This window comes from uncultured Parasphingopyxis sp. (genome assembly GCF_937129435.1).
GTDB lineage: Bacteria > Pseudomonadota > Alphaproteobacteria > Sphingomonadales > Sphingomonadaceae > Parasphingopyxis.
Genome location: NZ_CAKZNF010000027.1, coordinates 1 through 48,672, shown reverse-complemented (window position 1 = coordinate 48,672; position 48,672 = coordinate 1). Strand labels below are relative to the sequence as shown.

The window sequence follows — 48,672 nt, the reverse complement described above, 5'->3', positions numbered from 1 at the left end:
TGAGCCTGACACGAATCCGCCATCGCGGGTGGCCGACAGCAATCTGGGCGCTTCCTGGCCCGTTCCGGAAATCGGGTTCGCGCACAAACTCGGAAAAGCTCTCGGGTTTGTATGACCTCCCGAATCAGGCCTTAACATTCGGGAAGAATGAGCGATTGCGACGGGCGCGCTCACACAATTGTGCGCCGCGGTCATGTTCCGTAGCCCAGGCAGGTTATGTAACTTTGTGTGGAAGGGGACATGGAGGATGACAATTCGGTCGTAAAGGTCGAAACCACAATGAGATCTCCTTTTTACAATCGTCGTTCCTTTCTTGTATCCGCCGGCCTGGCGAGCGCCTTCACCGCGCTGGAACCCGTCGGGTTGCTCTCGCCAGCGAAAGCCAGCGGACTTGCGCCGACCCGGTCTATGCGCGGCGGCAGCAACAACTACCGACCGAATGCGCCGATGGTCGATCGCCTGGGAACGGGTTTCTGGGTTTCCGGCACAGTTCGCCGCGCAGGCGACGGCGCCCCGCTGAAGGGCGTGCGCATCCAGATCTGGGCCGCGACAACGCTGGGCGGAGAACGGGAATCTAGAAATCACGGCAGCGTGCTGACCGCCGCCGACGGCAGCTTCCGGCTTGAAATGGAGCAGATCATTCCGAACTTCGGCCAGCCGCATGCGCACCTTGCCTATGATGACGGCGCGTACGACACTGTCTTCCTGCGCCCCGTCATGTCGAGCGCAAGCGATACGTCAGTCAGTACGGAGTTTATGCTCGCGCCGGTTTGACGCCGCAGAACGTCCGCCCATGCCGAAATCCGCAAGACGCGCTGTCGCCATCGCGATTTGGGTCGCACTGACGATCGTGATATCCGGACCCGTCCTGATTGCCGCAAACAGCCCGTATCTGGCCTACCGCGACACAGCCTATATCATCGGCGGATTTGCCGGAATCATCGGCCTGTCGCTGCTGTTGAAACAGCTATTGCTCGCCGCGGGATATCTGCCTGGGGCGGAACTGACGACCAAACGCAAATGGCGCAGATGGGTCGGTTCGGCGATCGTGGCGTGCCTATTTCTCCACGTCGGAGGATTGTACATTACGAGCCCGCCGGACACCCTGGACGCGCTTCCGCTTGTCTCGCCTGGCCTTTTCCGTTTACGGAGTGCTGGCGATGCGGGGGATCGTGCTGACTGCGGCCCTCGTCATTCTGCATCACCGTTCGGGATTGCGTTATGCGACGTGGCGTCTTGTCCTAATAGTCTTTCGGCCATCGTCGTTGTTGCGACAGTCCCCCATGCGTTGCAGATCGAAGGCGCAATGGGAATCGTTTCAAAATGGGGGCTTTGCCTCGCCGTGATCATGGCGGGCATGCGCAGCAACGCAAAGCTCGCCGAATCCTCAGCCGGTTGATTCCCGCGACGGCGTCAGCCCGCGAATTCCCGCTTCGACCAGCCGCGCGCAGGTCGCCTGCGCATCATCGGCGTCGAGCTCGCCCGCACGGCATAGCCGCCCCAGCTCCTCGGGTATCGCGCTCATCATCTCGGCCAGCGCCATTGCCTCGCGAGGCAGCAGGGCAAGGTCGCGCCGCGCGATCTGCGCGAGCGCGAGCATGATGCCGATCCTGAAACCGCCGACCTGCGTGCCGATCCGCTTCATCAAATGGCTGTCGCGCAGGATGAAGCGGAGGATCGGGCCGTGCGCGATCACATGCCTCAGATAGACGTCGGCGGTCGCACAACCGCGCTCCACCGCAGTCGCGCCGCGCGCCGCGTGGCGCAGCCCCAACGCCTCGAGCTTCTCGATATGATCCTCGAGCACGGCCGCGACGAGCGCGTCGCGATCGGAGAAATAGGCATAGACAAGGGCACGGCTGGCGCCGACCGCCTCGCTGACGGCGTTGAGCGAGATGGCGGTCGATCCGATGGCGACGATCTGGTCCGCCGCGCTCGCGACAAGTTCGGCCCTCCGATCCTCGGATGGTTTTCGCGCTTCGCCCGCCGTTGATCGCTGCTCCGTCATCGTTTCGGCGACGCTAGGCGCGGGGCAGGCCTCGGGCAAGACTGTGGGCAAGGCCGGGGAACCGTTTCGGGGGATCGACCGAAATATCCGCTGCCCTGGCCTGCCACCGGAGGTTATTCTGCGGCGATCGCCTCGACCGCGGGCGCCATGTTCATAAGCTGCTCGTAGTTGCGGCGATAGAACCGGTCCTTCGCATCCTCGTCGATACCTTCCATCGTTCGTTCGAACTTGCCGATCGGATCCTTGGTCCCTTCGGGATGCGGATAATCGCTCGAAAAGAGGAGCAGGTCCGGTCCGGCATCGCGGATCATGATCCCGACATCCTCGCCCGGGAACGGCGTGAACTTCATCGCGCGCCGGATATAATCCGACGGTTTCAGGTCCATCTCCTGCAGATAGGGATCGGTCCGCTGGAACGATTTGTGCGCATAATCGAGCTGGCGGAGGAAATCGGGCACCCAGCCCGCCCCGCATTCGACGACCGCGCCGCGCAGGTCCGGGAAGCGCTGGAACACGCCGTCATAGACCATGTGCGTCAGGAACATCTGCGGCGCATACCAGAGCGTCATATAGTCGGCGAAGCGCAGATTCTCGCCGCCGCCGTGCAGATCGGGCGCACGCTCGCGGCCGTTGTTCATATAGGCCGAGGGCGGGCGCATCGTGCCGGGGCCGATGTGTAGCGTGAAGGGAATGTCGGCCTCGACCAGCCGCGCCCAGAAGGGATCGTAGTCGGGATGGCCGGGCGAGCGTTCCTTGCCCGGCGGATTCGACGGCAGCAGCACCGCCCCCGCGCCATCGGCGAGCGCGGTTTCGAGGAGTTCGAGCGCGCGCGCCGGATTGTCGAGCGGGATGAAGGCGATGAAGACGAGCCGGTCGTCGGCCGAGCAGAAATCGGCCTGCGCCTTGTTCAGCGCGTAAGACGCCTTGTAGAGCGTGTCTTCGTCCTTCGCACGGCGCACGAGACCGAGGCCGAATGTCGGAAAGACGAGCTGCGATCCGAAACCGAGCGCGTCGAGCGCATGGACGCGCTCGTCCTTGTCGAAGGCGCCATAGCCGGCCCAGCCCTTGTAACCCGCGATGATGTTCTCGCGCGCCTTGGCGTCCTTTTCGGGGTCGGTCTTCCGCTCTTTCGCGGCGTCGATGATGCCGAGAATGCGGTTCCCCGTATCGGCGTCGCCATAGATCGCGCCGAGCGACTCCAGCAAATCCTTGTCGAGATAGGGCGCGAGCCAGTCGCCCGTCTCCATGGTGTGACTGTCAGCATCGTGAATGACGCGCGCATTGGCGTAGCTTTGCATTATATTCGGCCCTCTTCGTCGGATCGTGATTCTACCCGAGTGCCTTTTGGTATTTTACTGGTGTGATTGTCAATGCGGTTGTGCGTGGAGGTATCGCGGCCCGGCCTGCACCGGAAGCATCCATCGGAAGCCGGAATGGCGAGCGTGCTCCGGAATTGCCGCAACATCTTCGATCGTCATTGCGAGGAGCAAAGCGACGAAGCAATCCTGGGCTGCAAGCAATGGCGCCGGTGGCCCTGGATTGCTTCGCTACGCTCGCAATGACGATATTGGGGTGTGCTGGTGCCTTGCTTCTAAACGAGTTCGAGCGCCACCGCCGTCGCTTCGCCGCCGCCGATGCACAGACTTGCGACGCCGCGCTTCAAGCCGCGCTTTTCGAGGGCGTTCAGGAGCGTAGCCATGATCCGTGCGCCCGACGCGCCGATGGGGTGACCCAGCGCGCAGGCGCCGCCGTTTACATTGACCTTGTCGTGCGGGATGCCGAGTTCCTGCATCGCGATCATCGCCACGACGGCAAAGGCCTCGTTGACCTCGAACAGGTCGACATCGTCGATGCTCCATCCGGCCTTTTCGAGCACCTTCTTGATCGCCGGCACCGGGGCCGAGGTGAACTTGCCCGGCTCATGCGCATGGGCGGCATGGGCGACAATGCGCGCCTTGATCGGCATGCCCTTGTCCTTGGCGACGGTTTCGCGCGTCAGCACGAGCGCGGCGGCGCCGTCCGAGATCGATGAGCTGTTCGCCGCCGTCACCGTGCCGTCCTTGGCGAAGGCGGGCTTCAGCGAGGGGATCTTGTCGGGGCGGGCGTTGCCGGGCTGTTCGTCGGTATCGACGGTGATCTCGCCCTTGCGCGTCGTTACCGTGACGGGGACGACTTCGTCGTCGAACGCGCCGCTTTCGATGGCGCTGCTGGCGCGGCTCAGGCTTTCGATCGCATAGCCATCCTGCGCCTCGCGCGTGAACTGGTAATGCTGCGCGGCCTCTTCGGCGAAGCTCCCCATCAAGCGGCCTTCTTCATAGGCATCCTCGAGCCCGTCGAGGAACATCGAATCCTTGATCGCATCATGGCCGATCCGCGCGCCCGAACGGTGTTTCTTGAGGAGATAGGGCGCGTTCGTCATGCTCTCCATGCCGCCCGCGACGATGACGTCGGCGGTCCCGGCCTTGAGCGCGTCATGCGCCATGATAGCAGCCTGCATGCCGCTGCCGCACATCTTGTTGACGGTCGTCGCCTCGGTCGAGATCGGCAGGCCCGCGCCCATCCCCGCCTGCCGCGCCGGCGCCTGGCCGAGGCCGCCGGGGAGCACGCAGCCCATGAAAATCTGCTCGACATCGTCGCCCGACACGCCGGCGCGCTCGATCGCGGCCTTGACGGCGGTCGCGCCGAGCTGCGTCGAGGGAACTTCGGAAAGGCTCCCCTGAAAACCGCCCATCGGCGTACGGGCATATGAGGAAATGACGATGGCATCGGCGGTCATGGGGCAGGTCCTTTTCTGGGAGATTTCGCTGCATCCCAGTTAGTCTTTCGACGACCGGCTTTCCAGTCCGGACGGGCGGCTCTTCCATCCAACGCCCGCTCTGCTAGCGTCGCACCCAACGTATTGCCGTTTCAGGGGAGCCCGCACATGAACATCCGCCTCGTCGTCAGCAGCCTCGCGCTCATCGCCGCCACGCCTGCGCTTTCGCAGGTCGCGCCGCCCGATCCGGAGGCCGATCCGGTCGAGGCGACGGAGACGACCGAGGACGAAGCGCGCGAAGCCGCGGAAGCGGCCGATGTCGCGGCCGGACAGGCTGCGCCGCAACAGCCCGTCCCCGCCGCGCCCGCTGCCGCAGCCGCCGATAGCGACGAATGGGACGTGAACAACCCGCCGCTGCCGCGCCGCACCGTCAATATCGACGTCACCGAGGGCACCTGGATGAACGTCGATGTAAGCCCCGACGGGCGGACGATCGCCTTCGACCTCTTGGGCGATATCTACACCATGCCGATCACCGGCGGCACGGCGACGCCGATCGCCAGCGGCATGGCCTGGGAGGTGCAACCGCGCTTTTCGCCCGACGGGACGCGCATTGCCTTCACCTCCGATCGCGGAGGCGGCGATAACATCTGGGTGATGGACACGTCCGGCGCGAATATGCGGCAGGTCACGAACGAAGACTTCCGCCTCTTGAACCAGCCCGACTGGTCGCCCGACGGCCGCTTCATCGTCGCGCGCAAGCATTTCACGACCGGGCGCTCGCTCGGCACCGGCGAGGTCTGGCTCTATCACGTCTCGGGCGGATCGGGCGTCGCGCTCGTCGAGCGGCCGAACGAGAACCACCAGAAAGATCTCGGCGAACCCGTCTTCGCGCCCAATGGCGACGGCATCTATTTCAGCCGCAACGTCACCTCCGGTCCGATCTTCGAATACGCGCAGGATTCGAACACCGACCTGTTCAACGTCGAGCGCTACGACATGGAGACAGGCGAGCGCGCGACGGTGATCAGCGGCCCGGGCGGCGCGCTCAACCCGCGCCCCTCTCCCGACGGCCGCTACATCGCCTTCGTCCGGCGCGAGCGGACACAGTCGACGCTCTACGTCCACGACCTGCAGACCGGCGCGAACCGCCGCGTCTATGACAATCTCGACCGCGACATGCAGGAAACCTGGACCGTCTACGGCACCTATCCGCGGATGGACTGGACACCCGACAGCCGCAGCATCGTCTTCTGGGCCGATGGGCATATCATGCGGCTCGATATCGCCAGCGGCAGCGCGAGCGAAATCCCCTTCCGCGTCGCCGACACGCGCGAGGTGATCGACCCGCCTCGACCGCAGGTCGAAGTCGCCCCGGCAGGCTTCCAGACGCGCATGCCGCGCTTCGCCAGCGTCTCGCCCAATGGCGGCACCGTGGTCTTCGAGACGCTGGGCCGGCTCTACAGTTGCTCGGTCGCCAACTGCGCGCCGCGCCGGCTGACGAGCCGTAGCGACGGCTTCGAACTCTTCCCGAGCTGGAGCCGCGACGGCAGCCGGATCGTCTATGTCCGCTGGACCGACGAGGGGCTCGGCGAAATCCGCACGATGAGCGCGTCGGGCGGCGGCGACCGCGCCGTCACCACGCGCCCCGGCCATTACCGCCGCCCCGCCTTCTCGCCCGATGGCCGCACGATCGTCTACGAAGCGGGCGAAGGCGGCTTCCTGACCTCACCCGAATATTCGGGCCAGAGCGGCGTCTATATGATCCCGGCGGCAGGCGGCGAAGCGGTGCGGCTGACCGATGGCGGCAGCAGCCCGCATTTCGGCGCCGGCAACGACCGCATCTTCATGACGACGAGCGCCGAGAACAAGCAGCGGCTCGTCAGCGTCAACCGGACCGGCGACGATGAACGCATCCATGCATCGGGCGAACTCGTCACGCATTACATGGTCGCGCCCGATGGCGAATATTTCCTGTTCCAGCAGGATTATAACGGCTTCGTCATGCCGCTGCTCCCGGGCACGCAGGACATCAACGCCGCGATGGAGGGCACGGGGCTTCCGGCCGTCCGTATCGGCGACGAGGGCGTCACCTATCCGAGCTGGAGCAATGACGGATCGCGGCTGCACTGGACGCTTGGCCCGACGCTCTACTCGATTTCGACGAATGGCCTCTTCGCCTCGGCGCCGCCCGCCGAAGGGCAGGAACGCGCCGAATTCGTGCCGCCCGAAACCGGCACCTCGCTCTCCATCCCCGTCAGCGCCGACCAGGCATCGGGCCGCATAGCGCTGACCGGCGCGCGGATCGTCACCATGGCGGGCGAGGATGGCGGCGTGATCGAGAACGGCACGATCGTGATCAACGGCAACCGGATCGAGGCGGTCGGCCCGACCGCGGCGATGACGATGCCCGCCGGCATCCGCACCGTGGACGTCGCCGGCGCGACGATCGTCCCGGGCTTCGTCGATGGCCATGCGCACGGGTCGCAGGGCGTCGACGACATCATCCCCGAGACCAATTGGGACATGGTGGCGACGCTGGCCTTCGGTGTTACGACCTATCACGACCCGTCGAACACGGCGTCGGAAATCTTCCCGGCGAGCGAGATGCAGCGGGCGGGAATGATCCTCTCTCCGCGCCTCTTTTCGACCGGCGAGATCGTTTACGGCGCGCGCAGTCCCAGCCGCTATGCGCTGATCAACAGCTATGACGATGCGCTCGACCATGTTCGGCGGCTTCGCCTGCAGGGCGCGCACTCGATCAAGAATTACAACCAGCCGCGCCGCGATCAGCGCCAGCAGGTCGTCGCCGCGGCGCTGGCCGAGAATATCGCGGTCGTCGCCGAGGGCGGGTCGCTGTTCGGCATGGACATGACGATCATCCAGGACGGCAACACGACGCTCGAGCACAATATCCCGCAGGCGGCGCTCTACGAGGATGTGCTGAGCTTCTTCAGCCAGACGCGGGTCGGCTACAACCCGACGCTCGTCGTTACCTATAGCGGGCTGGCCGGCGATCCCTATTGGCGCGCGCATAGCGATGTCTGGACGCATCCGATCCTCTCGCGCCACGTGCCGCCCCGGCAGCTCCAGTCGCGCTCGGTCCGCCGGACGATCGCGCCCGAAGAGGATTATGTCGACGATGAGAGCGCCGCACAGGCGCTCGCGCTGATGGAACGCGGCGTGCCCGTTTCGATCGGCGCGCACGGGCAGGAAGAGGGGCTGGCCGCGCATTGGGAAATGTGGAGCTTCGTGCGCGGCGGCATGAGCCCGCTCCAGGCGCTGCAGGCGGCGACGATCATGCCCGCGCAGATCTACGGCTTCGACCGGGACATCGGCAGCCTCGAGCCCGGCAAGCTCGCCGATCTCGTCGTCCTCAATGCCAATCCGCTCGACGATATCGGGAACACGGACGAAATCCGTTACGTCATGCTGGGCGGACGGATGTACGATCCGATCACGATGAACGAGGTCGAAACCGGCAACCGGCAGCGCGCGCCCTATTTCTGGGAGTAGCGTCAGGGAGATACGACGAACCGACTCTGGCGTGCGACGCATTGCGGCGCGTCCACACTTCGTTCACTGCGCCGCGCGCCGAGGGGAGTTATAGTCACCGCTTCAATTCGGGGTGGGTGGTTATGCGTATTCTTTTCGATCGGTTCGCGGCGTGGCGCCAGTTTCTGGTTCTGGCCTGTGTCTCCTTGCTGGTGACGGCCTGTGCTGGGGCGATCCCGCAATCGCGGCCGCAAGACTATGTGAGTAACGTCCCGCCGCCGCAGCGACCGCTTCTCGACCGGCCCGAAGCGCGACCGCAACCCCAACCCCAGCCGACAATGGCCGCCGGTCCGTCGCGCGAACTCGAACAGGCGATCGATGCGCTCGGCCGCGGGTTCAACGGCCGGGTCGGCATCGCGGTGCGCGATATCGAGGACGGCTGGACGGTGTCGTGGAACGGCGACCAGTATCAGCCGCAGCAGAGCGTTTCGAAGACCTGGGTGGCGATGACTTTGCTCGATGCCGTCGACCGCGGCCAGATTTCGCTCGATCGGCAGGTCCGCGTCGGCCCCGAGGACACGGTCGTCTTCCACCAGCCGATGCTGGCGCGCGTCGGGAATAGCGGCTTCACGACGACGCTGCGCGAACTCTTCACCGAAGCGATGACGCGCTCGGACAATCTCGCCAACGACCGGATCCTGTGGAATGTCGGCGGGCCCGAGGCGGTGCGCGAATTCTTCGTCCGCAACAATCTGCAGGGGCTGCGCTTCGGCCCGGGCGAACGGCTGCTGCAGAGCGGCATCGCCGGGCTCGACTGGCAGCAGCGCTATGCCGGCCGCGCTTTCTACAGCGCCCGCGCCAACCTGTCGCAAAGCGTGCGGCAGGCGGCGATGGACCGTTATCTCGCCGATCCCGTCGACGGCGCGACGGCGAACGGCATGGTCGAGGCGCTGGCGCGGCTGGTGCGCGGCGAACTGCTCTCGCCGCAGTCGACGGCGCTGATGATCAACACAATGCGGTCCTCGCGCACCGGGCCGCAGCGGCTGCGCGGCGGCGTGCCCGATGGCTGGCTGTTCGGCCACAAGACCGGGACCGGGCAGAATCTCAACGGCATGACGGCCGGCTATAACGATGTCGGCATCGTCACGACGCCCGATGGCCGCAACTATGCCGTCGCCGTGCTGATCGGCTCCACGCGCGTCGGCATTCCCGAGCGCCAGAGGCTGATGCAGGCGGTGATGGGGCAGGTCGTCAGCCACCATCTGCGCCGCCGGTACGAGCGGTTCACCGGCGGGGCGATGCGGTAGGTAGTGGACATCCCTTGCGGCTCTGAATTGTGTATGGCCGATTCTGTGCGGCGTGCCGGACTTCGGCGGCGATATTGGGAATGCTGCTAACGACCCGAATTCCAACGTCTGAAGTTATTGGCTTCAAAATCTGCTTGCGGATGTGAAACCCAAACGGCCGACCCTGCCCTGTGCTCGCAAAGATCTATTCGCGGCCCGTCCCACACCGCGCCAATAGCAGGCTGAAGATCAGCGATCGCCGTGGCAATCGCGAGCCCACCGCTCTATCGGTACGCGGGGGTTGGCTTTGACGAAGCGCCTTGTTTGAAATGCCTCGCTACTAAGCGTCGATGTCCTGCACATCGTCGTATTCGCCTAAAAACGAAACGAGAGCGGCCTGACAGGGGCCGCCGCTGACTAGACCCCGGGGGGTAATCTTAAATGCGAAACATGTTGACCAGCGCGTCCGCGCTGGCCCTTACCTATTCTGTTGTCTCCGCTCCGGCCGCCGCGCAGTCGCAAACCGGCGATGCCGCGCAGCCGGCACCGCGGCAGGGCAACACCATCGTCGTCACCGCGACGCGCCGGACCGAAAATTTGCAAGATGTTCCGGTCGCCGTGCAGGCGCTTGGCGAGGAAGAGCTGGACCAGCTCGGCGTCACCGTTTTCGAAGACTATCTCGAGCAGCTTCCCGGCGTCACCGCCGGTGGCGGCGGCCCTGGCCAGAACACCATCTATATTCGCGGTCTCGCCTCGACGACGCCCAATCTGACCACCGCCGGCGTTGCCGGTCTCGCGCCGAACGTCGCGCTCTATCTCGATGAGCAACCGCTTTCGCAGCCGGGCCGCAACCTCGACGTCTATGCCGCCGACCTTGAGCGGATCGAAGTCCTCTCGGGGCCGCAGGGCACGCTGTTCGGCGCGTCATCGCAGGCCGGTACGGTGCGGCTGATCACCAACAAGCCGCGCATGGGCGTGTGGGAAGCCAATGTGCAGGGCGAAGTATCGTTCACCGATGGCGGCGATCCGAGCCAGCGCGGCGAGGTCATGGTCAATGTGCCCGTCGCCGATTTTCTCGCGTTTCGCGGCGTCGCCTTCCTCGACCATCAGGGCGGTTATATCGATAATGTGCCCGGCCGCCGCAATGCATTCGAAAGCGCGCGCTTCCGCCCCGCGGGCACGGTGCGCGACAATGGCGTTCCGGTCAGCACGCAGCGCCAGGGATTTCAGGCCAATCAGGACCTGTCGCTCGTGAATTTCCAGAATGCACGCGTCGGCGATCTGGTCGAGAATGATTTCAACGATGCCACCTATGCGGGCTTCCGCCTCACCGGCCGTCTCGAATTCAACGATTTCTGGTCGTTGACCGTCTCACACATGCGCCAGACGCTCGATACCGAGGGCGTGTTCTTCGACGATCCCGAACTCGACGATTACGAGATCCAGCGTTTCGAGGAAGACAATCTCTATGACCGTTTCGACAACACCGCCTGGACGCTCGAAGGGCGTCTCGGTTTCCTCGATCTCGTCTATTCGGGCGCCTATACTGAGCGCGATGCCGATCAGCGGGTCGACTATTCCGACTATCTCTTCGTCGGCAAGTATCTGCCCTATTATATCTGCGACGGCTCGGTCAGCTATCCGGGCGGCCAGCCGACTGGCACCTGCCAGGCGCCGAACCTGTTCGTGCAGTCGAACACCCATACCGAGGTGTTCACGCAGGAGCTGCGCTTCAGCACACCCGACGATTACTGGATCAGCGCGCAGATCGGCGGCTTCTACAGCGACTTGACGCTGGAAGAGCGCAACGACTTCACTTATACGGGATCGCAATTCGTGCAGGGGTTCAGCCCGGGCGTTATCGGCTTCGCGCCGAACTTCCCGTTCACCACGGGCTAGATCTCGGACCCAGGTCCGTTCCCGGCCGGCGTTATCTTCCGCAACGACGTACGGCGGACAGATGAACAGTTCGGCATCTTCGGCGAGGCGACGGTAGAGATCGTTCCGGACACCTTCGCGGTGACGCTGGGTGCGCGCTACTATGACGTGGAGGTCGATCTGGAGGGCAGCGCCAACAGCTCCTTCTGCAATTTGTCAGGCCCGAACGGCACCGACGTCAACGCCTTCGGCACCGATATCAGCGACCTTTACAATGACGACGGCCAGATCACCTTCCGCGGCTCGTGCAACCCTGCCAACCAGATCACCTATACGCTCGATACGATCGACGCGAATACGCCGGCACAGGTCGTGGCGGCGTTGAACAACGCACCGGATGCCGCCACCACCAATGGCGTGATCCTGAAGGCGACCGCGACATGGACGCCGACCGACGATCTACTGTTCTATGCGACCTATTCGGAAGGTTTCCGCCCCGGCCTGCTCAACCGTCCCGGCGGCGCGCAGGGCCCTGGCGGATTCACCGTTCCGTTCGCGCTCGATACCGATGACGTGACGAATTACGAATTCGGTTGGAAGACGCAGCTGTTCAATCGCGACCTGCGGTTCAACGGCAGCATCTTCTATGTCGAGATCGAGCGGTTGCAGACCACGATCTTCGATCCGAGCATCACCAACCTGTTCTTCTCCGACAATGCGGCCGATGCGGAGATCTGGGGGATCGAGGGCGATATCGCCTGGCGGCCCTATTCGCTGACGGGCCTCACCATCGCCGGCGCCTTCTCGATCCTCGACACCGAGATCACGGACGTGCTGACGCCGACGAACGACGTGCTCGTCGGAAGCGAGCTGGCCTTCGCCCCGGGCTTTCAAGGCAATATGCGCCTACGGTACGAATGGGATTTCGCGCCGGGCTTTACCGCTCACATCATGCCGCAGATCACGCACTCGGCGTCCTCGTTCACCGACATCATCGAGATCAACAAATACCGGCTCGACAGCTGGACGACGCTGGGTCTTTCGGCCGGCGTGGCGACGGACGACTGGTCGATCGAGGCGTTTGCCGACAACCTGACCAACGAACGGGCCGAAATCAGCGGGACCTTCGTCAACGACCGGGCGCGCACGACGGTGAACCGGCCGCTGACTGTCGGTATGCGCTTCTCGGCCGGCTTCTAGGCTATTTGCGTGTTGAATGGTGGACCGGCCGGTTCGCCATTCCCGCGCAATCTCCCTATTGAGGGCCGGTGAGCCAGTCCAAGGACCCATCGACGGATGCGATCAGCGCGGCGCGGCAACAGCTCGTCGCGGGTCGCCCCGATGCCGCGATCGCGCTGCTCGAACCGGCACTGGAGTCCGATCCCGACAGTATCGAGGCGCTTTACATGCGCGCGGTGTGCGAACGCTATGCGCGCCGCATAGATGATGCGCGGCGGACACTGGCCGCGATCAAGGCGCTCAGCCCCGAGTTCGGCCGGGTGCATCAGGAGGAGGGTCATCTCCTCCGTTCGGTCGGCGAGGACAACGCCGCCCTCTCCGCATTTCAACGCGCGACACGATTCAATCCGGCCCTCGAAGCCAGCTGGCGCGCCCAGGGCGATCTTCTCTCCGCCATGGGCCGGCCCGGCGAAGCGGCGGAGGCCGTGGCGCAGGCGGAACGGCTCAAGTCGCTGCCCAAAGACGTCGTGGCCGTCACGCATCTTTTGCATGAGGGAAAGCTACTCAAGGCCGAAAATCCTTGCCGCGCACATCTGAAGCAACATCCTCGGGACGTGGAGGCGATGCGGCTGCTTGCCGAGATCGGTTCGCGGTTCGGCGTGCTAGAAGATGCCGAATTTCTGATCGAGAGCGCGGTCGCCTTCGAACCCGACAACATCCAGCTTCGCCTCGATTATATCCAGGTGCTTCGCAAGCGGCAAAAATTCGGCGAAGCGCTTGACCAGGCGAAGGCGCTCTACGATTGCGATCCGGATAATCCCATCTTCCAGTCGCATCTTGCGATCGAATCGATGCAGGTCGGCGATTATGATCGCGCCTTCGAATTGTTCGACGCCATTCTCAAACAACTGCCAGGCGATCCCGCGACGCTGACTTCGCGCGGTCATGCGCTTAAAACGTTCGGGCGACAGGACGAGGCCGTCTCCTCCTACCGTGCCGCCTGTGCGGCGAAGCCCGATCAAGGCGATGCCTGGTATGCTCTCGCCAATTTGAAGACCTATCGTTTCGAGGAAGCCGAGATCGACCGGATGCGCGAGCAAGAGGCGCGCGGCGATCTGGCGCACATGGACCGCGTTCACATCTGCTTCGCACTTGGCAAGGCGCTGGAGGATCGGAATCACTATCAAGCGTCGTTCGGCTACTATGAGCGCGGCAACGATCTGAAGCGGCTCCAGAGCCGCTACGATGCCGACCAGATGAGCGGGGAGTTCGCCGCGCAGCGCGAAATCTGCACCGCCGAATTGTTCGACAAGCAGGCAGGCAACGGGTGCCCGGCGCCCGATCCGATTTTTATCGTCGGCTTGCCGCGCGCCGGATCGACGCTGCTCGAACAGATCCTCGCTTCGCACAGCCTGATCGACGGCACGCTCGAGCTGCCGAATATTCTCTCGCTCTCGCAACGCTTGCGCGGTCGCCAGCGTGCGTCAGACAAGTTGCCCTACCCGCAAAATTTGCACAATCTCGATGAAGATCAACTTCGCACTTTCGGCGAGGAATATATCGAAGGTACGCGTATTCACCGGCAAGGGGCGCCTTTGTTCATCGACAAGATGCCGAACAATTTCCGGCATATCGGGCTCATCCACCTGATCCTCCCAAACGCAAAGATTATCGATGCCCGGCGCGATCCGATGGATTGCTGTTTCTCCTGCTTCAAACAGCTCTTCGCCGAAGGACAGGAGTTTACCTACGGACTCGAACAGGTCGGGCAATATTATGCCGATTATGTCGCCCTCATGGAACATTGGGACGAGGTGCTTCCCGGCCGCATTCTGCGCGTGCAGCATGAGAACGTGCTCGACGATCTGGAGGGGCAAGTCCGACGCATGCTCGATTATCTTGAACTGCCTTTCGAACAGGCCTGCATCGATTTCCATAAAACCGAACACGCGATCCGCACCGCAAGCTCCGAACAGGTTCGCCGACCCATCAATCGCAGCGGCGTCGGGAACTGGCGCGCTTATGAACCGTGGCTGGGCGACTTGAAATCGGCATTGGCACGCTCAGGGATGAGCTGCTGAACGGGGAAATCTTCTATACGCTCAAGGATGCGGTCATACTGATCAGCCGCTGGCGGGCCCACTGCAACTCGCTCCGCCCGCACAGCTCGTTCGGCTACCAGCCCCACAAACGATCTTGCCTCGCCCTGCCGATCTGCCTTACGTTACGCTCCAGGCCACGCAGCAGGGCGACCTCAACCGTCGGAACTCTAACTTAACCTGGGGATGGGCAGGTCAATGCCGACAACAATGTTATCAAGCTATCTGACCTATTGAACGAACGAAGGGCCGGAACCATCATTCCCCCCAAGAAGGGATGGCCCCTCCCCAATTCACCCGTCAGAGAAGAACGGGCAGATGAGCAGTCATAAGTATCTAAAGGGGGCTAGAAATGAGCCCCAGAATAACGTTGCGCTATCCCAATTATGGCGACCGCCTCAGGGATTCCACACTTGACGATAAAGACCCTGGATCTGCTCGGCCGTCGGCACGATCGGATTGTTGCCGGGTGAACCCGATGCCAATGCCTGTTCCGCCATCACAGGTATGAGGGCCGACCAACGTTCGGGATCAATGCCGAATGCTTGAGGCGAGGGCACCTCGAGCTCTTCGTTGATGCGGGCCAGCTCGTCGACCAATCTTCGGATTGCGCCCTGCTCGCCCTCATCAGCGCCGGCGATATCCATGGCACGAGCGCATTGTGCATATCGGGCAAGCGCGGCGGGAGCGGAAAAAGCCGTGACGGTGGGCAGGAGCATGGCATTGGAAAGGCCGTGCGGCACGTGAAAATGCGCACCGATCGGCCGGCTCATGCCATGAACAAGGGCAACCGAAGCGTTCGAAAAGGCGATGCCGGCCTGCATCGAGCCCAACATCATCGCCTCGCGCGCAACACGATCCTCCGGGTCGTTCCAGACACGACGCAAATTGGGCGCGATCGCCTTTATGGCGGAGAGAGCGAAGATATCGGAAAACGGGTTCGCCTTGGCCGAAACATAGGCCTCGATGCCATGGGTAAGCGCATCGATGCCGGTGTCTGCGGTAAGGCGAGGCGGCATCGTCAGCGTCAGTTCGTAGTCGACCAATGCCGCGACGGGCAGATAGGCCAAACCAGCGCACAACATTTTCTCGTCCGTCGTTTCATCGGTGACGATGGTGAAACGGGTTGCTTCCGAACCGGTCCCCGCCGTTGTCGGGATGGCGATGATCGGCAGACCTGCCGCATCTTGCACATGCGGTGCCTTGTAGTCCGCGCACCGGCCTCCATGCACGGCAAGCACGGCAATCGCCTTCGCGCTGTCGATCGGGCTCCCTCCGCCGAACCCGACGACGCAATCATGGTCGGCCTCCTGCTGGAATGCGAGCGCGGCCTCGATCGAGGCGGCCGTAGGCTCGGGCACGGTATCGGCGAAGACGCGCGCTTCGATAGCCGAGCGGCGCAACCCGTCGATCAACATTTCCACTTTGCCGCTTTTCAGCAGAAAATCGTCAGTCACGATCAACGGACGCGACAATCCGAGTGAATCCAGTATCGCGCCCAGTTCGCCCGAAGCGCCACCACCGATGCGCAACAGCCGCGGCAATGCGGCTTGAGAAACCATGGAACATATCCTCCTTGGCATCGCTCCGGCCAAAGCCGATAGGTGATTCGGCAGTCTTATTCACCCGCCAAATTTGTGAGCAGCGGCACCAATTCCACGAAGGGGGAGCGGTTCGGTCATTTTCGGCGAGAGCGCATAGCGTGCGCCGTGATGCTCTTGATATTACCGCCCGACGAGAAGCAGCTGCCCTCGCCGGTCAGGATGATGACGCGGGTATCGGGATCGGCGTCCGCATCCTGCAACGCACCGACGATCGCGTCGATCATCGGCAATTCGGAAATCGCGTTGCGCGTGTCGGGTTGGTTCAGTGCCAGCGTGACGATACCGTCTTGCGTCGTTCGGGTTACCAGATCGCTCATGCGAAGCTCCTTCGGCCACCGCCCGGGCGGCTCCCCATTCGACTACCCATCCGCGCTGCCACCCCGAATCTGCCGGCGGATCCTATCGATGCTCGTGCCGCCGCCCTGTTCCCGCCAGGAAGCGGCAACGCGCCGTGCCCAATAGGCTTCCGAACCGAAGCTCAACTGCCAGCGCTTGATGCGCCGGGTGTGGAGTTGCAAGTCATGCTCCTCGCTGATTCCTATCGCGCCATGCACGGCATGGGCGAGCCCGCAGCAATCGGGCGCCGCCTGATTGACCATGCATTTCGCCGCCGCCGCGCGCCACGGGTTGAGCGCCAGTCGCTCGCTGGCGAAAACGAAATGCGCCGCCGCATTGGAGGCCGCCACCCGTTCCGCCATCACCGCCAGATGGTGCTGGATGGCCTGGAATTTCGACAGCGGGCGGCCGAACTGATTGCGTTCGGAAGCATGGGCGATCGACATGGCGAGAACGCGGTTCATCGCCCCCGCCATATGGGCGGACGTGATCGCGGCGGCCCAGGTCAGAAGGTCGATGTCCGATTCGAACGCGGCGAGCGGCGGAGCGTCGGCAGAGATCAGCGCCGCCGGCAGGCCGAAACCATCGCGCTCACCTTGAGCCGCTTCGACCAGTGTCATGCCGTTGCCCGACTGAACCAGCGCAAGGCAGCCGTCGCTGAACACAGGCGCGACCGGCGACGACAACTTACCGTCCTCGGACAAGGGCCAGAGCAGAATCGGCGCATCGGCGGGCACATCCGCACCGTGCCGCGCGAGCAGTGCCCGTGCGACGATGGTTTCGGCGACCGGCACCGGAACCAGATGCTCGCCGCACGCAATGACGAGGGAGGCGATATTCTGCGGCAGAAGGCCGACCCCGCCGCTGTCTTCGGGCACCAGCGCATCGAGAAAGCCGGAATCGCCGATAGCCGCCCACAATTCCGGCGCCGATCCATCTTTTTCCGCGCCGCGCACCGTGGCCGGTGGAGACAGGTCCGTCAGCAGACGCGCAAAGGGTCCGAGCAGTTCGTCGTCCATGGCTATCGCAACCCCAGGCCCCGCGCGATCATGCCGCGCAATATTTCCCGCGTCCCTCCGCGTAGCGAAAAAGACGCGCTGATCTGCATCAGATAAGCGAGCGTACCGAGCAGTTCGGGATCGACCGGCGCCGGATCCGATCCCACGGCATCGGCGATTTCCACGGGAATAGCCTGTTCCAGCTCGGTCCCCAGATCCTTCAGCAACGCGGCCTCGTTGACCGGCGATTCCCCGTTGGCGAGCTTTGCCGCCAGTGCGATCGACATTTCGCGGGCGATCGCCAGCCGCGCGAGCAGCTTGCCCAGCCGTTCCTGATGACATGGGTTTTCGGGACTGTTCGCCAGATGCGATGCCCACAGATCGAGCAGCACCATGCTCGAATAGATGCGTTCGGGGCCGCTGCGTTCGAACGCCAGTTCGGCATTGACCTGCGCCCAGCCCTGCCCTTCTTCGCCGACGAGCGCATCGGCGGGCAATCGCACATCCTCGAAGAACACTTCGCTGAAATGTGCGTCGCCGCACAGGTCGACGATCGGGCGAACGGAAATGCCCGGCAGCGTGAGGTCGATGATGAACTGGGAAAGCCCGGCCTGACGATCGTCCGGCGAGCCCGATGTCCGTACCAGCGCGATCATGTAATCCGACTTGTGGCCGAACGTCGTCCAGATCTTCGATCCGTTGAGCCGCCAGCTATCGCCGTCTTGTGTTGCGCGCGTCCTGATACTGGCGAGGTCGGAACCCGAATTGGGCTCGCTCATGCCGATGCAGAAGACGATTTCGCCGGCGCAGATCCGCGGCAGGTAGAAACGGCGCTGCTCCTCCGTCCCGTAGCGCATCAGCAGCGGCGCGCTCTGCCGGTCGCCGATCCAGTGCGCCGCGACGGGCGCGCCCGCCGCCAGCAATTCCTCCATCAGGACGAAGCGCGAAAAGGCGTCCGCACCGCCGCCGCCATATTCGCGCGGCAAGGTCAGCCCGAGCCAGCCCCGCGCGCCCAGACTCCGGCTGAAGTCCGGGTCGAAACCGGACCAAGTCTTGGCGCGCGTGCGCGGGGAAACGCCGTCAAGGCGTTCGGCAAGGAAATCCCTTATCTCACCGCGCAACGTCTCCGCCGCTTGCGGCAGCTTCGCGGACGAGAAGGAATGGATGAGCGGGACGGTCATGGTCTCGGCATTATGAGCGGCATCCGGCATACTGGCAATTAAGGGAGTGGAGCGCGAACGAACGAATATTTAGACGCCGCTCGCGAGGGAGATAAGCATGAGCAGCCTGGTCGGCCGCGACGAAGACGATTTCAACAACCGGGCCGGACTGGCGAAGCCGCCGGTCCCCGATGACGTCCAGGACGCCATCCGAACTCTGATCCGCTGGGCCGGGGACGATCCGACGCGTGAGGGTCTGCTCGACACACCCAAGCGGGTGGCGCGAGCCTGGAAAGAATATTGCCTCGGCTATGGCGAGGATCCGGCGGTGCATCTCTCCCGCACGTTCGAGGAAGTGGGCGGATATGACGAGATCGTGCTGCTCAAGGAGATCCCGTTCCAGTCGCACTGCGATCATCATATGGCGCCGATCATCGGCAAGCCCGCGATCGCCTATCTGCCGACCGATCATGTCGCCGGCATTTCGAAGCTGGCGCGGGCGCTCCACGGCTTTTCCCGCCGCTTGCAGGTGCAGGAGCGGCTGACCGCCGAAGTTGCGCAATGCATCTGGGACAACCTCAAGCCGCAAGGCGTGGCGGTTGTGATCGAAGCGAGCCACTCTTGCATGACCGCGCGAGGCGTGAGCACTCCTGGCGTCATCATGACGACCAGCCAGATGATGGGCGTTTTCCTTGAAGACGAACGAAGTCGAGAAGAGGTGCTACGGCTCTTGAAATCCTAGGATGCAGAAAATTTCGATATAGGCCGATGGATTGACCGGCGACTGTTCGTCGCCAGGGCTTCTGGGCTGAGGCCAGACTGAGAAACCACTCGTCAGGGGCCTTTCGCAAATTAGGGCGAAGTTTATCCTGAGCGACGCCGCAGGCGGCGTCGGAGGGCGGGAGCACTGAGAGGATATATTCGCCTACTGCGCGACGGCATCGCCTAAAGAGCCGCCTGCTTCTCTTCGGCCAGCCGATCGAGCTCGGCGCGCGACTTCTTTTCCGCCGCCGATTTGAGCTGTCCGCACGCCGCCATGATGTCCCGCCCTCTTGGCGTGCGGACGGGGGCGCTGATCCCGGCATCGAAGATCTGCGAGGAAAACGCCTCGATCCGTTCGGGCGTCGAGCATTCATAGGGCGCGCCGGGCCAGGGGTTGAAGGGAATGAGGTTCACCTTGGCGGGGAGCTTGTACTTGCGGATCAGCCGGATCAGCTCCTGCGCGTCTTCGTCGCTGTCGTTCTTGTCTTTCAGCATGACATATTCGAACGTGATCCGGCGGGCATTGTTGACACCGGGATAATCGGCGCAGGCCTGCAGCAGCTCCTCGATCCCGTATTTGCGGTTGAGCGGCACGATCTCGTCGCGCACCTCTTTGGTCACGGCATGGAGCGAGACGGCGAGGTTGACATTGATCTCCTCGCCCGCGCGCTTCATCGCCGGAACGACGCCCGAGGTCGACAGCGTGATCCGGCGGCGGGACAGGCCCAACCCCTCTTCGTCGCGCACGATCGCCATCGCGTCGCGGACGTGATCGAAATTGTAGAGCGGCTCGCCCATCCCCATCAGCACGATGTTCGTCAGCATCCGGCCTTCGGGATCGTAGTTGCTCGACACGCCGGGCTTGGGCCATTCGTCGAGCGTGTCGCGCGCCAGCATCACCTGGCCGACAATCTCCTGCGGCACGAGGTTGCGGACGAGCCGCATCGTCCCGGTGTGGCAGAATCGGCAATTGAGCGTGCAGCCGACCTGGCTCGAAATACACAGCGTCCCGCGATCGGCATCGGGGATGAAGACCATCTCGTAGTCATGACCGTCATCGGTCCGGAGCAGCCATTTGCGCGTGCCGTCCTCGGAGACGAGATGTTCGACGATCTCGGGCCGGCCGACGACGAAATGCTCGGCGAAGAGCGCGCGGTGCGGCTTGGCGATCTCGCTCATGCTGTCGAAATCGCGCGCGCCGCGATGATAGAGCTGATGCCAGAGCTGCTTGGTCCGCATCTTCGCCTGGCGCGGATCGAGGCCGATGCCCTCGAGCGCCTCCCGGATCTCCGCCCGGGTCAGCCCGACGAGCGCGACCTTCCCGTCCGCCCGAGGCGCGCGATCGCGCGGAACGGTGACGGCATTGTCGGCGCCGGGGCGCGACATGGGGGCGGCGGATGCACTCATGGCGCGCGATGTAGGGGGAATGGGGCGAATATGGAAGGTTGGGTGTTATCCGTCAGGCTTTCGCTGGCGGTCGAATGCCGCTCCAGCCCCTGCGCATCCCGAAAATCCCGGCGGCGGGCGGGACGGGCTTGGCGTTGCCGCCCGCCGATTTGACCGGTTCAGCCACGCCGCAGGCCGCAGCCGCCGGGGCGGTCGACAGGGGTGAGGCAGCCGCCCTGCACGATCCGGGCGCGGGCGGAGGCGCGCGGCGCGTTTTCGGAGACGGCAGCGGGAGAGCCGATGCGGGCGGGTTCGCCACTATCGGCGGGGAGGGCGAGCCAGCTGCAGGTTGCCGCCATCGTGCCGACGGCGAGCGCGACCTGCAGCCGCGTCGACACGGCCTTGTGCATGTTTATGGACCTTCCTGAACCTTGGTCGGCCGGCTCGTCATTATCGCGAACCGGTCCGCCTTTATGTTGTGACGCGGCGGGTTTCTTACGGGAGTTTGGGGGCATGCCCGCCGCGTCACGCCTTCGCTCTGCCCGCCTCTGCGCCGCTCCGCCACCCATGGATCGACCGGCGGCGGCGCAATATCGACGAACCGAATCCCGCCGCGCCGCACCGCCCGCCAGCATCGACGAACCGAGCGGACCGGCATGAGAAGTCGCACAGGTCCCCCCTCCACGCGCGCAAGGGCGGCCGGCTTGCGGGATGTGCAACTACCCGTCATCGCCAGCCTTTCTCCCCATCGCCATCGCCGCGACATCCCGCCCTTCGCCTCTCGAAAGCGCCTAACTTCACACCTGCTTTACACATGCTTGACACAGGAGCGCCTTGCGCGCGCCCCGCTCTCTCCTCCTCCAACACCTCGACGGCGCGCCTGCCGACCATGGCGGCGCAGCGCCACCGGGCGGTACCGTAGATCGCCGCGGCGGAAGTAGGACAGTCAAAAGATGCTGCTTTGTTCGGCGGCAGAGCACCCGGGCCGCGCCGAAAGGCTAGGAGCGCAATCTATCGCAGCTCGATGAAACGCTCTCCTTCGCCCAGCAGCCTTTCCACCTCAGGCCAGCGCTGGTCCAGCCATGCGCCGAGCGCGCGGTTGGTCGTGTTGCCGCAGCGTAGCCAGAGCAGCGCGAACCGGTCCGGCCGCCTCAGCATCAGGAAATCCTCGTCCTTGCTGATCAGGATCGCGCCGCTCGCCTCAGCGCGTTCGGCGATGGCGGCATCGGGCGCGGCGCCGGGTAGAATGGCGAACACATGCTCGGCGTCATGCCCGCGTGCCTCCAGCCAGCCGGCAAGGCCCGGGGGCAATTGCGCGTCGATGAGGAACTTCATTCCGCCGCGATGACGACGGGATGGCCGGCCGCGTCGGCGGCATAGGCGAGGCAGGCGGCGATATCCTCGGCCTTCAGATAGGGATAATCGGCGACGATCTCCTCGCGCGACGCCCCGCCGGCGAGCATTTCGAGCACGTCCGACACCCGCACCCGCGTCCCCGCCACCGTAGGCCGCCCGCCGCATACGGCAGGGTCGACGGCGATGCGGGGATGGCCATTGATCGTCATGCGCCGATGATGCGCCCGACCTCCCTATCGGTCAAGCGCGCCGAGGGGCTGGTACCGGTGAGCGAGGAGGAGCTGGAGCGCGCGATCCGCATCGCGCTGCAGGTGACGCGATCGATGTACCTCTCCCGCGTCACCGCGAGCCGCAAGTTCGACAGGAAATGGGCGCAGGACGTGATCGCCTATGCCGTGATGCGCCAGCTCGGCCGCTACACGGTCCTGCGCGACGCCGAGGAATATGACCGGGCGGGGCGGGCGATGCTGCCGTTGTTTGGGTGAGAAGCGATTATAGGATCAAAGCTCTAAGCTGTTATGGCAACGGCGGCATCAGCCTGACTGCGATTGATATCTTGCCCTAGGGATTCCCGGTAGAGTCTGGACACAGAATCTATCCGGAACAAACAATTTGTAACTTTCAATCAGTATGCTTATATCGACGAGAGCAACGCACGAGCCGGCGTCTCATCGCTATGCGTATGAGGCATAAGGCCAGTCGAGAGCCAAAATATTTTTCTTGCGGTATTTTGGTTCGCGCGGCTTCTGGTTAAACGCTAGCTTAGCTCGGCCGGGTGAGGTTAGCGTGATCAGATGTCGAAGGTAGGTGTGAGAACATATGATCATCATTTTGAAAATGATTGACCATATTGTTCGTGATGCTTTAGAAGCAAGTACGACATTCCAGGGCGAGCTACATAACTAGTAGCTCGCCCTTATGTTATCTAACGTAATCATTTGCCGCGATATTCACGTGCTTTTCGCTTTTAGGTCGTGTTGGCCTGTCGTGACAATTTGGGAATGTATCCGGTAAACCGCCTCGTTCCGGGGTGCAATCGAAATGAAACAGGGGGTCCAACCCCCCGCCAAACCTAGCTCTTGCCGAAAGAAGGCAGATAGGATTGTGAGGCTTTACCAAACGGTCAGCCATCCCGTGCCGATCATTTCCCGGCGAGCTAAATATCAACCTCCGTTCATCCTTTACTGAGGGCTTTCCTTGATCTTTCAAGCGCGGATACGCGCTATTTAGCTCTTTATCCCCTTTTTGCAGAAGATCATAAATATCATTGGAATTAGCGGCATCGGATTGAATTCGATCAATGATATCACACAGAACTTTCGATCTAAAATTACGAATTGGTAAAAAAAGATTGCAAAACCTTTTCCCCGCAAAATAATCTTCGACCTGACCACATTTCTTTAAGCCGCGGTTGGTCGAAGTTTCCAGCATATTAACATACTCGACCAATTTCCTCCGCTCTTCAAATTTTGCATTGGAAACTGGATCGAAATATCGGACAGGGGCAAGCATAGCGAACGGAAAAAAGCTTTTCACCAAGCGCTCAGTATCGGCATTTCGATAATCGACAAAAACCGCTAATATTCTAATTTTATCCAAAATTTTGTGGCCAGATATTTTTCGACACATCTGACTATGAACATTTGAAATATACTTTTCCGAATACGCGTAGGGATCCTCATTTTCCAATATGATTAGCGGAAAAGAATTTTTCCCAGCAAATCGTTTGGAGCTTCGCCGGCGTATCTCATTTACGACCTGCGCTTCAAATCCACATAGCGCTACCAAATTTTTCATAGCTCAATGCCTATGAAGGGCCTCGATCACATCTAGCGAAAAAGTAACTTTTTTCTTCTGTTCATACGATAGCCGGCTTAAAATTTCATCAAGCAAACTTGAGCGGGATTTACTTTCTTCGCTCTTTCTAACTAGATCACTTTGATCGAGACCTTCGTCGCCCAACCATCTTTCGATCTTATCAATGGTGTCGGCAACTGGGTCTTCGCTACCATGATCGGCAAAAAATTTTGGATCAATGCTGCGAATTCTGTCGGCTTTTCCTCTGATTTCGTCGCGATTTTTAGAAAAATATAATGTGTCTAGACTGATATATCGGGTTTCTTGTGGATCATCTGAAGAAAAAAATGCTCTCCAAAACTCCGGTTTATATCTTGGTTTGGGCTTAACAGGCCGAGCAACTTCCCCGGGATTTAAATTTATAGCATAAACATTATTGTTTTTTCCGAACGAAACCACTTCGCACTTAATCTCGTCTTTAACAAAATCCAATATTCTCTTGTTAAAAACGCTCTCTATTCGTGATTTACTTTCTGCTAAATCTTGTCCAAGAGTGCTGAGATAATAAACTGAATTTCCAGCACGTCGTCTATCTTCAATTAGCTTCTCAACGTGGCCAATCAACCGGGACTTTTCTTCCGTTGGTGCTGCCATAGGGAGTTCGTCGGCCATAAGTCACCCTATCATATTGGATTGATAGCCTATGCATTGAGCGCGATATGATGCGTCGTCAAGCGACACTATTCCGCCGAGCATCCTCCTCGAGCGCCTAGACGTCGGAACATACCTTCCCCCGCCCCGCGCCCTGCGCTAAACCCCGCCTCGACTCTCAACCACGCTTGCGTCGGAGAAGCCCCGTAGCGTCTCTCCTCCGGCGTCAAGTATCACTTGACGACGAGGTATCATGACAGCCACCGGCCACGACACGCTTTCCATCCGCTCCACGCTCTCGGTCGAAGGACGCGAGGTCCATTATTATTCGCTCGCCAAGGCGGCGGAGAAGCTGGGCGATGTGTCGCGGCTGCCTTTCTCGATGAAGGTGCTGCTCGAAAACCTGCTGCGCTTCGAGGACGGGAATACCGTCACCGGGGACGATCTGCAGGCGTGCGCGGACTGGCTGAAGGAGCGGCGGATCAGCCGCGAGATCCAGTATCGCCCGGCGCGCGTGCTGATGCAGGATTTCACCGGTGTTCCCGCCGTCGTCGATCTTGCCGCGATGCGCGACGGCATCGTGGCGCTGGGCGGCGATGCGGAGAAGATCAATCCGCAGGTGCCCGTCCATCTCGTCATCGATCACAGCGTCATGGTCGACGAATTCGGCACGCCGCAGGCGTTCGAGGAGAATGTGGCCCTCGAATATCAGCGCAACATGGAACGCTACGAGTTCCTGAAATGGGGCGCGGGCGCGTTCGATAACTTCAAGGTCGTGCCGCCCGGCACCGGCATCTGCCACCAGGTGAACCTCGAAAACCTCGCGCGCGGCGTATGGAGCAGCGAAGACGCGGACGGCAAGATGGTCGCCTATCCCGATACGCTGGTCGGCACCGACAGCCATACGACGATGGTCAACGGCCTCGGCGTGCTCGGCTGGGGCGTCGGCGGGATCGAGGCCGAGGCGGCGATGCTGGGCCAGCCCGTCTCCATGCTCATCCCCGAAGTCGTCGGTTTCAAGCTGACCGGCGCGATGGCCGAGGGCATCACCGCGACCGACCTGGTGTTGACGGTGACGCAGATGCTGCGCGCGCATGGCGTGGTCGGCCGGTTCGTCGAATTCTTCGGCGACGGGCTGCACAGCCTGAGCCTTGCCGATCGCGCGACGATCGCGAACATGGCGCCCGAGTATGGCGCGACCTGCGGCTTCTTCCCGATCGATGAAAAGACGCTCGATTATATGCGGCTCACGGGCCGCGACGAGTGGCAGATCGCGCTCACCGAGGATTATTGCCGCGCCCAGGGGCTGTGGCACGACCCGGCCGAGGCCGATCCGCTGTTCACCGACACGCTGGAGCTCGACATGGGATCCGTCGTGCCGAGCCTTGCCGGGCCGAAGCGGCCGCAGGACAAGGTGGCGCTGACCGGCGTCGACGAGCTGTTCGCGCGCGATCTTGCCAGCGTCTACGGGCGCGAGGCAGCGAAGCGCGTCGATGTCGAGGGGCGCGACCATGATATCGGCGATGGCGATGTCGTGATCGCGGCGATCACGAGCTGCACCAACACCTCCAACCCCGCCGTGATGGCCGCCGCCGGCCTCGTCGCCCGCAAGGCCCGCGAAAAGGGGCTGAGCGTGAAGCCGTGGGTGAAGACCTCGCTGGCGCCGGGATCGCAGGTGGTGACCGATTATCTCGACAAGGCGGGGCTGACCGAGGATCTGAACGCGATGGGCTTCGATCTGGTCGGCTATGGCTGCACGACCTGTATCGGCAACTCCGGCCCGCTCGCCGCGCCGATCTCCAAGGCGGTCAACGAGAACGATCTCGTCGCCGCCTCGGTGCTGTCGGGGAACCGGAATTTCGAGGGGCGGGTGAGCCAGGATGTGCGCGCCAACTTCCTCGCCTCGCCGCCGCTCGTCGTGGCCTATGCGCTGAAGGGGACGGTGACCGAGGATATCACGCAGACGCCGTTGGGGCAGGGATCGGACGGCGAGGACGTGTTCCTGGCCGATGTGTGGCCGTCGAACGACGAGGTGCGACGGACGATCGAGGAGTTCGTCGGCGCCGAGATGTTCAAGACGCGCTACGCCGATGTGTACAAGGGCGACGAAAAGTGGCGCGCCATCGATGTCGAGCCGTCGGCGACCTATCGCTGGCGCTCGGGCAGCACCTATGTGCAGAACCCGCCTTACTTCGAAGGCATGGAGATGGAGCCGGCGCCGCTGACCGATATCCGCGACGCCCGCCCGCTGGCGCTGTTCGCCGACTCGATCACGACCGACCACATCAGCCCCGCCGGCGCGATCAAGGAAGACTCGCCAGCCGGTACGTATCTGAAAGACCGGCAGGTTTCGAAGGCCGACTTCAATTCCTACGGCTCACGCCGCGGCAATCACCAGGTCATGATGCGCGGCACCTTCGCCAATATCCGCATCAAGAACCAGATGCTCGACGGCGTCGAAGGCGGGATGACCAAGCACATTCCCTCGGGCGAAATGATGCCGATCTACGATGCCGCGATGAAGTACAAGGAAGAGGGCACCCCGCTCGTCGTCATCGCCGGCAAGGAATACGGCACCGGCTCGTCGCGCGACTGGGCGGCGAAGGGCACGATCCTGCTGGGCGTGAAGACCGTGATCGCCGAGAGCTATGAGCGCATTCACCGTTCGAACCTTGTCGGCATGGGCGTGCTGCCGCTGCAGTTCGCCGAGGGGCTGAGCCGCGAGACGCTGGGCATGGACGGGACCGAGCAGTTCACCATCACCGGCGTCGCCGATCTCTCGCCGCGTCAGGACGTGACCGTCACCATGACCCGCGCCGATGGTTCGACCGAAACGTTCGAAACGCTCTGCCGCATCGATACCGCGAACGAGATGGAGTATTTCCGCAACGGCGGCATCCTCCATTATGTGCTACGGAATCTCGCCAAGGCATAGCGACGGAGCTTCAGGGCCGACTTACTCGCCGCGCTCGGACTGGTCGGAGCGCGGCGCATAGTCGAGCCGGCCAATCTCGCTGATCCGGCCATCGGCCATCCGCCCTTCGACGAGCTCGTAACCGAGCAATGCGAAGATGCGTTCGCCGAGGAAGATCGGCCGGGCATTGCCGTACCAGTCGGTGCACGAGGCGACGCAATCGTCGTCGATCGCGCCTTCCACCTGCGCCGCGAGTTCGCCGGCGTTGGAGAATTGCCGGTCGTCGCGTCGCAGATAGAGCATCGCGGCGGCGCTGCCGAGCAGCCGCGCGAATTCATAGGGCACGGCGCGCGCGATCGGCAGACCGAGCGTGCCCGAAACGCCCTCGGGCGATCCTGGATCGGGCCGGTAGAAATAGGCGTGGCTGCGGCGTTCGCCCTGCGCCGCGTTCGGCATCAGATAGCTGTCGGCGATATGCGGCGTCGCTTGGGTCAGCGCGATCGAGGTGAAGTTCAGCCCGTCATATTCGCCATCGCCATTGCCGATGATGACGGCGTCGGAACCGAGAATCTCGATCCGCTGCGGCTCATGGTCGAGCGTGAACGATGCGATCTCTCCGCCGTCCAGCGGCACGGCATGGGCCATCGGCGGAAACCGCTCGTCCCCGTTCCGAACGAGCCCGCCATGGCCGTATACGAGGTGCCGGCCGACATAGCGGTTCTGGAACTGGTAGCTACTCTGTTCGGGCCGCCCGAGATGGCGATAGTAACGCTGGCGCACCTCATCCGACCCGTCGCCGAATTCGCTCAGCGGCAACCGGATCAGGCTCACCGTGCCATAGGGCGCCTCCGGCTCCCACATCGCATCGCTGTCCCATCCGGCGCGGACGAGAACGTTGATGAAACCGTCGGCCGGGTCCTCGCGGAACGAGAACTGGTCGAACGGCGCGCCGCGCGTCCCGATCGCGCCGGGACGGCTCCCGTCGAGCGGCATGCGGTAGAGATGCGAGAAGCGCTGGCGGCGATTGTCGTCATCGTCGCCATAATAATCGTCCTCGTCGTTGACCCAGAGATAGACGGCACCGCCCGAGACATAGAATTCGCGCGAATAGCCCGCGATCACACCGACGGCCGAACAATCGAAATCGGCCGACGCGACGTCGCAGGTCGTGATGCTGTGCAGCGTCGATGCGCCTTCATAGCCCAATCGTCCGTCGAACACGTCGCGCGTGAAGAAGATCTGGCGCGGGCCGGCGATCCGCTCGAAAGCCCGGTCGGTCTCGTCGCCGTTCCAGCGCTTGACCCCCGGCAGCCAGTCGAGCGTGTCGCTGCCATAGCCGATCTCGAGCGGGGTGTAGAAGATCAGGCGGTTGCCGATCAGGCGAGATGCGTAATTGTCGGATGAATAATAGTCGTTCGACCGCAAGTGGTGCGCGTCCTCGAACGTCAGATGCCCGTCTTCGGACAGCCGGAAGCGGTTCACCTCGGTGCCGCCGCGGCCATAGCTGTAGCCGATCACGATGACCCGATCTCCCGCGATCAGCATCTCATCATACCAGGACCGGCTGCCATCGGTATCAGGCGGATAGGCGTCGATCGAATCGATCGCGCGCATTTCGCCGCCCGCCGTCGACACGGTGAACAGCCGTCCGCGCCGCAGAACGATCAGCAGGTCGCCGCGATTCTTGACGATGCCGCCCTCATCGACGCCGGCGGTCTGGTTGTTGGTGATGCTTTCGTCACCCGCCGCGCCCGTGGGCGCAACGGTGGCGGGCGTCGTCGCTGCCTGGCCCGGAGGCGGCGGCGGAGGGGGCGCAGGCGGTGGTGGTGGCGGAGGGGGCGGTGGCGGAGGCGGCGGCGGCCGCCGGTCATATTCGCGGCTCATCCGCCGCACGAAGCGCAGCAGTTCCTCGTCGTTGCGAAACGATCGGAGCCCCTCGCTCGTGCCGCGCTGCGCGGCGGCGCCGTCAGGCTGGAATCCGTATGCCGTGCCGGGCAATCCGATGAGGCCGAGCAGCAGAAGCACCGCCAGTATCAGCAGCCATTGTCCGTCCCAACGCCGGCGGCGCGCTGTCGATCCCGTCATCATGCCCCTCCCCCCAATGGCGCTTTATGGTCCGTTCTCGCGGCTTTCGTCAATCTCCCGGAGACGCCTCCGCATCCCGCACGGAGGCCATGCGCGGCGCATAGTCGAGCCGGCCGATCTCGCCGATCTGCCCGTCCCGCATCCGTCCCTCGACGAGTTCGTAGCCGAGCAGCGCGAAGATGCGATTGCCGAGGAAGATCGGCCGCGCATTGCCGTACCAGTCGACGCAGCTTGCCTGGCAATTGTCGTCGACCACGCCTTCGACTTGGGCATCGAGCGTGCCGGCGAGGCTGAAGCGCCGGTCGTTGCGGCGCAGGAACAGCATTGCCGCCGAGGAACCGAGCAATTGCTGGAAACGCGGTTCGACGCGGCGCGAGATGGGAAGGCCGAGTGTTCCCGAAGCGCCGCCGCGCGATCCGGCATCGGGCCGGTAGAAATAGGCGTGGCTGCGCGATTCGCCCTGGCCCGCGGCGGGCATGGTGAAGACGTCGGCGATGCGCGGCGTGCCATCGAGCGCGATGGCAGAGAAGCCGAGCTTGTCGCCGGTTCCACTGCCGATCACGACGGCGTCGGCGCCCAGTTGCTCGATCCGATCGACGCCATGGGCGACGTCGATCTGCGTCGCGTCGCCGCCATCGAGCCTCGCCGCGAAAACGCGCGGCCGCCCTGCCCCGGCATAGGCGGAGAGCCGGCCATAGCCATAGACGATATGGTCGCCGACATAGCGGTTCTCCATCTCATAGGCGCCGCCCTCGACCACGCCGAAGGTACGATAATCGCCCGGTGCGACGTCGGTGCTGCCGTCGCCGAAATCGGCAAGCGCCACCTGGATCAAGCTGATCGCGCCGCTCGATCCGCGGGGAATTTCGATCGCGGGCGAATGGCTCGATCCGGTGACCAGTATGTTGAGGCGGTCCTGGTCCGGCTGTTCGAGAAAGGAGAACTGATCGATCGGCATCCCGCTCGCACCGATCGCCGAGGGCCGATCGCCGTCCAGCGGCAGGCGGTAGATATGCGCCGTGCGCTGCGCGTTCGCATCGGCGGTATTGTCGCGCGCCACCCACAGATAGACCGCGCTTTGCGACACGTAGAATTCGCGCGACCAGCCCGCGATCACGCCGGTCGCCGTGCAATCGAAGTTCTCGCTCGCCACATTGCAGCGGGTGACGCTGTGGAGCGTCGTCGCGCCGTCATCGGGATCGTCGAACAGGTCGCCGGCGATGAAGATCTGGCCCGGCCCGGCGATGCGTTCGAAGTTCTCCTGACCCTCGCCCGTCCAGCGCTTGACGCCCGGCAGCGCGGCGAGCGGATCGTCGCCGCCATAATAGAGGTTGAGCGGCGTGTAGAAGATGAGCTCGTCGCCGATCAGGCGCGAGGCGTAATTGTCGGCGCTGTAATAATCGTTCGAGCGCAGATGGTGCGCGTCCTCGAAGGTCAGCTGGCCGTCTGCGGACAGGCGGAAGCGGTTCACCTCGGTGCCGCCGCGCGGATAGCTGTAGCCGATGACGATGACACGGTCGCCGCGCACCAGCATCTCGTCATACCAGGATGAGCCGCCTGAAGCGCCGGGCGGGAAGGCGTCGATCGAATCGATGGCGCGCATCTCTCCGCCCGCGGTCGAGATGGTGAAAAGCCGCCCGCGCCGCAGCACGATCAGCAAATCGCCGCGCGACTTGACGATCCCGCCCTCATCGACGCCGGCCGTCTGGTTGTTGGTGATACCCTCTTCGGGGGCGGCATCTTCGGACGGCCCCGCCTGCGCGACGGGCGGCGGCGCGGGCATAGGATGCGCCTCCGCGTCCATCGATTCTTCATAGAGATCGGCTTCGGCCCGTCGTTGGCGTTGCAAACGTCCGAGAAAGTCCCGAAGTTCGTCTTCGGAGCGGAACGCCCGCAGCCCGTCCTCGCTGGCCGAAGCAATCTCGTTGCCGGATGCCGGATCGGTCGTGCAGGCCGGCAACAGCGGCGCGAGCCCAAGCGAGAAAAGGATCAGCAGGATGCGCGGCCGCGCAATCGACGAACGGATCATGATCACTCCCTCCAGCCCGATGTCACGCCATTGCATAGCATCGACTGTCAACGCGCCCGGCCGACGTCATCGCTTTTCGGTTGTGAACGGCGGATGACCGTGCCCCCGTTGACGCTCGGGCCGGGGCTGGCCACATAAGTGGCGATGAATGCCCCGGCGCCTCAATTGGCGTGCGCCCGAACCCCCGAAACCAACGGGAGATGATCATGATTCGCTCCACGCTCTCCGCCGCGCTTGCCGCGACGCTTTTGCTTGCCGGCTGCTCGGACGATACAGTGCAGCCGTCCGATGGGCCCGACATCGTGGCCTCGCCGGTCGAAGGCGCCGATGATCCGGCGATCGAACTGCTGACCGGCGAACCCGATGTCGGCCAATGGTTCTACAACGCCGATGTGACGGAGGATTACGGCCCGCGCGCGACCTTCGGGCAGCCGAACACCGACGGGGTCTTTACGCTCGCCTGCGATGGCGCGACCGGCGAGCTGGTCCTGTCCCGCGCCGGCGCGCTGCCATCCGACGATGCCACCGAAATGCGCGTCGTCGCCGAAAGCGGGCAAAGCCGCTACACGGCGCGCGCTTCGGAAGGCGAATTGCCCCGGATCGAGGCGCGGATGGCGCTCGACGATCCGTTCGTCGAAACGCTGGCCTTTATTGCCGAACCGTTCGGCATCCTGGTCGAGGGGGCAGAGCCGCTGCTGATGCCCGCGCCCGACGACAATCTGTCGCGCGTGATCGAAACCTGCCGCGGCCGGGCGAGCTAACTCGCCAGCCGCAGCGGCTCCGACTTCTGCACTTCGCGATCGCCGCGCAGCCCGTCGAAGATCGTATCGACGATGATCCGCAGGTTCTTCTCCGTCGCGGTCGGGTAGCGCATCGTCAGCTCCGGATCGCAATAGGGCTGGAGCATCAGATTCACCGGGGATACGAGCTGATCGATCGTCATTCCGGCGAAATAGCCGGCGCTGATCGCCTCGCCGAGGATAATCGCCATATAATGGTCGGCCAGGTCGATATAGCCCATGACCACGTCGGAATATTCCTCGCCCAGCGTCATGCACGACTGGAAATAGTCGGGATCCTCTTCGTATCGCGCGGCCTTGAGCGCGGCGCGGCGGGCGAAGAACTGGAAGAGCTTTTCACGCGGCTCAAGATCGCTCTCGACGACCTCGTCCATGATGTCGTTGAACGGCGCGAACCAGCGCTCGACCGACGCTTCGAACAGCGCATCCTTGTTCGGGAAGAAGCGGTAGACGTTAGATTGCGACATGCCGCACTTCGCCGCGATCTCCGTCACGGTCGGCGCGACGGGGCCGCGTTCGCGGATGATCTGCTCGGCGCAATCGAGCAGCTGTTCGCGCATCTCGTCATGATCGGTTTGCGGTCGGGCCATGGTTCTGCCTCCTGTTCGGCAATTCGTGTATCACCGTTATGAGACAGTTTTATGATAAGAGATAAAGAATATCAATTATTATTTTCTGATGCAGCGATCGCCCGCGCCTGCCAGTCCGGAAGCTCGAGCCCCGCCATGTCCTCGACACGGCGATGTTCGACCGACAGGCCGAGACCGGGATAGGCGATCCGCTGCCGCTTCTCGTCCGCCTCGCCCAGCGGGACGACGACCAGGCGGCGGTTGACCTTGTTGCGATAATGCATGCGGGCGGTGTTCTCCTGCCCAACATAGCAGCCCTTCTTGTAATCGACGCCGTTCAGTTCCTCGGCATTGCATTCGAGCCAGAGCGTCTTGTCGCTGCCGAGTTCGGCCATGCCTTCGGGGACGCCGAGCGAAAGCCGATGGGCGCGCCATTCGGCCGACGCATCGCCGCCCTCGGGCGCGGCGAGCCAGCGATGGCCGAGTTCCGGGAGGCGCGGGTCGACGGGTTTGCCGTGCGCTTCCTTCGCCCAATGCACGGCAAGACTGTCGTCGACGCCGATCTCGATCTTGCGTCGCAAGCGATAGAGGCTCAGCCGCTTCGCCAGATCACCCGCCGCCTGGGCTTCGCAATCGAGCAGCAAGTCGTCGCCATCGGACCAGACGAGGAAATCGAACAGCGCCTTGCCCTGCGCCGTCAAAAGGCCCGTCCAGACCGGCGCGTCTTCGCTCAGCCCGGCGATATCGGTCGTCACGAGCCCCTGGAGGAAGTCGCGGACATCCTCTCCCGAAAGGCGGATCACAGTGCGGTCGGCAAGGGTGGTTGCGGTCATGCTCTTCAATTAGGAAGCGACCCGTGCAAAGGGAAGCGCCGTGACCGAAACCCTCACCATCCGCCGCCCCGACGACTGGCACCTACACCTGCGCGACGGCGCGATGCTCGAAGCCGTGCTGCCCTATACGGCGCGGCAATTCGCGCGCGCCATCGTGATGCCCAACCTTTCGCCGCCGGTGACGACGGTCGAGGCGGCGAAGGCCTATCGCGACCGAATCATGGCCGCCCTTCCCGAGGACGCCGATTTCACGCCGCTGATGACCGCCTATCTGACCGACGATATCGACCCGGACGAGATCGCGCGCGGCCATGGCGAAGGCGTCTTCACCGCCGCCAAGCTCTACCCCGCCAATGCGACGACCAACTCGGCCCATGGCGTCACCGATGTCGCCAATCTTACCGCCGTCTTCGAGCGGATGCAGGACATCGGCATGGTGCTGTGCATCCATGGCGAGGTGACGAGCGGCGATGTCGACATCTTCGATCGCGAGGCGGTGTTCATCGAGCGCACGCTCGAGCCGCTCGTGCGCGATTTTCCCGCGCTGAAGATCGTGCTCGAGCATATCACCACGACCGAGGCGGCGCAGTTCGTCGCCGATTCGCCAGACACCGTCGCCGCGACAATCACGCCGCAGCATATCCGGATCAACCGCAACGCGCTCTTCGCCGGCGGCCTGCGCCCGCATGCCTATTGCCTGCCCGTCGCCAAGCGCGAGCATCACCGGGTGGCGGTTCGCAAGGCGGCGGTTTCCGGCTTGCCCAAATTCTTCCTCGGCACCGACAGCGCCCCGCACGACAAATCCGCCAAGGAGAGCGATTGCGGCTGCGCGGGCATCTTCAACGCCCCCTTTGCGCTCGAAAGCTATCTCGGCGTGTTCGAGGAGGAAGGCGCGCTCGACCGGTTCGAAGCCTTCGCCAGCGAACACGGCCCGCGATTTTACGGCCTGCCGCTCAATAAGGGGTCGGTGACGCTGGAGCGCGCGGCGACGGATGTGCCCGAGACATTGCCCGCAGGCGAAGAAAGCCTTGTGCCCTTCCATGCCGGCGAAACGCTCCGCTGGCACCTCCTCTAGACAGGCGCCGTCCGGACCGCGCGCCTCTTTCTGGCGGCCCGGTAATTGTCGGCGACGAAGATCGCGATCGCGGTCCAGATCAGGCCGAAACAGACGATCTGGCCCCAGTTCAGCGGCTCGTCGTAGATGACGACGCCGATGATGAAGGCGAGGCTCGGCGCGAGATACTGGATGAAGCCCAATGTCGTGAGCGTCAGCCGGCGCGCCGCGGCGGCGAACAGCATCAGCGGGATGGACGTGACGAGCGCCGCGCCGAGCAACAGCCCGACCGTCGGCGCGCCGAACCGTGCGAAATCGAGGCCTCCATTTCCCGCAAGCCAGATCAGGTAGATGACGAAGAGCGGCGCAAGGATACCCGTTTCGACCGCCAGCCCCTCGATGGCACCGACCTCGGTCACCTTGCGGACATAGCCGTAAAGCCCGAACGAGCAGGCGAGCGTCAGGCTGATCCAGAGCGTGTCCAGCGCGGACACGGCGAGGATGGAAACCCCCACCGCCGCCACGAAGATCGCGACCTTCGCTGCCGGCCGAAGCCTCTCACCCAGCAGCAGCGTTCCGAGCGCGATATTGACGAATGGGTTGAGGAAATAGCCCAGGCTCGCGGCAACGATATGCTCGGTCGTGACGGCGTAGATATAGACGAGCCAGTTGATCGCGATCAGCACCGCCGACACGGCCAGCGTCCCGATCAGTCGCCCGTTCAACATCGCCGCGCGCAAATGCCCGATCCGGCCGATCAGGGCCAGCAGCAGGAGCAGGAACGGCACCGACCAGATGATCCGGTGCGCGACGATCTCGATCGCACCGACATGATCGAGCAGCTTGAAATAGATCGGTACGAGGCCCCAGACGAGGTAGACCCCGACCCCGAACGCATAGCCCGCCCTGCTGTTGCCCTGCTGCTCCATGGGCGCGGCGTTACGCGCGCGGCGAAGGTGGCGCTACCCGGAAATTGTTGTGAAAGGGATAGGGGATGTTTTGAATGTCAGACTCGACCTATTGGTCGAGCGCCGCACCAGCCCGCACCCCCACCCGGCCTCCCATTCAGGATACTAATGTGGGAGGCCGGGCGGGGGTGCGGGCTGGTGCGGCGCCTTGGCGATAGCCAAGGTCTGACAAGTCAAATCGATTGCGGCGACCTCGCACTAGCGAGGTTCCGACAATCTAGAACGGCAACCAGCGTCTGTTCCGGCTGAAATTCATATAGCCGATATTGGCGCCCAGCCGCAGGCCCGCACCGACGCGGATCGGGATCAGCACCTTGTCGCCCGAGCGCAGATAGCTCGCCGTGACCCCGCCGATGAAATAGGCATCGCCCTCGACCGCGGGAAAGCGCTGGAACAGCTCGTTCGTGTCGTAGAGATTGTAGACGAGCACGAAGGTCGACGCGCCGTTCGCGCCGACATCGAAACCGATCGACGGGCCGGTCCAGTAGACGGGCTGTTCGCCCTCGACGCGGTGGAACAGCGTGCCCGATCCGTAGCGCAGCCCGAAGATGAAGGCGCCGCCCGCCTCGCGGCCGATGATATAGCCATTCGGCTCGCCCTGCTCTTCGAGGATGTTCTCGATCATCCGTGCCAGCCCTTCGGCGCCGTCGCCGAACAGGCCGCCTGCGGCCGCGATCAGATCGTCGCGCTGATAAGTGGTCTCGCTGCCGGCGGGAGCGGCAGGGTTGGTCGCGGTCGTCGCGACATTGGTGCCGGCCGATCCCTGATAGGGGTCATCGCTGCCGTAATTGCCATAATCGTAGGTCTCGCTCGTGCCGTAATCGGCACCGGTCTCGTTGCCCGGGGTGTCCGGCGGGATATAGGCTGGGTCGGCGGCGACCGTCGTATCGGCCTCGGTCGCGGCGCCCGCGTCCCAGCCATAATCGCCGCCGGAATCGCCCGTATCGGTTTCGCTGCCATAGCCGCCATAATCGGCGTCGCTAACGTCGCTGGCGGCCGGCGACTGCATCGCCATGTCCGGATCGACACTGTCGATCTGCGAAAGCGCAGGAGCGGACCCGAGCGAAAGCGCGCCCAGCGCGGCGATGAATGCGAATAAGCGTGATCTGGCCATGAGCCGTCTCCCCCGAATGAAGCGGCTCATTCTAAACGCCTTGGCCGAATCCGGCGCAATCGCGCGCGGGACGAGCCGAGTCGATTGCGCGCCGAAACGAGTCGCGCTGGGGATTTTCGCGCTTTTCGCCGCCGATCGACGGCGAATTGCCAAGCGATATTGATCGCTTAACCGGGCATCGCTATAGGCGCTTGCTCGGCTCGGCCAGGACACGTGGGTGAGTGGCTGAAACCACCGGTTTGCTAAACCGGCATACGGGGATTACTCGTATCGAGGGTTCGAATCCCTCCGTGTCCGCCAGCCCAGCGCTCACCTGTATCCGTCGATATCCGCCTTTTCCACTGAAATGCTGGAATAATTAATCCACTGGCAGCTGTTGCCATGCATTGACGATTACCATCAGCCGACCCATGGTGTGGGTATGAATGTTGGAATGAGGTTGGCGTGACAAAGCTGACTGTCACACGGATCAAGTCGATCAAAGCACCCGGCCGGTACGTCGATGGCGCGGGATTGATGCTCAATGTCACCAAATCGGGTTCTAAAAGCTGGGTGCTGCGAGTCCAGCATCACGGCCGAAGGCGTGATTTCGGTCTCGGCTCGGAACGCGACGTCACGCTTTCGGAAGCGCGCGACGAAGCCCGCCGGCTTTGTCGGATGGTGCGCAAAGGCCTCGATCCGCTGGCTGAGCGGCGCAAGGAGGCATCGCGCAATAAGACGTTTCGAATGGCTGCAGTCGATTATCATAGCGCCCATTACAAGACCTGGAAGAACGGCAAACATCGCGACCAGTGGATCAACACGCTTAGATCCTACGCCTTTCCGCGCATCGGCGACATGACGCTCGATGTGATCGATGGTCCGATGATCGTCGATGTGCTCTCTCCGATCTGGCTGCAAAAGCCCGAGACCGCGCGCAGGGTCAAGCAGCGCATCGGCGCGGTACTCGACTTCGCCCATGCGCGTGGTTGGCGCGCGAGCGAGGCACCTATGCGTGCGGTCGCGAAGGGGCTCCCTTCGCAACCGAAGAAGACCGGCCGGTTCAAGGCGATGCCTTATGCCGATGTACCGCGGTTCGTTACCAAATTGCGCGAAATAGAGAGCTTTGGCGCGTTAGCGCTTGAGGCATTGATTCTTACGGCCTGCCGTTCCGGCGAAATCCGGGGCGCATGCTGGGACGAGATTGATCTCGATGCGAGGCTCTGGACGATCCCCGCCGGCCGGATGAAGGCCGGGCGGTCGCACGCCATTCCCTTATCCGCGCAAGCGCTCGACCTGTTCAAGCGCGCTGCCGCACTGCGCATTGCCGATACGCAGCTGGTGTTTCCAGGGCAGAAACGCGGCAAGGCGCTTTCCGACATGACCTTGCTCAAAATCCTGCGCGACCAAGGCGAACCATACACGGTCCATGGGTTCCGCTCTTCGTTTCGCGACTGGGCCGCTGAGTGTTCCGACCAGCCGGGAGAGGTTGCGGAGGCAGCGCTGGCGCACACCGTGCCCAACGCGGTCGAGGCCGCCTATCGGCGTACCGACTTTCTGGAGCGGCGACGTGGGCTCATGAACGATTGGGGATACTATGTCGGCCAGCGATGACGAAACGTTCGATCCTGTGAAACATCAGGGAGGAGTTCGCTTCCATTCGTCGCTGCATCCCAAGCTGACACTCAGGCAGAGAAAGGCATTGAATGCCCTGCCGGATGTGCTTGTGCTCGTCAAAATTGTCGATATTTGCGGAGCGTGGTCAGAAGACCGGTCCAATCGCGCAAAGCTGTTTGCGGCGTATCGCGCGCTTCGATCCGTGTTCACGCGAGAGCAAATACACTTACTTGAGAATTTGACCACCGACCGACTGATGTCGTCAAAATGGAAGTTGGAGTTTCGGAGACGTCGGTGGAGCGAACTTCGAGCGAAAAGACGCCGTGAAATGAATGAAGAGAGGCTGATCCTCAGAGCCGCGGCGGTGTCGTCGTACATATTGACCCGGCTTCGCGCTAACGATGATAAAGAGCGCATTCTCAATCAAATCGAATCGGAAGAGATCGAATTTCCATCGCTGCGAACCGGGTCAGGCTGGACCAATCTTAAATCAGATGTGGCGAATACGGCTTACAGCCTCGGGCGCAGGATAGCTCGTGACAACGGATCGTTATTTGCGGCGCTTTCTAGCGACCAATGCAGCGAGCTTGAATTAAAGGGATTGTGCGATTTCACGGATGACGAGATTCACCAAATCGCTCCCTATCGCTCGAAAGGGTAAAACTTAAAAAATTCCCTACCCTTCGAGGGCCAGCTCGCGCCTCCTATCCGTTTTCGACGCCGCCAATAGCGGCGTGTGAACAACGGAGAATCACCATGGAACCCAAACTTTTGTCCATTGCAGACACCGCCAAGGTGCTCGGGGTCGGGCGCAGCAAGTTGTACGCCGTGATTAACGACGGCGATCTTGATACAGTTACGGTCGGCCGCCGCCGGCTGGTGACGGTGGCGAGCATCGAGCGGTTCGTCGAACGGCTACAGGCGGCAGCGTAATGAAACGTAAGGTAAAAGGCCCCGGCGCGGCTGCAACCGCGACCGGGGCTGAAGGTGTCGGTTTTGCTAACGCGACCATCCCTCATACCCCAAAGCACGAGCGGAAGGCCAGTCCATTCGGCCTGCCGCCCGATCCTGATGGCGAACGCGATCACGAACAGATCCTGGCGGTATGGAAGAAGCCGGGCCGCAAGAACATTTTCGTGATCGTCGGAATGCGCGAGTTTCACGGTCGCAAGCGTCTCGACATCCGTGAGTGGGTGGATGGAATTCGCGCCACGGGACACGGGATCAGCCTCTCGCTTGCGGACGCCAAAACGCTCCTCCTGGCGCTGCAGAGCCTCAACCAAGAGGAGTAGCGGAGCGGCGACCGTTGGTCGGCGCTCCGCTTCATCCTCGCCCTTGTTTGAAACTGGCGTGCGATTTCGGTTCTGGTGGCCAGCAAGCCCCTTTTGAAATCCACGTCCTCTTCGCAGAAATCAGCAGAGTTGGAGAAACTGGCATGGCGCATGCTAACCTAGGGAACCGAGTCGAGTACTCGGCAAAATCGCGTCCGGTGGTCGTCCGGGCGGCCGGCACCGGCCGCGGCGGGGCGCGGAACTTTGCCGACCGGCAATCGCAGTCGATCAAATCGTCCACGGCCGACAATCTTCGTCAGGCAGCCCGGTTCGCTTCGTCGATCGGCCTGCCCCTCAACCGCCACATGACGATCAACCTCGAAGCTCTTGGCGTCGCGGATCACCGGGCGACCGAGGCGATTTCATCATTCATGAAATCGTTTCGCGAATGGCTGAAGCGACAGGGGCACAACACCGCCAGTATCTGGGCCCGCGAACGCTCGTCCCATACCGGCTCGCACCTCCATCTGCTTTTCCACCTGCCGCCCGGCGCGCAGCTCCGCAAACGTCACCTTGCCATCCTGAAGCGGATCACCGGCCGGCGCTACAAGACCGGCTGCGTGCTGACCCGCTCGGTTCGCGGCGCCTCCGGCGCGCAAGGATGGGAGCTCTACCTGTCGAACATCGAACGCGTGGTCGAATATGCGCTCAAAGGCGAAATGAAGGATCGTGCCGGTGCCTTCAGCCGGCCTCGCAGTCCTCAAGGTGTTATCATAGGAAAGCGAGCCGGTACGTCTCAGAATATCGGTCAAGCAGCACGACAGAAGTCTAGCTGGGTTGGTGACAGCTTCGACCGGTCGAAGCCGCTGTATGTGCGCGGGACATTTGACAATATCAGCGTCGCGCTAGTTTGCCGCATGTTGGCAGCGACAGACACACGTACCTGCGCGGCGACGACCATCCGTGCGACGCACTGCATGCGCCGTACGCAAAACAACCTTGCATGGACGAAACATGGATGGGTCACAGACCGCAGGAGAGAACCTGCGCAGACCTGCTGGACGATTGAAGTTCAGACAGGATTTGGCGGACCATTTCGGGAGCGCGAGTTCGCGGACTATGATCGTCTGAGCATATGATCGAGCTGCGCCGTCGCGATGAACTGGATGACGTCTTTCCCATCGGCCGGGTCGGTGGGCCGCCAATGCGGCCCACAATGGTCGGCAAGGCGCTCGAAGTCGACGGCTCGGAGCATAACCCCCGTCCGACGTTCGGGATCGATGTTCGGATCGTTGAGCGCCCAATCCAGGAACATGACGGCCAGCGCATACATCTCGGCGTAACTCAGCAGTGAAGCCATCCGCTCGGCGTCGATGCGGTGCATCTGAAGCGCGGATATTGGCGCAAGGACATGTGCGTTATCAGGCATCGGCACACCATAGCATCTTTATGCGGCAGGCCGTAGTCGACGCTGTCGCTCGGAGGCCGTCGGCGGACGACCGACAGAACATAGTAAAACATAACTTTTTACAAGGTTTTTGAGCCATTCGCGCTCGCCGGGCTTCCGGCACAAAAGGGAACGGCCAATGAGATTCCGGGCCGCATTTATCCTGGTCTCGACCGTTCGAGCATCATTAAGCCATGCCCAAAAGCTGCCCGACCGCTTCCAGCGCTTCTGAAAATCCATTCCAATGTCAGCCATTGGGTGGAAAGCGGACGTCCGCGTTCGCGAACCTGTTCTCGACGGTACTCTTTCAGGTGAACTTGCGACACCGCCCGGTTTTTTTTGCGTTTCCGCTTGCATGAACGTGCCTGACCGTCTCTTTGTGAATTCAAGGGGGGATCGAAAATGGCAAGCTTCACATTCGTCGATCAGGGCATCTACTCGTTCAGCGGCGATACCGCGACGTTCGTCGCCGAAGTCAACGGCACGAATACGATTACAGACAACGAGCCGGACGGGACGTTCGAAGTCGGCGATACCATGTTCATCGGCGGGTCGAATGTCGGCACCTTCGCTGGCACGATCATGCTGGCCGAAGGCGCGCCGGCGGAAACCTTCGTCGATCATGTCACGCGCCGCCGCTTCGACAATTTCGCCGAATATGAAGCGCTCTATGGCGACGAGGCAATGATTGCCTCGCTTGATATGCCGCGCGTGTCCGCCGCACGGTTGGTGCCGCAACAACTTCGCGAGCGGCTGAGCAAACGAGCCGCTTGAGGTGCATATCGCCTCGTCCGGTAGCCAGCCGGGCGATTGACACGCTGTCAGGAAAGCGATCGAGAGTATTTCGCGCTCCGGTACAGCTCAACCCCTTGGACAAGATCAGAAAATTTTTGCGCCCGTTCTTGCGTTTGGGTCCCGGGCCGTTAGCCTAGGCCGCGATTCGGGGAGCGGCGTAGTGCATGTTGCGGCTCCGGGTGACGACTGCAGCCAAGATGACAAGTGCGTCGGACTGGTTCTGGGTTGTCCTCATTCGCGTATCCGAGCGCGACCCCGATCATTCAGAGTGCGCGGTGGCCTGCCGCGTTTTTAGAAGCGAGCGCTGACGCGCTTGCTTGCGCCAATTTCAAGGGGGAATACATGGCAACCTATTCGGTCAGCAGCACCGGCGAGTATCTGAGCACGTCGCGTATCGGCACCAATGAGGACAATTTCGTCATTACCGACAATGACGGAGGTTCGGTCTTCGAGAACGGGGAGCTGATATTCCGCAATGGCATTGCCATCGGGAATTTCGGTGGAACGATCAATATCAACGGCCAGATCTGCATTGTGGTATTTTCGTTTAGCGGTACCAATCTTGTATTTTCTCCCGTGCCCAGCGCATCCTTCGGTGGTTTCCCTCCCTCAATAAACTTGGCAACGGTCAACCCCGGCGATTTCACGGTCTGCTTCGCCGCCGGGACGATGATCGCAACGCCGGACGGCGAATGCGCGGTCGAGACGCTCGCGATCGGCGACATGGTGTTGACCGCCAATGGCAAATCGGTGCCCGTCAAATGGGTCGGCCGACAGACTGTCAGCAAGACGTTTACGCCGAGCGAACGCTTCGTTCCGGTGCGGGTGAAGGCGGGGGCGCTCGGCGGCGGCTTGCCGAAACGCGATCTCGTGCTGACCGCCGATCACGCGCTCCTTATCGACGGGATGTTGGTCAACGCCGGCGCGATCGTGAACGGAACCAGCATCGCATGGGAGCCGTTCGACACGCTGCCCGAGAGCGTGACCTATTACCATGTCGAGACCGAGGCGCAGGACATCATCCTGGCCGAAGGCGCGCCGGCGGAAACCTTCGTCGATCATGTCACGCGCCGCCGCTTCGACAATTTCGCCGAATATGAAGCGCTCTATGGCGACGAGGCGACGATCCCCTCGCTCGAGATGCCGCGCGTGTCGGCGGCGCGGCTGGTCCCGCAACAACTTCGCGAGCGGCTTGGCATTAGGGCCGCCGCATAGAGAAACCTTGGCGCCGGCCGGGTACCCCGCCCGGCCGCGTCAGCCTTCCGATAGCTGTTCGAGCGTTTCGCGAAGGACGCGGGGCGTATCGTCGCGCGTTGCGTTCCAGTAGGACGCGCTCGACTTGTAAGACAGTTTGACATGCGGATGGACGTGCCGCCGCAGGTCCGACCTTTTCCGCAGGCAGAAGCGAACCGGCTCCCCGCTTTCCCGCGCATCGACAATGTGCCGGGCCGCGACGCGCGTGATCAGGCCTGGCCCCGTCTTGGCCCAGGTTGAATCGTTCTCGCGCGCGAGGATCGAGGCGAGCGCCTTTTCGAGCGCGAGGCCGATGACCGGATGTTCCGGCGCGCCGCAGATTACATTATTCGAGATCGCGCCCATCGGCTCGACGAACAGGATGAGCCCGGTGGCGCTGCGCGTCAGCATATCGAGATCGCCCGTCAGCCTGTCGTCGGCATCGGCATAAACGCCGCCCAGCCGGTAGAGCAGGCACAGGCGCAGCAGGTCGCACTGTTCGGCGATATTGTTCGCGATGCGGAAGGCGCGGACATGGTCTTCGCCGAATTCGTCGCGCAGGAACGCCTTGGCGCGTGCCTTGTCGAACCGCTCATAGTCCCAGCCCCGCGCATCCCCCCAACTCGCCATAAGCATCTCGACCTCTTCGGGCGCGTCCGGCGTATCCCAATATTGGAGGACACGCCGGGGAATGGTGCGCGGGGCATCGCGGGGCGGAATGGCGAGGACCGGCGCAGAGGCCATTTGCTGCTCCACAACCTTCATGGCGGGATAGAAGAAATTGTCGATATCGCGGTCCGGCTCGGCTTGGCCGAAATGGGCGTGGATCTTCATCTCGTTGATCATCTGGCCGAGCTGCGTCGTGCGGAAGGCCGTCGCGCTCTGCGGGCCGGGACCATTTGCGGACACCAGCGCGGGAATCTGCGCCTCCGCCTCCTCGAGCTGGCCCAATGAGAGCGCCATCCGCATCATCTGCATCGGTTCGGGCTGCGGTCCCTCGGTTCCCGCCATTTCGCTGGCGAGTTCGGCAGCATCATGTTTGCGCCCCGCCTCGAGCAACACGCCATATCGCACGTGGGAAAGCGACGCCCCGTGCCGCATCTCTAGCCGATCGACGGCCGCCAGGGCTTCATCCTCGCGTCCCGTCAATATGCAGGCACGCACGAATACACGGCCAATTCGCATTGTATCGGGCCATTGCCGGCGGCACGCGCGAAGATAGCGATAGGCCAGCTGGCTGGACCCCGCCTCGATCATCGCTTCGGCAACCAACCGCGCCTCTTCGGCCGAACGGCTGGGCCCGGTGGACGTGCGCAATTCCTTGAAGGCCGCGTCCGGGCCATCGAGAAGGAGCGCGCGGGTCTTCAGAAACCGCAGGCGATCGCGCTCGACGATGCGCGCGGCGATCATGTCCCCGACACTCTTGGCCAGCGCGCGACGACCGATCCGGTCGGCAGTCTTGAGCAACAAGACCGCCGCCGGGAGCGGCAGGGGATCAAACTTTGCCATTCGCGCGATGGCCCGCGCGAATATGTCATCAGCCCGGCGACTTTGCGCCAGATTCGCGAGCCGGACCAATGCGGCACTGTTCAAAGTGTCGATCCCCTGCGCCGCCAGCGCCATAGCCTCCTCGATCCGTTCGGTGCGCGACACGCGGGACGCCAGCTCGCTATAGGCCATGGCAATAACAGGGCGGTGTTCGGGGGCCACGGGCGGCTCGTCCGCCAGACACGCCTCCTCAAGAAGTACGAGCGCCTTCGCGCCATCGCCGATCGTCTCCAGCGCCTCGGCGAGTCCGCTCACTGCTCGAACGTTTCCTGGTTCGTCCTTCAGGACACCGCGAAAGCCGGAAATGGCATTGTCTACCTGCCCTGTGGCGAGCCGCCCCTCGGCAAGGTCGAGGATTGCGTTCGGGTCGCCGGGATCCAGCGCCATCAGCGCGTCGAACGCCGCCACCGCCTCTTCGGTCCGGCCCAGCCGCCGCAGCAACTCCGCCCGCCGTCTGGCCAGCTCCGTGTCGCCAGGAAAATGCTCACCCGCCTCGTCGCACAGACAAAGAGCCGATTCGACATCGCGGGCCTGCGTCGCATGCACGATCCGCGCGATCCATGCGGGTTTCCGGCCCGGGTCAAGCGTCGTCACGCGAGCGTACACGGCATCGGCTTCGTCCGGAGCGCCGGAGGCACGCAATGCCGCCCCGAGACGAGAAAGAAGGTCGACATCGTCGGGACTCTCGCTCAGCAATTGCGCAAGCAACGACGAGGCGGCCTCGGCATCGCCTTTCTGTAACAACGCTGCGGCCTTTGCTTTGAGCGCGGGCAGATATGCAGGCATCAGTCCGAGCGCCGCTTCCGCTTCCGCAAGTGCACGCTCGGAGTCCCTAGCTTCCAGGGCTTCGCTGGCGCGCGCCAGGTGACCGTGAACATAATCCTGTGGCGCCCCAGCCCGGCAATTTCCTTTATCGCTCACTTCAAGCCTTCGGTGCATCGGCTGGCACTCGTTGCATAGCTATCGTCTAACTCCCTTCGAATTATGGGGTGATCGCCCGTCGCGCTCTGTCCGAACCTGCTCGATAGCCTCGACTAGCCAATGTCCGCAAATGGGTCGTCTGCTGACCGGCCGGTTTAGGCTGGCGATCCGACACAGCAGCCTGACCGGTCTTCGGCTCAGCGCTAAGCGCAATTGGGTTCCGCTTCTGAGTGGGTTGCGGACTGTCAGCTTCCGGCCGTTAACGCGCCAAAGCCGACATTCAGCTCGTAGGATTGAGCTCGCCATACGCTCCCGCCAGCAGCCGCCAGGCGAGCAGCATCCGCAGGATTGATTCGGACCGCGGCTTTGGCGGGACGCCGGAGCGCTTTGCCCTAGACTGACAGCACCATTACCAGCCTCCTTAACGACCGGCCGGGATCAGTCCGCTGTCACTTCGCTCGGCGCTTCCGCAAAGGGGCGGATACCGAAATTGGGATAGATCTCGGACGGGAAATAGACGGTGCCGTTGGCGACGACCATGGCGATGCTCTTGATCGCCGATAAGTCCTCGAGCGGGTTGCCCGGCACCAGGAAGAAATCGGCATATTTGCCGCCCGCGATAGAACCCAGATCCTCGTCCTGTCCCAGATATTCGGCCATGCCGAGCGTCGCCAGCCGCAGCACTTCAGGCGCGGTGTAGCCGGCGCGTTCGAACAGTTCGAGCTCGCGGTGATAGGTGAAGGAGCCGCCCATATCGGTGCCGGGCACGATGAATATCCCGCGTTCGCGCATCATCGAAATCGTGCGCACCACCTGGTCGAAAGCGCCGCGATAGCGCTCGTCGGCCCCTTCGGCGGAAACATCGGCCCATGCCTCGCGCAAGCTGCGCTGTTCACCCACCGGCATATGATCGTAGATGTCGACGAATCCGGGCGAAATTTCGCCGTTGCGGCCGAGCAGCAGGCTTTCATGGATCGCGATGGTCGGATCGATTGCAACGCCGTTCTCGGCCATCATATCGAGCGTGCGCTGCACCGGCGCGCTCGACAGGTCGAGCGCGGGCAGGCGATCGAGTGCCGTCAGCCGCAGCAACGTACGCGTGTCCTCTTCGGGTTCGAGCACCCAGCCCAGCATCACCTGGTTGATATGGGTGAGTTCGTCGAACCCGGCCTCGATCATCGCATTGGCGTTCGAAAAGGCCGGGACATGACCGGCGACGCGCAGGCCGAGGCGGTGCGCCTCCTCGACCAGGGCGGGTGCCCATTCGGGTGTCATTGAGTTGTAGAGCTTGACCTGATGATAGCCGCGCGCGGCATACCAGCGGACCTGATCGAGCGCCTCCTCCTCGGTCTCGACCAGCTCGCCGGTCTGCGAGCTGAATTCGCTCATCCCCTCGATAAAACCACTGCGGGTGATGCGCGGGCCGGCGATCGTGCCGTCCTCGATGCGCTCAATCAGCCCATCGAGCACGTCGTTCTCGTTCCCCATGTCGCGCACCGAGGTGACGCCGGCAGCGATATTGAGCAGCGCCACGTTCTGGGAAATATGTCCGTGCATCTCATACATGCCGGGAACCAGCGTGCCTCCGGCGCCGTCGAACACCGTCTCGCCTTCGGTCGCCGGCGCGTCGTTGGGCTGCACGCCCGCGATCCGTTCGCCGTTCCACACGACGGCGACGGGTCCCTCACGCGTCATCGTTTCGGGCTCGAAGACGTAGACGTTCCGGACGCGGACGGGGCCTTCATAATCGTGCGCAGCCTCGGCCTGGATGCGAACGAACCGTTCGGTCGAAAGCTGCTGCGCATAGTCGCGAAGCTGCTGGTCGGCGGCTTCGTAACCAGCGCGGATGATCGCGAAACGGGGACTGGCGATCGCGAAAAGGTCGCCATCGCTATCGAGTGTCAGATAGCTGGGATTGAGATCGAGCCCGCCCAGTTCATAGGTCGTCGCTTCGACGGGGCCGTCCGCACCTTGGAATGTCGCCGTCGCATGCGGCGTCAGCGTCGCCGTGCCGCCCGGCAGCACGGGCATGGCGCGATCTTCGTCGGCCAGGAGCAGTCGCGCCAGCATCGCCGCGGCAAGCGGGCTGCCGCCTTGCGGGACATAAAAGCGCGCCTCGCTAGCGGGCGCCGTGCCTTCACCGGTCGCGTCGCGCCAGCGGGCCCCATCGGCGGTCAGCGTGAATTCCTCGTCAACCGGGTTGCCGAAGGTCGTGGCGCCTTCGATTTCCCAGCGCGTCGGGTAACCGGCATCATCGGTCACGATTGTCTCGGCGATCGTCGGGCCGCGGCCGTTATTCTTGTAATCGTAATCGATCGTGATCCGGCCGGGATCGACCTCGGCGATCAGGTGGCCGACATCGTTGCCGCCGGTCAGCACCCGGTACTCCTGCCGCTCCGCCATGGCTGGCGCGGCGAAAAGGATCGAGACGAGAACAAGGCGCTTGAACATTGGTTTCCCCTGCATCTTTGGATCGCGGGCCTAGGAAGCGGATCGGACGATAGGCGTCAATCCCGTCGGTGAAACTCTGTCGCGTCCGATCAGGCGTCGCACCACGCGCCCGGCGCGATTCCGTCAAGCGCCCACTCCCCTATTTGCCAGCGGACGAGCCGCAGCGTGGGATGCCCGATTGCCACGGTCCGCGTAGTCATTTTCACTGCACCCCGATACGCTTTTATCGGTCAACAACCTCGCCGCATTGTATCGTGAGCAGAGCCGGTTCGCCGAGGCCGAACCTCTCAACCT

41 protein-coding genes, 1 tRNA gene and 2 pseudogenes are annotated in these 48,672 nt (G+C 62.9%); 21 read left to right on the top strand and 23 right to left on the bottom strand.

What is annotated here, in order from left to right; genetic code table 11:
• Positions 1-240: 240 nt before the first annotated feature.
• On the top strand, positions 241-774 hold the full coding sequence (locus Q0139_RS05545) for a hypothetical protein (RefSeq protein WP_298018682.1): 534 nt from the start codon (positions 241-243) through the stop codon (positions 772-774).
• A gap of 19 nt (positions 775-793) precedes the next feature.
• On the top strand, positions 794-1,399 hold the full coding sequence (locus tag Q0139_RS05540; RefSeq protein ID WP_298018679.1) for a hypothetical protein: 606 nt from the start codon (positions 794-796) through the stop codon (positions 1,397-1,399).
• On the opposite strand, the gene Q0139_RS05535 is transcribed toward Q0139_RS05540, so the two are convergent.
• The 3 genes from Q0139_RS05535 to Q0139_RS05525 all read right to left on the bottom strand — a co-directional run bounded on the left by Q0139_RS05535 (position 1,388) and on the right by Q0139_RS05525 (position 4,784).
• The gene (locus Q0139_RS05535; protein ID WP_298018677.1) at positions 1,388-2,059 is read right to left on the bottom strand and encodes a TetR/AcrR family transcriptional regulator; all 672 of its coding nucleotides are present in this window, start codon (positions 2,057-2,059) and stop codon (positions 1,388-1,390) included. The genes Q0139_RS05540 and Q0139_RS05535 overlap by 12 nt on opposite strands.
• A 62-nt stretch (positions 2,060-2,121) precedes the next feature.
• Positions 2,122-3,306 (bottom strand): amidohydrolase family protein, encoded by a 1,185-nt coding sequence (locus tag Q0139_RS05530; protein WP_298018671.1) that lies wholly within the window; start codon positions 3,304-3,306, stop codon positions 2,122-2,124.
• Positions 3,307-3,599: 293 nt separating this feature from the next.
• Complete coding sequence (locus Q0139_RS05525; protein WP_298018668.1) at positions 3,600-4,784, bottom strand: acetyl-CoA C-acyltransferase; 1,185 nt, start codon at positions 4,782-4,784, stop codon at positions 3,600-3,602.
• Between the two features lie 147 nt (positions 4,785-4,931).
• Here Q0139_RS05525 and Q0139_RS05520 point away from each other — a divergent pair, with 147 nt between their 5' ends.
• The 6 genes and pseudogenes from Q0139_RS05520 to Q0139_RS05495 all read left to right on the top strand — a co-directional run.
• A complete protein-coding gene (locus Q0139_RS05520) occupies positions 4,932-8,279 on the top strand; it encodes an amidohydrolase family protein (protein WP_298018665.1) in 3,348 nt (1,115 codons plus the stop codon).
• A gap of 122 nt (positions 8,280-8,401) precedes the next feature.
• A complete protein-coding gene (locus Q0139_RS05515; RefSeq protein WP_298018661.1) occupies positions 8,402-9,565 on the top strand; it encodes a serine hydrolase in 1,164 nt (387 codons plus the stop codon).
• Between the two features lie 429 nt (positions 9,566-9,994).
• A complete protein-coding gene (locus tag Q0139_RS05510) occupies positions 9,995-11,443 on the top strand; it encodes a TonB-dependent receptor plug domain-containing protein (RefSeq protein WP_298018657.1) in 1,449 nt (482 codons plus the stop codon).
• Positions 11,444-12,622 carry a TonB-dependent receptor gene (locus Q0139_RS05505; protein WP_367180731.1) on the top strand — a complete coding sequence of 393 codons (1,179 nt, stop codon included), beginning with the start codon at positions 11,444-11,446 and terminating at the stop codon, positions 12,620-12,622.
• 68 nt (positions 12,623-12,690) lie between these two features.
• Positions 12,691-14,682, top strand: coding sequence for a tetratricopeptide repeat-containing sulfotransferase family protein (locus tag Q0139_RS05500; RefSeq protein ID WP_298018654.1), 1,992 nt, complete (start codon positions 12,691-12,693; stop codon positions 14,680-14,682).
• Positions 14,664-14,879: pseudogene (locus tag Q0139_RS05495) on the top strand (integrase core domain-containing protein); the annotation flags it as partial. The gene Q0139_RS05500 and the pseudogene Q0139_RS05495, both read left to right, overlap by 19 nt.
• A 219-nt stretch (positions 14,880-15,098) precedes the next feature.
• Here the strand turns inward: Q0139_RS05495 and Q0139_RS05490 are convergent.
• The 4 genes from Q0139_RS05490 to Q0139_RS05475 all read right to left on the bottom strand — a co-directional run bounded on the left by Q0139_RS05490 (position 15,099) and on the right by Q0139_RS05475 (position 18,819).
• Entirely contained in the window at positions 15,099-16,295 is a 1,197-nt protein-coding gene (locus Q0139_RS05490; RefSeq protein ID WP_298018651.1) for an iron-containing alcohol dehydrogenase, read from the bottom strand.
• An 83-nt stretch (positions 16,296-16,378) separates the two neighbouring features.
• A complete protein-coding gene (locus tag Q0139_RS05485; protein WP_298018649.1) occupies positions 16,379-16,621 on the bottom strand; it encodes an enoyl-CoA hydratase-related protein in 243 nt (80 codons plus the stop codon).
• A gap of 42 nt (positions 16,622-16,663) precedes the next feature.
• Positions 16,664-17,659 (bottom strand): acyl-CoA dehydrogenase family protein, encoded by a 996-nt coding sequence (locus tag Q0139_RS05480; protein ID WP_298018646.1) that lies wholly within the window; start codon positions 17,657-17,659, stop codon positions 16,664-16,666.
• A 2-nt stretch (positions 17,660-17,661) separates the two neighbouring features.
• Positions 17,662-18,819, bottom strand: a complete 1,158-nt coding sequence (locus tag Q0139_RS05475; protein WP_298018643.1) for an acyl-CoA dehydrogenase family protein — start codon at positions 18,817-18,819, stop codon at positions 17,662-17,664.
• Between the two features lie 97 nt (positions 18,820-18,916).
• Between Q0139_RS05475 and folE the strand changes: the two genes are divergently transcribed.
• Positions 18,917-19,540 carry a GTP cyclohydrolase I FolE gene (gene folE / locus Q0139_RS05470; RefSeq protein ID WP_298018640.1) on the top strand — a complete coding sequence of 208 codons (624 nt, stop codon included), beginning with the start codon at positions 18,917-18,919 and terminating at the stop codon, positions 19,538-19,540.
• Positions 19,541-19,743: 203 nt separating this feature from the next.
• On the opposite strand, the gene rlmN is transcribed toward folE, so the two are convergent.
• From rlmN to Q0139_RS05450, 4 genes are all read right to left on the bottom strand, one after another.
• The gene (gene rlmN, locus Q0139_RS05465) at positions 19,744-20,967 is read right to left on the bottom strand and encodes a 23S rRNA (adenine(2503)-C(2))-methyltransferase RlmN (RefSeq protein ID WP_298018637.1); all 1,224 of its coding nucleotides are present in this window, start codon (positions 20,965-20,967) and stop codon (positions 19,744-19,746) included.
• Between the two features lie 158 nt (positions 20,968-21,125).
• Positions 21,126-21,356 carry a hypothetical protein gene (locus Q0139_RS05460; RefSeq protein WP_298018634.1) on the bottom strand — a complete coding sequence of 77 codons (231 nt, stop codon included), beginning with the start codon at positions 21,354-21,356 and terminating at the stop codon, positions 21,126-21,128.
• Between the two features lie 601 nt (positions 21,357-21,957).
• Entirely contained in the window at positions 21,958-22,281 is a 324-nt protein-coding gene (locus Q0139_RS05455; protein ID WP_298018631.1) for a DUF5615 family PIN-like protein, read from the bottom strand.
• The gene (locus Q0139_RS05450) at positions 22,278-22,511 is read right to left on the bottom strand and encodes a DUF433 domain-containing protein (protein WP_298018628.1); all 234 of its coding nucleotides are present in this window, start codon (positions 22,509-22,511) and stop codon (positions 22,278-22,280) included. Before Q0139_RS05450 ends, Q0139_RS05455 begins: the two co-directional genes overlap by 4 nt.
• Between Q0139_RS05450 and Q0139_RS05445 the strand changes: the two genes are divergently transcribed.
• Positions 22,494-22,787, top strand: a complete 294-nt coding sequence (locus Q0139_RS05445; RefSeq protein WP_298018625.1) for a hypothetical protein — start codon at positions 22,494-22,496, stop codon at positions 22,785-22,787. The two genes, Q0139_RS05450 and Q0139_RS05445, sit on opposite strands and share 18 nt — an antisense overlap.
• 436 nt (positions 22,788-23,223) lie before the next feature.
• Here Q0139_RS05445 and Q0139_RS05440 read toward each other — a convergent pair whose 3' ends face one another.
• On the bottom strand, positions 23,224-24,099 hold the full coding sequence (locus Q0139_RS05440) for a hypothetical protein (protein ID WP_298018622.1): 876 nt from the start codon (positions 24,097-24,099) through the stop codon (positions 23,224-23,226).
• A gap of 3 nt (positions 24,100-24,102) precedes the next feature.
• A complete protein-coding gene (locus Q0139_RS05435) occupies positions 24,103-24,771 on the bottom strand; it encodes a hypothetical protein (RefSeq protein WP_298018619.1) in 669 nt (222 codons plus the stop codon).
• Positions 24,772-25,003: 232 nt separating this feature from the next.
• Between Q0139_RS05435 and acnA the strand changes: the two genes are divergently transcribed.
• Complete coding sequence (gene acnA / locus Q0139_RS05430; RefSeq protein WP_298018616.1) at positions 25,004-27,685, top strand: aconitate hydratase AcnA; 2,682 nt, start codon at positions 25,004-25,006, stop codon at positions 27,683-27,685.
• Positions 27,686-27,706: 21 nt separating this feature from the next.
• Here acnA and Q0139_RS05425 read toward each other — a convergent pair whose 3' ends face one another.
• Positions 27,707-29,749: a beta-propeller domain-containing protein gene (locus Q0139_RS05425; RefSeq protein WP_298018613.1), complete on the bottom strand. Its 2,043-nt coding sequence runs from the start codon at positions 29,747-29,749 to the stop codon at positions 27,707-27,709.
• A gap of 49 nt (positions 29,750-29,798) precedes the next feature.
• Positions 29,799-31,778 carry a beta-propeller domain-containing protein gene (locus Q0139_RS05420; protein WP_298018611.1) on the bottom strand — a complete coding sequence of 660 codons (1,980 nt, stop codon included), beginning with the start codon at positions 31,776-31,778 and terminating at the stop codon, positions 29,799-29,801.
• 206 nt (positions 31,779-31,984) lie between these two features.
• Here Q0139_RS05420 and Q0139_RS05415 point away from each other — a divergent pair, with 206 nt between their 5' ends.
• Positions 31,985-32,539 carry a hypothetical protein gene (locus tag Q0139_RS05415; protein ID WP_298018607.1) on the top strand — a complete coding sequence of 185 codons (555 nt, stop codon included), beginning with the start codon at positions 31,985-31,987 and terminating at the stop codon, positions 32,537-32,539.
• On the opposite strand, the gene Q0139_RS05410 is transcribed toward Q0139_RS05415, so the two are convergent.
• Positions 32,536-33,168 (bottom strand): TetR/AcrR family transcriptional regulator, encoded by a 633-nt coding sequence (locus tag Q0139_RS05410; RefSeq protein ID WP_298018604.1) that lies wholly within the window; start codon positions 33,166-33,168, stop codon positions 32,536-32,538. The genes Q0139_RS05415 and Q0139_RS05410 overlap by 4 nt on opposite strands.
• 71 nt (positions 33,169-33,239) lie before the next feature.
• The gene (locus Q0139_RS05405) at positions 33,240-33,980 is read right to left on the bottom strand and encodes a folate-binding protein (RefSeq protein WP_298018601.1); all 741 of its coding nucleotides are present in this window, start codon (positions 33,978-33,980) and stop codon (positions 33,240-33,242) included.
• 40 nt (positions 33,981-34,020) lie between these two features.
• Between Q0139_RS05405 and pyrC the strand changes: the two genes are divergently transcribed.
• Positions 34,021-35,055 (top strand): dihydroorotase, encoded by a 1,035-nt coding sequence (pyrC, locus tag Q0139_RS05400; RefSeq protein ID WP_298018598.1) that lies wholly within the window; start codon positions 34,021-34,023, stop codon positions 35,053-35,055.
• On the opposite strand, the gene rarD is transcribed toward pyrC, so the two are convergent.
• Positions 35,052-35,963 carry an EamA family transporter RarD gene (gene rarD / locus Q0139_RS05395; protein ID WP_298018594.1) on the bottom strand — a complete coding sequence of 304 codons (912 nt, stop codon included), beginning with the start codon at positions 35,961-35,963 and terminating at the stop codon, positions 35,052-35,054. The two genes, pyrC and rarD, sit on opposite strands and share 4 nt — an antisense overlap.
• A gap of 256 nt (positions 35,964-36,219) precedes the next feature.
• The gene (locus tag Q0139_RS05390; protein WP_298018591.1) at positions 36,220-37,116 is read right to left on the bottom strand and encodes a DUF1134 domain-containing protein; all 897 of its coding nucleotides are present in this window, start codon (positions 37,114-37,116) and stop codon (positions 36,220-36,222) included.
• Positions 37,117-37,323: 207 nt separating this feature from the next.
• On the opposite strand from Q0139_RS05390, the gene Q0139_RS05385 reads away from it, so the two are divergent.
• From Q0139_RS05385 to Q0139_RS05360, 6 genes are all read left to right on the top strand, one after another.
• Positions 37,324-37,416 (top strand) — tRNA-Ser (locus Q0139_RS05385).
• Between the two features lie 144 nt (positions 37,417-37,560).
• On the top strand, positions 37,561-38,709 hold the full coding sequence (locus Q0139_RS05380; protein ID WP_298018588.1) for a site-specific integrase: 1,149 nt from the start codon (positions 37,561-37,563) through the stop codon (positions 38,707-38,709).
• Positions 38,693-39,373, top strand: a complete 681-nt coding sequence (locus Q0139_RS05375) for a hypothetical protein (RefSeq protein ID WP_298018585.1) — start codon at positions 38,693-38,695, stop codon at positions 39,371-39,373. Before Q0139_RS05380 ends, Q0139_RS05375 begins: the two co-directional genes overlap by 17 nt.
• A gap of 95 nt (positions 39,374-39,468) precedes the next feature.
• On the top strand, positions 39,469-39,645 hold the full coding sequence (locus tag Q0139_RS05370; RefSeq protein WP_298018583.1) for a helix-turn-helix domain-containing protein: 177 nt from the start codon (positions 39,469-39,471) through the stop codon (positions 39,643-39,645).
• Positions 39,645-40,004: a transcriptional coactivator p15/PC4 family protein gene (locus Q0139_RS05365; RefSeq protein ID WP_298018581.1), complete on the top strand. Its 360-nt coding sequence runs from the start codon at positions 39,645-39,647 to the stop codon at positions 40,002-40,004. Before Q0139_RS05370 ends, Q0139_RS05365 begins: the two co-directional genes overlap by 1 nt.
• 143 nt (positions 40,005-40,147) lie before the next feature.
• Positions 40,148-41,122 carry a hypothetical protein gene (locus Q0139_RS05360; protein ID WP_298018579.1) on the top strand — a complete coding sequence of 325 codons (975 nt, stop codon included), beginning with the start codon at positions 40,148-40,150 and terminating at the stop codon, positions 41,120-41,122.
• Here the strand turns inward: Q0139_RS05360 and Q0139_RS05355 are convergent.
• Positions 41,101-41,367: a hypothetical protein gene (locus Q0139_RS05355; RefSeq protein WP_298018576.1), complete on the bottom strand. Its 267-nt coding sequence runs from the start codon at positions 41,365-41,367 to the stop codon at positions 41,101-41,103. The two genes, Q0139_RS05360 and Q0139_RS05355, sit on opposite strands and share 22 nt — an antisense overlap.
• A 465-nt stretch (positions 41,368-41,832) precedes the next feature.
• Here Q0139_RS05355 and Q0139_RS05350 point away from each other — a divergent pair, with 465 nt between their 5' ends.
• Together Q0139_RS05350 and Q0139_RS05345 are read left to right on the top strand one after the other, a co-directional pair.
• A complete protein-coding gene (locus Q0139_RS05350; RefSeq protein ID WP_298018573.1) occupies positions 41,833-42,204 on the top strand; it encodes a hypothetical protein in 372 nt (123 codons plus the stop codon).
• Positions 42,205-42,567: 363 nt separating this feature from the next.
• Entirely contained in the window at positions 42,568-43,440 is an 873-nt protein-coding gene (locus Q0139_RS05345; RefSeq protein WP_298018570.1) for a Hint domain-containing protein, read from the top strand.
• Between the two features lie 39 nt (positions 43,441-43,479).
• On the opposite strand, the gene Q0139_RS05340 is transcribed toward Q0139_RS05345, so the two are convergent.
• From Q0139_RS05340 to Q0139_RS05330, 3 genes and pseudogenes are all read right to left on the bottom strand, one after another.
• Positions 43,480-45,792: a tetratricopeptide repeat protein gene (locus Q0139_RS05340; protein WP_298018567.1), complete on the bottom strand. Its 2,313-nt coding sequence runs from the start codon at positions 45,790-45,792 to the stop codon at positions 43,480-43,482.
• A 573-nt stretch (positions 45,793-46,365) separates the two neighbouring features.
• Complete coding sequence (locus Q0139_RS05335; protein ID WP_298018564.1) at positions 46,366-48,378, bottom strand: amidohydrolase family protein; 2,013 nt, start codon at positions 48,376-48,378, stop codon at positions 46,366-46,368.
• A gap of 89 nt (positions 48,379-48,467) precedes the next feature.
• Positions 48,468-48,569: pseudogene (locus tag Q0139_RS05330) on the bottom strand (pseudouridine synthase); the annotation flags it as partial.
• Positions 48,570-48,672 lie beyond the last annotated feature (103 nt).

Bases quoted from the DNA above. Each gene is read 5' to 3' on its own strand.
- Q0139_RS05455 (WP_298018631.1), bottom strand. From the start codon at position 22,281: ATGAAGTTCCTCATCGACGCGCAATTGCCCCCGGGCCTTGCCGGCTGG.
- Q0139_RS05435 (WP_298018619.1), bottom strand. From the start codon at position 24,771: ATGGCCGACGAACTCCCTATGGCAGCACCAACGGAAGAAAAGTCCCGG.
- Q0139_RS05480 (WP_298018646.1), bottom strand. From the start codon at position 17,659: ATGGACGACGAACTGCTCGGACCCTTTGCGCGTCTGCTGACGGACCTG.
- Q0139_RS05410 (WP_298018604.1), bottom strand. From the start codon at position 33,168: ATGGCCCGACCGCAAACCGATCATGACGAGATGCGCGAACAGCTGCTC.
- Q0139_RS05425 (WP_298018613.1), bottom strand. From the start codon at position 29,749: ATGACGGGATCGACAGCGCGCCGCCGGCGTTGGGACGGACAATGGCTG.
- Q0139_RS05510 (WP_298018657.1), top strand. From the start codon at position 9,995: ATGTTGACCAGCGCGTCCGCGCTGGCCCTTACCTATTCTGTTGTCTCC.
- Q0139_RS05350 (WP_298018573.1), top strand. From the start codon at position 41,833: ATGGCAAGCTTCACATTCGTCGATCAGGGCATCTACTCGTTCAGCGGC.
- Q0139_RS05370 (WP_298018583.1), top strand. From the start codon at position 39,469: ATGGAACCCAAACTTTTGTCCATTGCAGACACCGCCAAGGTGCTCGGG.
- Q0139_RS05340 (WP_298018567.1), bottom strand. From the start codon at position 45,792: ATGCCTGCATATCTGCCCGCGCTCAAAGCAAAGGCCGCAGCGTTGTTA.
- Q0139_RS05445 (WP_298018625.1), top strand. From the start codon at position 22,494: ATGGCCATTGATCGTCATGCGCCGATGATGCGCCCGACCTCCCTATCG.
- Q0139_RS05360 (WP_298018579.1), top strand. From the start codon at position 40,148: ATGGCGCATGCTAACCTAGGGAACCGAGTCGAGTACTCGGCAAAATCG.
- Q0139_RS05540 (WP_298018679.1), top strand. From the start codon at position 794: ATGCCGAAATCCGCAAGACGCGCTGTCGCCATCGCGATTTGGGTCGCA.
- rlmN (WP_298018637.1), bottom strand. From the start codon at position 20,967: ATGAGTGCATCCGCCGCCCCCATGTCGCGCCCCGGCGCCGACAATGCC.
- Q0139_RS05515 (WP_298018661.1), top strand. From the start codon at position 8,402: ATGCGTATTCTTTTCGATCGGTTCGCGGCGTGGCGCCAGTTTCTGGTT.
- Q0139_RS05450 (WP_298018628.1), bottom strand. From the start codon at position 22,511: ATGACGATCAATGGCCATCCCCGCATCGCCGTCGACCCTGCCGTATGC.
- acnA (WP_298018616.1), top strand. From the start codon at position 25,004: ATGACAGCCACCGGCCACGACACGCTTTCCATCCGCTCCACGCTCTCG.
- folE (WP_298018640.1), top strand. From the start codon at position 18,917: ATGAGCAGCCTGGTCGGCCGCGACGAAGACGATTTCAACAACCGGGCC.
- Q0139_RS05525 (WP_298018668.1), bottom strand. From the start codon at position 4,784: ATGACCGCCGATGCCATCGTCATTTCCTCATATGCCCGTACGCCGATG.
- Q0139_RS05545 (WP_298018682.1), top strand. From the start codon at position 241: ATGGAGGATGACAATTCGGTCGTAAAGGTCGAAACCACAATGAGATCT.
- Q0139_RS05375 (WP_298018585.1), top strand. From the start codon at position 38,693: ATGTCGGCCAGCGATGACGAAACGTTCGATCCTGTGAAACATCAGGGA.
- Q0139_RS05355 (WP_298018576.1), bottom strand. From the start codon at position 41,367: ATGCACCGCATCGACGCCGAGCGGATGGCTTCACTGCTGAGTTACGCC.
- Q0139_RS05345 (WP_298018570.1), top strand. From the start codon at position 42,568: ATGGCAACCTATTCGGTCAGCAGCACCGGCGAGTATCTGAGCACGTCG.
- Q0139_RS05415 (WP_298018607.1), top strand. From the start codon at position 31,985: ATGATTCGCTCCACGCTCTCCGCCGCGCTTGCCGCGACGCTTTTGCTT.
- Q0139_RS05365 (WP_298018581.1), top strand. From the start codon at position 39,645: ATGAAACGTAAGGTAAAAGGCCCCGGCGCGGCTGCAACCGCGACCGGG.
- Q0139_RS05420 (WP_298018611.1), bottom strand. From the start codon at position 31,778: ATGATCCGTTCGTCGATTGCGCGGCCGCGCATCCTGCTGATCCTTTTC.
- Q0139_RS05520 (WP_298018665.1), top strand. From the start codon at position 4,932: ATGAACATCCGCCTCGTCGTCAGCAGCCTCGCGCTCATCGCCGCCACG.
- rarD (WP_298018594.1), bottom strand. From the start codon at position 35,963: ATGGAGCAGCAGGGCAACAGCAGGGCGGGCTATGCGTTCGGGGTCGGG.
- Q0139_RS05485 (WP_298018649.1), bottom strand. From the start codon at position 16,621: ATGAGCGATCTGGTAACCCGAACGACGCAAGACGGTATCGTCACGCTG.
- Q0139_RS05405 (WP_298018601.1), bottom strand. From the start codon at position 33,980: ATGACCGCAACCACCCTTGCCGACCGCACTGTGATCCGCCTTTCGGGA.
- Q0139_RS05460 (WP_298018634.1), bottom strand. From the start codon at position 21,356: ATGCACAAGGCCGTGTCGACGCGGCTGCAGGTCGCGCTCGCCGTCGGC.
- Q0139_RS05530 (WP_298018671.1), bottom strand. From the start codon at position 3,306: ATGCAAAGCTACGCCAATGCGCGCGTCATTCACGATGCTGACAGTCAC.
- Q0139_RS05475 (WP_298018643.1), bottom strand. From the start codon at position 18,819: ATGACCGTCCCGCTCATCCATTCCTTCTCGTCCGCGAAGCTGCCGCAA.
- Q0139_RS05440 (WP_298018622.1), bottom strand. From the start codon at position 24,099: ATGAAAAATTTGGTAGCGCTATGTGGATTTGAAGCGCAGGTCGTAAAT.
- Q0139_RS05335 (WP_298018564.1), bottom strand. From the start codon at position 48,378: ATGTTCAAGCGCCTTGTTCTCGTCTCGATCCTTTTCGCCGCGCCAGCC.
- Q0139_RS05390 (WP_298018591.1), bottom strand. From the start codon at position 37,116: ATGGCCAGATCACGCTTATTCGCATTCATCGCCGCGCTGGGCGCGCTT.